This window comes from Pseudarthrobacter sp. DSP2-3-2b1 (assembly GCF_049895945.1).
In the GTDB taxonomy this organism is placed as follows: Bacteria; Actinomycetota; Actinomycetes; order Actinomycetales; family Micrococcaceae; genus Arthrobacter.
Window position 1 is genome coordinate 5042 of sequence record NZ_JAFCTI010000018.1, and the last position, 53780, is coordinate 58821.

General features: G+C 66.9%; 61 protein-coding genes and 1 riboswitch (1 of these 62 cut by a window edge). Of the genes, 32 read left to right on the forward strand and 29 right to left on the reverse strand.

Going from position 1 to position 53780, the window contains the following annotated elements; translation table 11 throughout:
- Positions 1-103: 103 nt before the first annotated feature.
- Positions 104-697 carry a DUF5655 domain-containing protein gene (locus tag ACP7AX_RS17705; RefSeq protein WP_426228318.1) on the reverse strand — a complete coding sequence of 198 codons (594 nt, stop codon included), beginning with the start codon at positions 695-697 and terminating at the stop codon, positions 104-106.
- A gap of 164 nt (positions 698-861) precedes the next feature.
- Between ACP7AX_RS17705 and ACP7AX_RS17710 the strand changes: the two genes are divergently transcribed.
- The 3 genes from ACP7AX_RS17710 (at position 862) to ACP7AX_RS17720 (ending at position 3148) form a co-directional block, all read left to right on the forward strand.
- Complete coding sequence (locus tag ACP7AX_RS17710) at positions 862-1551, forward strand: protein tyrosine phosphatase (protein WP_426228320.1); 690 nt, start codon at positions 862-864, stop codon at positions 1549-1551.
- 198 nt (positions 1552-1749) lie between these two features.
- Entirely contained in the window at positions 1750-2313 is a 564-nt protein-coding gene (locus ACP7AX_RS17715) for an RNA polymerase sigma factor (RefSeq protein ID WP_426228322.1), read from the forward strand.
- On the forward strand, positions 2306-3148 hold the full coding sequence (locus ACP7AX_RS17720) for a hypothetical protein (protein WP_426228324.1): 843 nt from the start codon (positions 2306-2308) through the stop codon (positions 3146-3148). Before ACP7AX_RS17715 ends, ACP7AX_RS17720 begins: the two co-directional genes overlap by 8 nt.
- A gap of 102 nt (positions 3149-3250) precedes the next feature.
- Here the strand turns inward: ACP7AX_RS17720 and ACP7AX_RS17725 are convergent, their stop codons facing one another.
- Positions 3251-3805 carry a COG4315 family predicted lipoprotein gene (locus ACP7AX_RS17725; RefSeq protein ID WP_426228326.1) on the reverse strand — a complete coding sequence of 185 codons (555 nt, stop codon included), beginning with the start codon at positions 3803-3805 and terminating at the stop codon, positions 3251-3253.
- A 171-nt stretch (positions 3806-3976) separates the two neighbouring features.
- On the opposite strand from ACP7AX_RS17725, the gene ACP7AX_RS17730 reads away from it, so the two are divergent.
- A complete protein-coding gene (locus ACP7AX_RS17730) occupies positions 3977-4477 on the forward strand; it encodes a sigma-70 family RNA polymerase sigma factor (protein WP_426228328.1) in 501 nt (166 codons plus the stop codon).
- Positions 4474-5139, forward strand: coding sequence for an anti-sigma factor family protein (locus tag ACP7AX_RS17735; protein ID WP_426228330.1), 666 nt, complete (start codon positions 4474-4476; stop codon positions 5137-5139). Before ACP7AX_RS17730 ends, ACP7AX_RS17735 begins: the two co-directional genes overlap by 4 nt.
- 88 nt (positions 5140-5227) lie before the next feature.
- Here the strand turns inward: ACP7AX_RS17735 and ACP7AX_RS17740 are convergent, their stop codons facing one another.
- Positions 5228-6118, reverse strand: coding sequence for a DUF1206 domain-containing protein (locus ACP7AX_RS17740; protein ID WP_426228332.1), 891 nt, complete (start codon positions 6116-6118; stop codon positions 5228-5230).
- Positions 6119-6202: 84 nt separating this feature from the next.
- The gene (gene trmB, locus ACP7AX_RS17745) at positions 6203-7126 is read right to left on the reverse strand and encodes a tRNA (guanosine(46)-N7)-methyltransferase TrmB (RefSeq protein WP_426228334.1); all 924 of its coding nucleotides are present in this window, start codon (positions 7124-7126) and stop codon (positions 6203-6205) included.
- A 173-nt stretch (positions 7127-7299) separates the two neighbouring features.
- Here trmB and ACP7AX_RS17750 point away from each other — a divergent pair, with 173 nt between their 5' ends.
- The 10 genes from ACP7AX_RS17750 to ACP7AX_RS17795 all read left to right on the forward strand — a co-directional run bounded on the left by ACP7AX_RS17750 (position 7300) and on the right by ACP7AX_RS17795 (position 18190).
- The gene (locus tag ACP7AX_RS17750; RefSeq protein ID WP_426228424.1) at positions 7300-8493 is read left to right on the forward strand and encodes an MFS transporter; all 1194 of its coding nucleotides are present in this window, start codon (positions 7300-7302) and stop codon (positions 8491-8493) included.
- Positions 8494-8687: 194 nt separating this feature from the next.
- Complete coding sequence (locus ACP7AX_RS17755) at positions 8688-9893, forward strand: substrate-binding domain-containing protein (RefSeq protein ID WP_426228336.1); 1206 nt, start codon at positions 8688-8690, stop codon at positions 9891-9893.
- Between the two features lie 13 nt (positions 9894-9906).
- The gene (locus ACP7AX_RS17760) at positions 9907-10671 is read left to right on the forward strand and encodes an ATP-binding cassette domain-containing protein (protein WP_131683196.1); all 765 of its coding nucleotides are present in this window, start codon (positions 9907-9909) and stop codon (positions 10669-10671) included.
- Positions 10668-11444: an ABC transporter ATP-binding protein gene (locus ACP7AX_RS17765; RefSeq protein WP_426228338.1), complete on the forward strand. Its 777-nt coding sequence runs from the start codon at positions 10668-10670 to the stop codon at positions 11442-11444. The genes ACP7AX_RS17760 and ACP7AX_RS17765 overlap by 4 nt, the downstream gene beginning before the upstream one ends.
- Complete coding sequence (locus tag ACP7AX_RS17770) at positions 11441-12316, forward strand: branched-chain amino acid ABC transporter permease (RefSeq protein ID WP_426228340.1); 876 nt, start codon at positions 11441-11443, stop codon at positions 12314-12316. The genes ACP7AX_RS17765 and ACP7AX_RS17770 overlap by 4 nt, the downstream gene beginning before the upstream one ends.
- Complete coding sequence (locus ACP7AX_RS17775) at positions 12313-13539, forward strand: branched-chain amino acid ABC transporter permease (RefSeq protein ID WP_426228342.1); 1227 nt, start codon at positions 12313-12315, stop codon at positions 13537-13539. Before ACP7AX_RS17770 ends, ACP7AX_RS17775 begins: the two co-directional genes overlap by 4 nt.
- A complete protein-coding gene (locus ACP7AX_RS17780; protein ID WP_426228344.1) occupies positions 13536-15188 on the forward strand; it encodes a class I adenylate-forming enzyme family protein in 1653 nt (550 codons plus the stop codon). Before ACP7AX_RS17775 ends, ACP7AX_RS17780 begins: the two co-directional genes overlap by 4 nt.
- Complete coding sequence (locus ACP7AX_RS17785; protein WP_426228346.1) at positions 15185-15868, forward strand: TetR/AcrR family transcriptional regulator; 684 nt, start codon at positions 15185-15187, stop codon at positions 15866-15868. The genes ACP7AX_RS17780 and ACP7AX_RS17785 overlap by 4 nt, the downstream gene beginning before the upstream one ends.
- Entirely contained in the window at positions 15865-16770 is a 906-nt protein-coding gene (locus ACP7AX_RS17790; RefSeq protein WP_426228348.1) for an alpha/beta hydrolase, read from the forward strand. The genes ACP7AX_RS17785 and ACP7AX_RS17790 overlap by 4 nt, the downstream gene beginning before the upstream one ends.
- A 43-nt stretch (positions 16771-16813) precedes the next feature.
- On the forward strand, positions 16814-18190 hold the full coding sequence (locus tag ACP7AX_RS17795; protein WP_426228350.1) for an MFS transporter: 1377 nt from the start codon (positions 16814-16816) through the stop codon (positions 18188-18190).
- Here ACP7AX_RS17795 and ACP7AX_RS17800 read toward each other — a convergent pair.
- Both ACP7AX_RS17800 and ACP7AX_RS17805 read right to left on the reverse strand, forming a co-directional pair.
- Positions 18184-18783, reverse strand: a complete 600-nt coding sequence (locus tag ACP7AX_RS17800; protein ID WP_426228352.1) for a dihydrofolate reductase family protein — start codon at positions 18781-18783, stop codon at positions 18184-18186. The genes ACP7AX_RS17795 and ACP7AX_RS17800 overlap by 7 nt on opposite strands.
- Before the next feature lie 42 nt (positions 18784-18825).
- Positions 18826-19560, reverse strand: coding sequence for a class I SAM-dependent methyltransferase (locus ACP7AX_RS17805; protein WP_426228354.1), 735 nt, complete (start codon positions 19558-19560; stop codon positions 18826-18828).
- Between the two features lie 389 nt (positions 19561-19949).
- On the opposite strand from ACP7AX_RS17805, the gene ACP7AX_RS17810 reads away from it, so the two are divergent.
- Positions 19950-21917 (forward strand): DEAD/DEAH box helicase, encoded by a 1968-nt coding sequence (locus ACP7AX_RS17810; protein WP_131683187.1) that lies wholly within the window; start codon positions 19950-19952, stop codon positions 21915-21917.
- Between the two features lie 97 nt (positions 21918-22014).
- Here the strand turns inward: ACP7AX_RS17810 and ACP7AX_RS17815 are convergent, their stop codons facing one another.
- The 7 genes from ACP7AX_RS17815 to ACP7AX_RS17845 form a co-directional block, all read right to left on the reverse strand.
- Positions 22015-22665: an MBL fold metallo-hydrolase gene (locus tag ACP7AX_RS17815; protein ID WP_426228357.1), complete on the reverse strand. Its 651-nt coding sequence runs from the start codon at positions 22663-22665 to the stop codon at positions 22015-22017.
- A 26-nt stretch (positions 22666-22691) separates the two neighbouring features.
- Positions 22692-23687 carry an aldo/keto reductase gene (locus ACP7AX_RS17820; RefSeq protein ID WP_426228359.1) on the reverse strand — a complete coding sequence of 332 codons (996 nt, stop codon included), beginning with the start codon at positions 23685-23687 and terminating at the stop codon, positions 22692-22694.
- 179 nt (positions 23688-23866) lie between these two features.
- The gene (locus tag ACP7AX_RS17825; RefSeq protein WP_426228361.1) at positions 23867-24493 is read right to left on the reverse strand and encodes a nucleoside/nucleotide kinase family protein; all 627 of its coding nucleotides are present in this window, start codon (positions 24491-24493) and stop codon (positions 23867-23869) included.
- Between the two features lie 95 nt (positions 24494-24588).
- Positions 24589-24975 (reverse strand): DMT family transporter, encoded by a 387-nt coding sequence (locus ACP7AX_RS17830; protein ID WP_426228363.1) that lies wholly within the window; start codon positions 24973-24975, stop codon positions 24589-24591.
- Positions 24975-25298, reverse strand: coding sequence for a DMT family transporter (locus ACP7AX_RS17835; protein ID WP_426228365.1), 324 nt, complete (start codon positions 25296-25298; stop codon positions 24975-24977). Before ACP7AX_RS17835 ends, ACP7AX_RS17830 begins: the two co-directional genes overlap by 1 nt.
- Before the next feature lie 9 nt (positions 25299-25307).
- A riboswitch (guanidine-III (ykkC-III) riboswitch) is annotated at positions 25308-25374 on the reverse strand.
- Positions 25375-25472: 98 nt separating this feature from the next.
- The gene (locus tag ACP7AX_RS17840; protein ID WP_426228367.1) at positions 25473-26000 is read right to left on the reverse strand and encodes a ferritin; all 528 of its coding nucleotides are present in this window, start codon (positions 25998-26000) and stop codon (positions 25473-25475) included.
- 66 nt (positions 26001-26066) lie between these two features.
- Complete coding sequence (locus ACP7AX_RS17845) at positions 26067-26690, reverse strand: HutD/Ves family protein (RefSeq protein WP_426228369.1); 624 nt, start codon at positions 26688-26690, stop codon at positions 26067-26069.
- Positions 26691-26754: 64 nt separating this feature from the next.
- On the opposite strand from ACP7AX_RS17845, the gene ACP7AX_RS17850 reads away from it, so the two are divergent.
- The 3 genes from ACP7AX_RS17850 to ACP7AX_RS17860 all read left to right on the forward strand — a co-directional run bounded on the left by ACP7AX_RS17850 (position 26755) and on the right by ACP7AX_RS17860 (position 28746).
- Entirely contained in the window at positions 26755-27591 is an 837-nt protein-coding gene (locus tag ACP7AX_RS17850) for a phosphotransferase family protein (protein ID WP_426228371.1), read from the forward strand.
- Positions 27592-27677: 86 nt separating this feature from the next.
- Positions 27678-28277 (forward strand): phosphoribosylanthranilate isomerase, encoded by a 600-nt coding sequence (locus ACP7AX_RS17855; protein ID WP_426228373.1) that lies wholly within the window; start codon positions 27678-27680, stop codon positions 28275-28277.
- Between the two features lie 67 nt (positions 28278-28344).
- Positions 28345-28746 (forward strand): YccF domain-containing protein, encoded by a 402-nt coding sequence (locus tag ACP7AX_RS17860; RefSeq protein WP_131683179.1) that lies wholly within the window; start codon positions 28345-28347, stop codon positions 28744-28746.
- A gap of 11 nt (positions 28747-28757) precedes the next feature.
- On the opposite strand, the gene ACP7AX_RS17865 is transcribed toward ACP7AX_RS17860, so the two are convergent.
- Positions 28758-29627, reverse strand: a complete 870-nt coding sequence (locus ACP7AX_RS17865; RefSeq protein WP_131683178.1) for a DUF4031 domain-containing protein — start codon at positions 29625-29627, stop codon at positions 28758-28760.
- Positions 29628-29687: 60 nt separating this feature from the next.
- Entirely contained in the window at positions 29688-31022 is a 1335-nt protein-coding gene (locus tag ACP7AX_RS17870; RefSeq protein ID WP_426228376.1) for an FAD-binding oxidoreductase, read from the reverse strand.
- Between the two features lie 178 nt (positions 31023-31200).
- Here ACP7AX_RS17870 and ACP7AX_RS17875 point away from each other — a divergent pair, with 178 nt between their 5' ends.
- From ACP7AX_RS17875 to ACP7AX_RS17895, 5 genes are all read left to right on the forward strand, one after another.
- Positions 31201-31611, forward strand: a complete 411-nt coding sequence (locus ACP7AX_RS17875) for a TOBE domain-containing protein (protein WP_426228378.1) — start codon at positions 31201-31203, stop codon at positions 31609-31611.
- Positions 31608-32393: a molybdate ABC transporter substrate-binding protein gene (modA, locus tag ACP7AX_RS17880; protein WP_426228380.1), complete on the forward strand. Its 786-nt coding sequence runs from the start codon at positions 31608-31610 to the stop codon at positions 32391-32393. The genes ACP7AX_RS17875 and modA overlap by 4 nt, the downstream gene beginning before the upstream one ends.
- 11 nt (positions 32394-32404) lie before the next feature.
- Positions 32405-33280, forward strand: coding sequence for an ABC transporter permease (locus tag ACP7AX_RS17885; RefSeq protein ID WP_426228382.1), 876 nt, complete (start codon positions 32405-32407; stop codon positions 33278-33280).
- Positions 33277-34341 carry a sulfate/molybdate ABC transporter ATP-binding protein gene (locus ACP7AX_RS17890; protein ID WP_426228384.1) on the forward strand — a complete coding sequence of 355 codons (1065 nt, stop codon included), beginning with the start codon at positions 33277-33279 and terminating at the stop codon, positions 34339-34341. The genes ACP7AX_RS17885 and ACP7AX_RS17890 overlap by 4 nt, the downstream gene beginning before the upstream one ends.
- A gap of 118 nt (positions 34342-34459) precedes the next feature.
- Positions 34460-35110: a hypothetical protein gene (locus ACP7AX_RS17895; RefSeq protein ID WP_426228386.1), complete on the forward strand. Its 651-nt coding sequence runs from the start codon at positions 34460-34462 to the stop codon at positions 35108-35110.
- Here the strand turns inward: ACP7AX_RS17895 and ACP7AX_RS17900 are convergent.
- On the reverse strand, positions 35107-35571 hold the full coding sequence (locus tag ACP7AX_RS17900) for a MarR family winged helix-turn-helix transcriptional regulator (RefSeq protein ID WP_426228388.1): 465 nt from the start codon (positions 35569-35571) through the stop codon (positions 35107-35109). The genes ACP7AX_RS17895 and ACP7AX_RS17900 overlap by 4 nt on opposite strands.
- A 114-nt stretch (positions 35572-35685) precedes the next feature.
- On the opposite strand from ACP7AX_RS17900, the gene ACP7AX_RS17905 reads away from it, so the two are divergent.
- Positions 35686-36519 (forward strand): alpha/beta fold hydrolase, encoded by an 834-nt coding sequence (locus ACP7AX_RS17905; protein ID WP_426228390.1) that lies wholly within the window; start codon positions 35686-35688, stop codon positions 36517-36519.
- Between the two features lie 11 nt (positions 36520-36530).
- Here ACP7AX_RS17905 and ACP7AX_RS17910 read toward each other — a convergent pair whose 3' ends face one another.
- Positions 36531-36872 carry a YciI family protein gene (locus ACP7AX_RS17910; RefSeq protein WP_131683160.1) on the reverse strand — a complete coding sequence of 114 codons (342 nt, stop codon included), beginning with the start codon at positions 36870-36872 and terminating at the stop codon, positions 36531-36533.
- Between the two features lie 225 nt (positions 36873-37097).
- Here ACP7AX_RS17910 and clpB point away from each other — a divergent pair, with 225 nt between their 5' ends.
- Positions 37098-39755: an ATP-dependent chaperone ClpB gene (gene clpB / locus ACP7AX_RS17915; protein ID WP_426228392.1), complete on the forward strand. Its 2658-nt coding sequence runs from the start codon at positions 37098-37100 to the stop codon at positions 39753-39755.
- Positions 39756-39764: 9 nt separating this feature from the next.
- Here clpB and ACP7AX_RS17920 read toward each other — a convergent pair whose 3' ends face one another.
- On the reverse strand, positions 39765-40061 hold the full coding sequence (locus tag ACP7AX_RS17920; RefSeq protein ID WP_426228394.1) for a DUF4287 domain-containing protein: 297 nt from the start codon (positions 40059-40061) through the stop codon (positions 39765-39767).
- 249 nt (positions 40062-40310) lie between these two features.
- Between ACP7AX_RS17920 and ACP7AX_RS17925 the strand changes: the two genes are divergently transcribed.
- Positions 40311-41018, forward strand: a complete 708-nt coding sequence (locus tag ACP7AX_RS17925) for a CPBP family intramembrane glutamic endopeptidase (protein WP_426228396.1) — start codon at positions 40311-40313, stop codon at positions 41016-41018.
- A 9-nt stretch (positions 41019-41027) separates the two neighbouring features.
- Positions 41028-41885, forward strand: a complete 858-nt coding sequence (locus ACP7AX_RS17930; protein WP_426228398.1) for a hypothetical protein — start codon at positions 41028-41030, stop codon at positions 41883-41885.
- Between the two features lie 24 nt (positions 41886-41909).
- On the opposite strand, the gene ACP7AX_RS17935 is transcribed toward ACP7AX_RS17930, so the two are convergent.
- From ACP7AX_RS17935 to ACP7AX_RS17960, 6 genes are all read right to left on the reverse strand, one after another.
- Positions 41910-42554, reverse strand: a complete 645-nt coding sequence (locus ACP7AX_RS17935; RefSeq protein ID WP_426228400.1) for a hypothetical protein — start codon at positions 42552-42554, stop codon at positions 41910-41912.
- A 31-nt stretch (positions 42555-42585) separates the two neighbouring features.
- On the reverse strand, positions 42586-43407 hold the full coding sequence (locus ACP7AX_RS17940; RefSeq protein WP_426228402.1) for a CPBP family intramembrane glutamic endopeptidase: 822 nt from the start codon (positions 43405-43407) through the stop codon (positions 42586-42588).
- 189 nt (positions 43408-43596) lie between these two features.
- On the reverse strand, positions 43597-43992 hold the full coding sequence (locus ACP7AX_RS17945; RefSeq protein ID WP_426228404.1) for a VOC family protein: 396 nt from the start codon (positions 43990-43992) through the stop codon (positions 43597-43599).
- Positions 43989-44138 carry a ribbon-helix-helix protein, CopG family gene (locus tag ACP7AX_RS17950; RefSeq protein WP_426228406.1) on the reverse strand — a complete coding sequence of 50 codons (150 nt, stop codon included), beginning with the start codon at positions 44136-44138 and terminating at the stop codon, positions 43989-43991. Before ACP7AX_RS17950 ends, ACP7AX_RS17945 begins: the two co-directional genes overlap by 4 nt.
- A gap of 25 nt (positions 44139-44163) precedes the next feature.
- A complete protein-coding gene (locus tag ACP7AX_RS17955) occupies positions 44164-44544 on the reverse strand; it encodes a hypothetical protein (protein ID WP_426228408.1) in 381 nt (126 codons plus the stop codon).
- A gap of 129 nt (positions 44545-44673) precedes the next feature.
- A complete protein-coding gene (locus tag ACP7AX_RS17960) occupies positions 44674-45591 on the reverse strand; it encodes a LysR family transcriptional regulator (RefSeq protein ID WP_426228410.1) in 918 nt (305 codons plus the stop codon).
- Between the two features lie 224 nt (positions 45592-45815).
- Here ACP7AX_RS17960 and ACP7AX_RS17965 point away from each other — a divergent pair, with 224 nt between their 5' ends.
- On the forward strand, positions 45816-47201 hold the full coding sequence (locus tag ACP7AX_RS17965) for a short-chain fatty acid transporter (protein ID WP_426228412.1): 1386 nt from the start codon (positions 45816-45818) through the stop codon (positions 47199-47201).
- A 43-nt stretch (positions 47202-47244) separates the two neighbouring features.
- Positions 47245-47523, forward strand: coding sequence for a muconolactone Delta-isomerase (catC, locus tag ACP7AX_RS17970; RefSeq protein WP_131683149.1), 279 nt, complete (start codon positions 47245-47247; stop codon positions 47521-47523).
- Between the two features lie 6 nt (positions 47524-47529).
- Here the strand turns inward: catC and ACP7AX_RS17975 are convergent, their stop codons facing one another.
- On the reverse strand, positions 47530-48252 hold the full coding sequence (locus ACP7AX_RS17975; RefSeq protein ID WP_426228414.1) for a septum formation family protein: 723 nt from the start codon (positions 48250-48252) through the stop codon (positions 47530-47532).
- Between the two features lie 273 nt (positions 48253-48525).
- On the opposite strand from ACP7AX_RS17975, the gene ACP7AX_RS17980 reads away from it, so the two are divergent.
- Together ACP7AX_RS17980 and ACP7AX_RS17985 are read left to right on the forward strand one after the other, a co-directional pair.
- On the forward strand, positions 48526-48759 hold the full coding sequence (locus ACP7AX_RS17980) for a DUF3073 domain-containing protein (protein WP_108598626.1): 234 nt from the start codon (positions 48526-48528) through the stop codon (positions 48757-48759).
- A 237-nt stretch (positions 48760-48996) separates the two neighbouring features.
- The gene (locus ACP7AX_RS17985; RefSeq protein ID WP_426228416.1) at positions 48997-49776 is read left to right on the forward strand and encodes a VOC family protein; all 780 of its coding nucleotides are present in this window, start codon (positions 48997-48999) and stop codon (positions 49774-49776) included.
- A 12-nt stretch (positions 49777-49788) separates the two neighbouring features.
- Here ACP7AX_RS17985 and purM read toward each other — a convergent pair whose 3' ends face one another.
- The 4 genes from purM to ACP7AX_RS18005 all read right to left on the reverse strand — a co-directional run.
- A complete protein-coding gene (gene purM / locus ACP7AX_RS17990; RefSeq protein ID WP_426228418.1) occupies positions 49789-50949 on the reverse strand; it encodes a phosphoribosylformylglycinamidine cyclo-ligase in 1161 nt (386 codons plus the stop codon).
- Positions 50946-52634 (reverse strand): amidophosphoribosyltransferase, encoded by a 1689-nt coding sequence (gene purF, locus ACP7AX_RS17995; RefSeq protein ID WP_426228420.1) that lies wholly within the window; start codon positions 52632-52634, stop codon positions 50946-50948. Before purF ends, purM begins: the two co-directional genes overlap by 4 nt.
- A 60-nt stretch (positions 52635-52694) precedes the next feature.
- Positions 52695-53009 carry a hypothetical protein gene (locus tag ACP7AX_RS18000; RefSeq protein ID WP_131683142.1) on the reverse strand — a complete coding sequence of 105 codons (315 nt, stop codon included), beginning with the start codon at positions 53007-53009 and terminating at the stop codon, positions 52695-52697.
- A 39-nt stretch (positions 53010-53048) separates the two neighbouring features.
- The coding region annotated (locus ACP7AX_RS18005; RefSeq protein WP_426228422.1) for a glycoside hydrolase family 13 protein crosses the window boundary (this coding region is incomplete at its 5' end): on the reverse strand, positions 53049-53780 show 732 of its 1451 nt. The annotated region continues 719 nt past the right edge of the window.

The following is a 53780-nucleotide window of genomic DNA, read 5'->3' on the forward strand; positions in this document are numbered from 1 at the left end:
CGCGGACCCCGCCTACCCCTCTTTGGCCGACGCTTCGTCCCACCCCCGCCGGCGGGCGGTCACCTTTTCACGCGAAAGGTGACCGCCCGCCGTCGTCCGCGTTCTAGGTGTTCTGGTCCAGGGCTTGCGCGAGGATGTCCAGCAGTTCCCCGTCCACCTGGTCCAAAGACGTGAGACGCACCCGCCGGCCGAAGGCGTCATCGGCGCGGGTCTTCAGGGCTTCGAGGCGTCCCTGGGCGGCGGCATCGAGGCGCAGCGTGACGTCTACCGCGGTGTTGGTGGTCCGGGTGACCTGGGCGAACTTGCGGCGGGCGCTGTGGAGCGAGACGTAGCCCTTCCGCATCTGGATCTCCACACCCTCGGTGGCGGCCGCCCACGCCAGGAGGGCATCGGCGATCGGCCGCAGTTCAGGGTGGTTTACGTACTGGGCGTCAATGAGTTCGTCCGCGTCGCGGAGCATAAAATCCGGGTACCCGAACAGCTCCCACGACACCGCATACTGCGCATAGCCGGTGACGCCGTGTTCGGCGCGCATCCACTCACGGAGCTCTGCATCGTTCTTGAGCCCGGCGGCGCGGGCGCGCTCAGCCCAGTACCCGACGCCGTATCCCGTCTTCCGCTCGAGCAGGGCCTGGTTGCTGTCCACCATGCCCTGCCAGGTCCGGGCGCTTTTCTGCTGTTCGGGGGTTGTAGCCATGCCTCGATGGTAGTGGGCAGCCCCGACAGGGCCGGCCGGCCCGATGGCGGCGGGAAAAAGAATTTCCGCAGCACCCGTAACCTTCCCGGGGCGGCCAGCGATGTAGGAGGTGATTGGTTCCACGGAGCCGGATCTGACTTGTCTTCTAAATTTTGGAGTTTCCCATGCCCCTGTTCACTGTTCTCGCCACCAGCAAAGTCGCCGCCGGAGTATTCGCCGCAGGCGCCCTGGCCGTCGGTGGCACCGGCGTTGCAGCTGTTTCCGGCGCTCTCCCGGACGCCGCCCAGCAGTCGGCCCACGAACTTCTCGGCGCTCCCGCACCGAAGCTGTCCGGCGAAGCCGCCGCCGCGGATGCTGCAGCGGAGGCAGCCGGCGATGCAACCGCCGATGTGAGCACTGAAGCCACCCCTGACGCCTCGGTCAGCGCTGACGCGTCAGTCACCGCTGAGGCTTCGGACGGAAAGGTTGCCGCCGGTGCCGGGACCGCAGCCGCCGCGAAGACCGCAGTTGATGCTGCCGGTGCCGCGTCCCTGGGCCTCTGCACCGCTCTCAGCAATGGCGGCCTGAACGCTTCCTCCGAAGGGTTCTCCTCGCTGGTTGTCAAGGCCGACGGCGAAGCCAACGTTGAGAGCTTCTGCGCCGATGTTGTGGCACAGGCCGGCGCGGCCGCGGCTGCCGAGGGTGCCGCCAACGGTGAAGCCACCGTCGAAGCCGACGCTCCCGCAGTGCCCGCAGTCCCGGCTGTTCCTGCCGTTCCCAGTGTTGATGGCGTGCCGGCAGTCCCCGCTGTTCCTGCCGCACCGGCTGTCCCCGCCGTTCCCGGCGTCGACGTGCCTGACGTTTCGGCCCGCTGACACCTGCTCAGCTAGTGTGGACTGCGGTCATCCGGCTACATGGCCGGATCCCGCAGTCCACATGGCAGCCAGCCAGCAGACCCACAGCAGCAGAGCACACCGTGCCGGAGCTCCCAGCAGCGGAGCACACCGTGCCGGAGCACACCGCGACCAAGACCGGGATGAGCGCGTCCGCTGCCCGGGATGGAGGAGCCGCCGGTGACTGACACCTTGGCCGAAGAAGACATCCAGATATGGGAAGGCACAGCCGAAGCTGATCCGGCTTTGCTGTTCAGCGCTGCCTACCGCGCCTACTCCGGCGCGGTCCTTGGCTACCTCCGGGCGCGCGGCGTGGACGATCCCGAGGCTGTCACCCAGGACGTGTTCCTGGCGTTCTTCCCCAAGATCGGTGACCTGACAGGCGGCTTGCCCGGCGCCAAGTCGCTGCTCTTCTCCATCGCCCACGCCCGGATGGTGGACCACTACCGGCGGGCGGAACGACGCCCGGACTTTTCGCCCTACGACCCCGTGCACGACGCCCGCAGCACCGCCTCCGCCGAGGACCACGTGGTTGGGCAGGATGGGGGAGCAGCGGCCCTGCTCGAAGGCCTGGCCGAGGACCACCGTGAAGTCCTGGCGCTCCGGGTGGTGGCTGACCTGTCCATCGAACAGGTGGCCGGCATCATGGGCAAGTCCCAAGGCGCCATCAAGCAGTTGCAGCGCCGGGCGCTGCAAAACCTCAAGGACCAGACCCTAAGAAGAAACCAGGCACATCATGAGTGACACCGCAGGCTCCCTGGGCAACACCGCAGCTCTGAGTAACGCTGCCGGTTCCAGCAACGCCGCCGGTTCCAGCAACGCCGCCGCCGTTGACGTTCTGCTGTTTGAAGCCGGGATGGACGACGACGGCGGCCTCCGCGCTGCCCTGCTTGAGCTCCGCTCGCTGTCGGCAGGACAGCCCGTGCCCTCCGCTGCGGTTGCCGAACTGATGGTCCCGGCAGAGGTTACCGCTGCGCCCGCCGCGGTTCCGGTTGATGAGCTTGCCGCCCGGCGCCGTGCCAAGCGAAGGATCACCATGACCACCCTCTCGGTGGCAGCATCGCTGGCAGCCGGCGGAGCCGTAGCCGTGGCGTCCGATCAGGGCATCCGCGACACCCTCGGCGCACTGAACCATGCCGTCACGTCCTTCGTGTCCGGGACGGGCGGGGCATCATCGGACCAGGCCGGCAACACGCCGTCGACCGGTCCCTCCCAGCCCGGCGGTGCGCCATCGGTGCAGGTTCCCGGCGCGCCCGCGCTCTCCGGGGAGGACACGACGCCGGCGACTCCACCGGCGTCGGGCGGTGTTAACAGCGGCGCAGGAGTTCCCGCGCCTGCAACGCCGGGCAAGATGCCGCCGTCGGGGTTCACCCTGCCGGACAACCTGGCACCGGGCACCCTGACGCCCGGCCTGCCAGGCGCCGATACCCCAGTGGCCGGCACCCCAGGAGACGGCGGACCCCTCGGTAGCCCCCTCAACGGCCTGCCATTGGACGAGGTGGCGCCGAGCGTTCCAGGGCAGCAGCCATTGCTGCCGCTCCCGGCCACCCCGCCCGCTTCGCCGGCGCCGGGTCAGTAATCAGCGGCGCCCGGCCAGTAATCAGCGCCAGTAATCAGCGGGGCACGCCGTCTGCCGCAGCAGCCCAGACCGGGATACGCCCAGCCAGGGCGTGAACGCGCGTCAGTACCCTGAAGCGGCCGTCCGGATCATGTCTCCGGCTGGGCTCGCCAGGTACCAGACGCTGTTCACGCCCTGCCCGAGGATGTCGCCCGGGTTCGTGTCCTGGGCGAAGTAGTAGAGCGGCAGTCCGTTCAGGGTCACCTGCTTTGCCCCCTCCGGGGTGGCGATGGTCCCCAGCGTTCCGGTGACACCTTCGGCCGAGGGTGTGGCCGCGGTGGTCAGGACCGGTGGCCAGGCGGTCAGGCACGCCGCTGTGCAGGCGCTGGTACCGGAATCCTTCACGTCCTTGGTGAAGTAATAGACGCTCATCCCGGCGGCATCAACCACGATGGTGCCGGCGCTTGAGGGTGCTGTTTTGAGGTCGACGGCGGCTGCCGCTGTGGGCGATGCGGTGCCCGGCGCGGCGGACGTCGCCGCACCCGTCGTGGGTGCCGCAGAGGTCGCCGCCGGGGCCGCGGGAGTCGTGGCTGTGGTGGTTCCGGGGCTGCCGTCGCAGCCGGAAAGTGCGGTTGCGAGGGCCAGCGCGGCAAGTCCGATGCCCAGATGCTTTTTCACGTCAATGCTCCTTGGCTGGGGGCCCGGCGTCGGATCACCGGACGCTAACCGATACGACGCGCACAGGGGAACAATGGTTCACAGTGAACCGATCTCCCTGCGTGGACGTTTGTATCGGCAGGGATGAGGTGGGATTGCGCAGGGATGCATCGGGGACAGGAGGGGGCGGGCATGCCGCTGGATGAGGACGTGGTGGCCGCGATCTACCGCGAACACGGCCCCGCCCTGCGCCGCTTTGTGCTCAGTGCCTCCCGTGACCCGCAACTGGCTGAGGACGTGGTCCAGGAGACCGTGCTCCGCGTCTGGCAGCAGGCCCCGGACATCACCGGCAGCCTGCGCAGCTACCTGTTCAGGACCGCGCGGAACATCATGATCGACAACTACCGTAAGGCCCAGCGACGCCCGGTGGAAGCTTTGGGGCGGGAACCCGTGGACCCGGCCGGCGCCGTCGAACGCGTGGATGAACTGCTCAACCGCGTACTGATGGAGGAAGCGCTGCTGCGGCTCAGCACCGAACACCGCGATGTCCTCGTAGCCCTTCACTACCGCCGGTTCACCGTCAACGAGGCCGCGGTGCAGCTGAACATCCCCACCGGAACCGTGAAGTCGCGGGCGTACTACGCCGTCCGGGCGCTGCGGACAATCCTGGACGAAATGGGGGTGGAGCGGTGAACGCCCCGGATCTGCATCAGCTGCTGGGCGCCTATGTGCTCGGCGGGCTAGACGCCGCTGACCTGCGCCGCTTTGAGGAACATCTCCAGGAATGTGCCGACTGCCAGGACGAACTGGCCGGGCTGGAGCGGCTGCCTGCGCTGCTGGACGCGCTTCCCGTACCCGATGCGGTGGCCCTTACCGGAGGCAGCCGCCCGGCCGCCGCCGTCGAGCCTGGTGGAGCAGTGCCGCGCACGCTTTACGACAAACTCGCCGCCCGTCGTCGTAAAGTACGACGCCGGTGGACGGCTCTGGTGGGCGCCGTCGCCGCCGCGTGCCTCGCCTTGGGAATTGCGGTAGCTCCGATCCTGAACCGGCCGCCCCAGCCGGACGCCAGTTATTCGGTACAGGCTGAGAGTGGCCTGCGGTTCAGTGTTGACCTGGCCCGAAAAACGTGGGGAACGGAGTTGGCCGTCAACGGCAGCAGCATGCCCCTGGACGGTACTTACTCGCTGTGGGTCCGGGACCGCGACGGCGGGGAGGACCGCGCCTGCGCCTGGACCGCTACGCCGAGCGGCCGGATCAGGGTCACCGGGGCCACTCCCGTCCAGCTGGCAAGCATCGCCAGTGTGGAACTCCGTGACGAGGGGCAGAGGGCGGTCGCTGTGATCACGGTTCCCTGATCCGTCGTGCGCTGACGCCACGGCCACGGCCACGGCCACGGCCGCCGGGAACCGCGAAACCCCGGCGTCTGGTGGTGTGCTCCCCTGGTTACTTGTTCATGTTGGCCAGGCGTGCCCGGACCATCATGAACAGGCCGTAGCAGATCAGACCGGCACCAACGGCGGCGAGGAGGTAAGGCCCGAACGGCTGGTCACGCAGCGCATGAAGGCCCCCGTCCAGGCCGGTGGACTCCTCCGGGTGGGCGCGAAGCGTGGCGATGGCGATCAGCATGCCGGTCAGCAGCAGGACGATGCCCTTGGCGACATAGCCCACCACTCCCAGGACGGTGACGGCGGTCCGCGCTTTCGGGGAGGCGGGCATGGCCAGGTTCTTTTCGAAGGACTTCCTGAAGCCCCTCACGGCGTAGATGACCCCCGTGACCGCGATGCCCACGCCCACCAGAACCAGCAGTGCCACACCGCCGGGGGCTTTGATAACGTTCGCCGTCAGATCGCTCGCGGATTGCCGGTTATCGCCGCCGGAGCCGGTGCCCGTGGCGAAGCTGACCAGGGTCAGGGCCAGGGCGGCGAACACCAGGGCCTGGGCCGCGGCTTTGGCCTTCTTGCCGGCTTTTTCCTTGGTGGGCAGCCGGTTGTAATCGAAAATGGCGTCGCTGGCCTGCCAGAGGGCAAGGGCCACGCAGGCCGCGAAGCTGCCCCACAGGAGGAACGGCCCGGCAGGCTGGCTGGAAAGTTCGGAGACAGCTCCACTGAAGTCTGCGTTTCCCGTTCCGCCCATGGCGAGACGGATGGCGATGGCCCCGACCAAAAAATGCAGGATGCCGCTCGCCGCGAATCCCGCCCGTGCCAACAACTCCAGGGTGCGGGAGTTGGTGAAGTCCTCCGCCGCATCCGCGGCCTGCTTTAGTTCTCTTTTGATGGCGGGTTTCCTTTGGGCCAGTTCCTGAACACACGGATTGTTGCCCGTGCGAGCCACCATCGTCCCACGTGGAGCCTGCATCGAACAGGCCGGAGGCAGCCTCGGACCGCACCGGGTCCCGGTCCGCTCTGAGCCAGGTTCCCGTCAGCGCCGGCGGTAGCAGAGGTCGAAAATCAGCCGGCCCGCCTCGTGGGCCTTCGCTTCGAAACTCGTGCGGATCCGGCCCTCGAAGCGTGGAGCCCAGCCGCCGGTTTCATCCACACCTTCATTGGGGCCGGTGTGTTCGGTGCTGACCGGCGCCCGGCCCTCGCGGACAGGAGCACCGCCCACCAGGGATTCGACGCCGGATTGCCATACCTGGGTGAGGGGACTTTCCGGGCCGTGGCGTTCGCCGGTGTGGAGGTTTTCGAAGTCCGCCGAGTCCGCCAGGACGTTCCGGACGTGGACGGCATAGTTGGACCAGTCCGTGGCAATCCGCCAAAGCCCGCCGGGTTTGAGTGCCCGGGCGGCGAGCTGGGCGAACTCCGGCTGGATGAGCCGGCGTTTGTGGTGCCGCGACTTGTGCCAGGGGTCAGGAAAAAACACCCACAGTTCGCTGACCGATCCGGCCGGGAGCATGGTGGCGAGGACTTCAGGAGCGTTGGCCTCCACAACGCGGACGTTGCCCAGTCCGCGGCTGTTGATCTTGATGATGGTGTTCGCCAGTCCCGGGGTGTAAACCTCCACGGCCAGGAAGTCCGTGTCCGGATTCTCCTCGGCGGCGTGGCAGATCGCGTCGCCCAACCCTGACCCGATTTCCACGATCAGTGGCGCCTTGCGGCCGAACTCTGCCTCGGCGTCGAACGTGTAGTCCGGGTGGACCGAGGTGTTGGCGATGTGCCGGGGCACATCCAAGGCCCACCGCTCCGAGTGTTCCTCCCACGCTGTCTGCCGCCGTCCCTGCAGGCGGGTACCGCGGCGCACAAAGCTGACGGGCCTGCCGCCATAGGTACCGAACGACGCCTGGGTTCCGGGGGTCACCGGGCGCGGGACATGCGGAGGCTGGGGGGATTCTGGGGATTCGCTCATCCCTTCCAGAATAGAGGACAGGGACTGACACAATGGGTCGGGTGAGAACAGCTAAGCCCAGCGACGGGCAGGATTTCCAGGTCGACGGCGGGACGGATGACGTCCGTGCGGCCGCCCAGGCTTCCGCCAGCTCGTCCGCCAACCCGTCCGTCAACGCGGCGCAGGCACCGCCGGTGAACAGCAGACGCGCGCTGGCTTACCTGGGACTCTGCCTGGTGCTCATTGGCCTGAACCTCCGGACAGTTTTCTCCAGCTTCGCCGCCGTCCTTCCCGAGGTCACCGCCGGCGCCGGCCTGCCCGGCTGGGCCGTGCTGGCCCTCACCGCCGTCCCCGTGACGCTGCTGGGGGTATTCGCGCCGCTGGCACCGGGGCTGGCCAACCGTTTCGGCGCGGAGCGCGTCCTGTTGGCGGCCATGGCGCTGCTTACTGCCGGTCTGCTGCTCCGGCCCTCGGACCTCAGCGGGCTGGTGCCGGGGGCGGGAAACCTGCCGGCGTTGCTGGTGGGCACAGCTGCCTGCGGTGCTGCGGTGGCACTGTGCAACGTCCTGCTTCCGGGGCTGGTGAAGCGGGATTTCCCGCACCGGCTGGGGCTGATGGGCGGGCTGTACACCACCGCGATCTGCGCCTCCGCCGCACTAGGGGCCGGGTTCACGTACCCCGTCTTCACGGCGACGGGGGAGTGGACTGCGGCGCTGTGGTTCTGGGCGCTGCCCGCCGTCGTCGTCCTATTACTGTTCCTCCCCGTGGCCCTCGCCCAGCACCCCGTGCGGCGCCGCACCGCCAAAGACGGCGTCAGCGTGTGGCGGTCCGCGGTGGCCTGGCAGGTGACCATCTTCATGATGCTGCAGGCCATGATGTCGTTCAGCGTGTTTGCGTGGCTCGCCCCGATCCTGCGCGAACGCGGCGTGGACGGGGCGACGGCGGGCGTGATGGTGTCCGTTTCCATCGCCCTGCAGATGCTGGGCTCGCTGTTCGCGCCCGCGCTCGCGGCGAGGTTCCGGGACCAGCGCGCCATCAACACGGTGGTGGCGCTGATGACCGGCGGCGGATTCGCGCTCAGCATCTTCGGCCCGCTGGAGCTGATCTGGGTGTGGACCGGCCTGCTGGGGCTGGGGCAGGGAAGCCTCACGGCCGTGGCGCTGACCATGATCATGCTGCGGACCCGCGACGGCAACACGGCCTCGCACCTTTCCGGCATGATGCAGGGCGTGGGATACGGTGTGGGCTCCACCGGGACGCTGCTGGTGGGGCTGCTGCACCAGGCCACGGGATCCTTCGCCGCCGCCGGTGTGCTGTTCCTCTGCATTGGTGCGCTGGCCGCGGTCTTTGGTTACCGCGCCGGCCGTAGGCGATACATCGGGGGCTGAACCCAGTCGCTTCTGCTGGGCCTGCTGGACCGCAATCCGTTGCCGAAACGTTGCAATCGCGCGCCCGGAATCCGTTGACAGAGTGTGAGCTGCGCCATAGATTTGCCGTAACCTGAATCGCCTTTCAGGTTCACTCCAGATTCTTATCCCAGATCCACTGCTCAGTTTCCGCGGATTTCAACGAAAGGCATCCCGTGAAGGATACAAAGAGGTTCCTGCTGGCCGCCGTTATGGCCACGGGGCTGGCCCTCAGCGCCTGTGCGCCCACCACCGGCTCAGCCACCCCGGCCGCCTCCGGCAGTGCCGGCGCCACCACCGCCGCGGAACCGGTGGACGTGGGCATCATCTACTCCAAGACCGGCCCGCTCGCCGCCTACGGCGCCACCTACTACGAGGGCCTGCAGGCAGGCATCGAGCACGCCACGGACGGGACCGGCGCAGTCAATGGCGCCAAGATCAATCTGACATACGTGGACGATGGCGGCGATCCGGACAAGGCCGTCACCGCAGCGAAGGACCTGATCGGCAAGGGCTACAAAATCATCGGCGGCACCGTGGTTTCCGGTATCGCCCTGAAGCTGGCCGAACAGGCAGCGCAGAACAAGGTCCTGTACATTTCCGGCCCCGCCGCCACTGATGCCATCCAGGGCATCAACAAGTACACATTCCGCTCCGGCCGCCAGAGCCTGCAGGATGTGGCCACGGCCGGCTCCTTCATCGACACCAAGGGCAAGAAGGTGGTGGTGTTCGCGCAGGACAACGCCTTCGGCCAGGGCAACGTGGCCGCCGTCAAGGCCGTCCTCGGTGCCAAGGGCGCCACGGTTGAGGCCGTGCTCGTCCCGGACGGACAGGAACTCACCCCCTTCGCCCGCCAGCTCATCGACGCCAAGCCGGACATGACGTTCGTGGCCTGGGCCGGGGCTACCTCGGGCACCATGTGGCAGACCCTCAGCCAGCAGGGAGCGTTCGATATCGCTCCGGTGGTCACCGGACTCGGCGACGCCGCCACGTTCGGTGCGTACGGTGAGGCCACGGGCAAGATCAGCTTCCTGAACCACTACTTCCCGGGCGCCTCAGGTACCGAAGTGGAGAAGAAGATGATTGCCGCCGTCGAAAAGGCAGGCGCAAAGGCTGACCTCTTCACCCCGGACGGCTTCGTTGCCGGCCAGATGATTGTCCAGGCCATCAAGGAAGGCGGCTCCGACGCCGACGCCATGGTCAAGGCACTCGAAGGCTTCAGCTTCGACGGCCCCAAGGGCAAGGTGACGGTCCGGGCCTCGGATCACGCCCTGATCCAGGACATGTACCAGGTCAAGCTCGTCCAGAACGGCGCAGCCTGGAGCCCGGAACTGGTCAAGGTGGTTGCCGGCGATCAGGTCGCACCGCCCGAAAAGAAGTAGAAGAGGCCAACGAATGGTTGCTCCAGCCCTGCCTGCCCTCGCGGTGGACGGCCTCGGTCTGCAGATCGGCGGAGCCCGCATCCTCCAGGATGTGAGCTTCGCCGTGGCCGCCGGCGAAATGGTGGGCGTCATCGGCCCCAACGGCGCCGGCAAGACCACCCTGTTCAACCTGATCTCGGGCGTGATGCGGCCCACCGAAGGCAGCATCACCCTGAACGGCAGCGAGATCACGGCCACGCCGGTCCACCGCAGGGCCAAAGCAGGGCTGGGGCGGACCTTCCAGACCTCCAACCTGTTTCCCCGGCTCAGCGTGCTGGAGAACGTCCGGCTCGCCGCGCAGGCGAAAATCGGCGGCAGCTTCAGCATCCTGCGCTTCCCCTCGGCCTCCGATGAGGCCACCCGGATTGCGCTGGGCACCATCAAGGAAGTGGGGCTTTCCGGCCAGCTGACGACGGCGGCGGGGGACCTTTCCCACGGCGAGAAGCGGAAGGTGGAAATCGCCGTCCTCCTGGCGACGGATCCCGCCGTCGTCCTCCTTGATGAGCCGATGGCCGGCGTCGCGTCCGGGGACGTTCCGTCCTTGAGCGCGATCATCCGCGGGATGCACCGCGACCGCGGCTGCACCGTGATGATGGTGGAGCACCACATGGACGTGGTCCTGGGGCTGGTGGACCGGGTGGCGGTCATGCACCACGGCAGCCTGCTCGCGCTGGACAGCCCGGAGGCCGTGATGGCCGATCCGACCGTACAAAGCGCCTACCTTGGAGAACCCGTATGAGCGCCATAGCCCAACCCCGTCCCATCCTTCGGGTTGAGGGTCTTAACGCCCACATCGCCGGCCAGCAGGTGGTGGAGGACGTTTCCTTCACGGTTCCGGCAACCGGAATCACCGCCCTGCTGGGGCGCAACGGCGTGGGCAAGACCAGCACCATCAAGGCCATCATCGGCCTGATCGACCGCACGGGAACCGTTGAACTGGACGGCGTCCGGGTCGAAAAGGAGCCCACCTACAAGATCATCCGCAGCGGCGTGGGCTACGTCCCGGAGGACCGCGAAGTGTTCTCCAAACTCACTGTCGCGGAGAACCTCCGCCTGGCGGAACGTGACGCCGCACCGCGCAGGCAGCTCGTCGAGGAGCTTTTCCCTGACCTGCTGGCCCGCGCCGGCCAGATGGCGGGCACCCTCTCCGGCGGCCAGCAGCAGATGGTGTCGCTGGCCCGGGCCCTGCTGAACACCAACAAGATCCTCCTCGTGGACGAACCCACCAAGGGCCTGGCCCCGAAGATCGTGGCCGAGGTGGCCGAAACACTCGCGGAGGCTGCCAAGACCGTTCCCATTCTCCTGGTGGAGCAGAACCTGCACGTGGTCCGCCAACTCGCGGAAGGCGCAGTTGTCCTGTCCGGCGGCAGGGTGGTCCACACCGGCAGCGCCCTCGGTTTCCTTGACGACGCCGAGCTGACGCAACGTTTGCTGGGCGTCTCGGCCGAGGTCACCTCCCACGAGGCTGCACCTCACGAGGCTGCACCTCACCAGAAAGGCGCGGCCCTGTGAGCACCGTCGTCCTCCTGCTCTTCACCGGCCTGGGCCTCGGCGCCCTGTACTTCCTGGTGGCCGCCGGACTGTCCCTGATCTACGGGCTGATGGGCGTCCTCAACTTCGCTCACGGCGCGTTCCTCACCCTCGGCGCCTTCACCGGCTGGGAAATCGCCCGCCGCACCGGCTCGGACAGCTGGGGGACCTTCCTGCTCTCGCTGCTGGTGGGAGCCGCGGCCGGGGCCCTGTTCGCCGTGTTCACCGAATTTGTCCTGATCCGCCGGCTCTATCAGCGGCACATCGAGCAGGTCCTCATAACGGTGGGCCTCTCGCTTGCCGCTGTTGCACTCTTCGACGGCATCTGGGGCACCGATCCGGTCTTCATCCAGGGTCCGGCATGGTTCAAGGACACCACTGAAATCCTCGGCGCCCGTGTCCCGAACGACCGGTTTGTCTGCATCATCGCCGCGGTCCTGGTGCTGCTTGCCATGGTGTTTTTCCTCAAGAACACGCGGTACGGCATGATCATCCGGGCCGGCGTCGAAAACCGCTCCATGGTCACCGCCCTGGGCATCGACGTCCGCAAAGCCTTTACCCTCGTCTTCACCATCGGCGGCGCCGCGGCCGGGCTGGGCGGAGTCCTTGCCTCGCATTACTTCGGCTACGTCTCGCCGATGCTGGGCGGATCGCTGCTGATCTTCGCCTTCATCGTCACCGTGATCGGCGGGCTCGGTTCCCTGACCGGCGCGGCGATTGCCGCCGTCGGGGTGGCTGTCCTGCAGCAGTTCGCCAACTTCTACCTCGGCGGCACCGGTGACTTTGTTGTGGTGCTGGCCCTTGCGCTGGTGCTGCTGTTCCGTCCGTCCGGCCTGCTCGGGAGAACCTCATGACCACCGATACCGACGCCACTGACGCAACCGGCGCAGCGCATGCAGCCGGCCCCACGGCGCTCGGCGCCCCTGAAGACAAGAGGACGACGGCGGCCGCGCACGGAAGCCGCCACGGTTCCAGTCCCGCCGGTGCCCCCGCCCGTCCCCGCCTGACCCGCCGCCGGTTGGTTGGCGCCGCAGCCGGCCTCGCCGGGGTGGTGCTGCTGGTCCTGCTCCCGCTGCTGAACCTGTCCCTGCCAGGGGTGCTGCCCGGCCCCACCTACACGCCCGGGTCCCTGCAGCTGCTGGCGATGTGCATGCTGATGGCCGCCGCGGCTTTGACCTACCACCTGCTGCTCGGGGTGGCCGGCCTGCTCTCCTTCGGCCATGCCCTCTACTTCGGCGCGGGCGTCTACGGCCTGGCCATCATCCTGCAGAACCTCGACATTCCGCTGCTTCCGGCGATGGGGCTGACCCTCCTGGTGGTTATTGTGCTGGCGCATGTGGTGGGCAGCATCAGCCTGCGGGTCAGCGGCATACCGTTCGCCATGGTCACACTGGCTTTCGCCCAGGCAGGTTCCGTGGTGGTGGGCCGCAACCCGGAGGGCATCACCGGCGGCGACGAAGGCCTGACGCTGCGAACCGATAACCTGCCGGACTTCCTGGTGGGGGTGGTCAACACCCGGAACCTCTACTGGCTGGCGCTGGCCGTGCTGGTGGCCGTGTTCATCGTGGTCACCTGGGTGCAGTCCTCCCGCGCCGGCCATGTGGCTGCGGCCGTCCGTGAAAACGAACTGCGCGTCCGCGTGCTTGGCCTGCAGCCCTACCTCATCAAGCTGCTGATCTTCGTGGTCTCGGCTGTCCTGGTCAGCATCATCGGCATGGTGTTCCTGCTGCTGCAGAGCGGGGCCGTGCCGCGGGCCGTCTCCGCCGATCTCACCATCACCCTGCTGGTCATGGTGGTCCTGGGCGGTGTCGGCTCCCGCTGGGGCGCCGTCATCGGCGGCGTTTTCTACACCATCCTCGATCAGCGCCTGACCACCCTCGCCAATTCCGATGCCATTGATGCGCTGCCCGACATCCTGCGCGTACCGTTGTCAGAGCCGCTTTTCATCCTGGGCACGCTGTTTATCCTGGTGGTGCTCTTCCTGCCCGGTGGCCTGACGGGCACCGCCCAGCGGCTCGCCCGGCGCCGCAGCCGGCGTACCGAGAAGTCCCGCGAGATCCTGGAGGAGGCGGCATGACCACCGCTGACGGACTGCACACCCTGGGCCGCTGGACCACTGACCGCAGCCTCGCCACCCCCCACAGGATCGCCATCGACGACCGTGGCTGCACCCTCACGTACGGCGAGCTGGAACGGCGGGCTGCCGGCCTGGCCGCGGGCCTGCGGGCCGCCGGATACGTCACCGGTGACCGGATAGCCACCCTCACCGGCAACAGCTCCGACCATGTGGTGGTCTTTTTCGCCTGCGCCAAGGCCGGGCTCGTCCTGGTGCCGCTGTCCTGGCGCCTGTCGCCCCATGAGCTGTCCGCGCAGCTCGGATTGGCGGACGCCCAGCTCCTGCTGGTGGAAGGCGATCTGGACGCCTTGGCCGCCGCCACCTGCTCGCTCCTGCCCCAGCCGCCGCGGACCGCGGCGCTCGGGCCCGGCGGCGTCGAAAAATCCGTGCCGGCGCCTTCCCGGGTAGCCCGGGCCGCGGCGGCGGCGCGCCCGGCAGAAGTCGTGTCCCCGGTGGCAGGGCGGGAAGTGCACGACGACGACGCCCTCCTGATGATCTTCACCTCCGGCACGGAGGGGGCCAGCAAGGCCGCCGTACTGACGCACGCCAACTGTTTCTGGACGAACCTCTCGCTCTCGCGGACCCTGGACATCGTCAGTACCGACGTCGTTCTGGCCGTGCTGCCCCAATTCCATGTGGGCGGTTGGAACATCCAGCCGCTCCTGGCGTGGTGGACGGGCGCCACCGTGGTTTTGGAGCGCGGCTTCGAACCGGGCCGGGTGCTGCAGCTGATCCCGGAACGGCGCGTGACCATGCTGATGGGCGTCCCCACGCATTACCTGATGCTGGCCGAACACCCGGACTTCGGCCAGGCCGAACTGGGGAGCTTGCGGCATGCCGTGGTGGGCGGGGCGCCCATGCCGGCGCCGCTGCTGCGGATCTGGCACCGCCGGGGAGTTGCCTTGAGCCAGGGTTACGGGCTCACGGAGGCCTCGCCCAACGTCCTGTGCCTGGCGAATGAGGACGCCGAACGCATGGTGGGCTTCTCCGGGAAGCCCTACCCGCACGTCGCGGTTGCGGTGGCGGACCCAGTCACCGGGGAAGTGTACGACGGCGAGGCCACGGGCGAGCTTTTAGTGGGCGGCCCGGGTGTTTTCGCGGGGTACTTCCGCGACCCCGCCGCCACGGCCGCCGTCCTCGCTGACGGCTGGCTGCGCACCGGGGATCTGGTGGAACGTGACGCCGACGGGTACATCCGGGTGGTGGACCGGCTCAAGGACATCTACATTTCCGGCGGCGAAAACGTGTCACCGGCCGAAGTGGAAGCAGTCCTGCTGTCCCACCCTGCCGTGGCGCAGGCCGCAGTGGTGGGAGTGGAGGACGAACGCTGGGGCGAAAGCGGGCACGCCTTTGTGGTGGTCCGGCCCGGCATGGCAACGGATGAGCAGGAGCTGCTGCTGCACTGTGCCTCCCAGCTCTCCTCGTTCAAGGTCCCCGCCGCGGTGGCGATGGTGAGTTCGCTGCCCCGGACGGCACTGAACAAAGTGCTCCGCGCCAGGCTGCGGCAGGAGCTGCTGCGAGCGGAACCGACCCCGGGCAACCCGGCCACCCGGCAGCAGGCGCCGCCACAGCACGCGCCGCGGCAGCACACGGAAGGCGGCCGCAGATGAGTGCCGTTCCCCGCACCGCCAGGGGCACGCGCACCCGGGCCAAACTGCTCGAGGCGGCAGAGACAGTCTTCGCCTCCGTGGGCTACCACGAGGCCTCTATCGTGAAGATCACGGAGGAGGCCGGCGTCGGGCTTGGCACCTTCTACCTTTACTTCGACGGCAAACAGACCATTTTTGACGAGGTGGTGGAGGACCTCAACCGGAGGGTCCGGCACGCCATGACCGATGCCGCCCGCAGCGCCGGGACCAGGCTCGAGGCCGAACGGGCGGGTTTCCGGGCGTTTTTCCGGTTCACGGCCCAGCACCCGGCGCTCTACCGGATTATCCGGCAGGCCGAGTTCGTCTCGCCCGGGGCACTGCGGCTGCACTACACGCGGATCGTGAACGGCTACATCGAAGGGCTCAAAGCCGCGCAGCTCAGCGGGGAGGTCCGGGACATGGACCCCACCGTGGCGGCGTGGGCGCTGATGGGCATTGGGGAGCTGATCGGCATGCGCTGGGTGCTCTGGGACGAGGAAGGCGCGGACCCCGTCCCGGGGGCACGCCCGGATGTTCCGGAGGACGTCTTCGAGGAAATGATGCAGTTCATCGAGCGTGCGCTCGCGCCCGCTCCAAGCGCGGCGCCCGCACCAAGCCCCACCCCCAGTTCTTCCCGGCCCGATGAAGGGGAAAGCGCATGACGCGAGAAGCCAGCAACGCCACGTACCGCACGGCCGGGGTCGAAGTCCGCGGCGGCACCCTGCACACAGCAGTCTGGGGTCCCGAGGATCCGGACGCGCCCACCATCCTGGCCGTCCACGGCGTGACGGCCTCGCATAAGGCGTGGCACTACCTGGCCGAGGCGCTGCCTGACGTGCGGATCATCGCCCCGGACCTGCGGGGACGGGGCCGGAGCAACGGGCTTCCCGCGCCCTACGGCATGCCCACCCACGCCCAGGACCTGGCCGCAGTGCTGGCGAGGTTCACTCCGGAGCCGGTGGTCGTCGTCGGCCATTCCATGGGCGCCTTCGCGGCCCTGGTCCTGGCGAATCTTTTTCCGGAGCGCGTGCGATCGCTGGTCCTGGTGGACGGCGGCCTGCCGCTCCAGGTTCCGGCCGGAATCTCGGACGAGGAGGTGGTGGCTGCGGTGCTGGGCCCTGCCGCCGAACGGCTCAACTCAACATTCCCCAGCCGCGAGGTGTACCGGCAGTTCTGGCGCCAGCACCCGGCGTTCAGCAGCGACTGGACCCCGTTCGTGGAGGACTACGTGGATTACGATCTGACGGGCGAGGAGCCCGAGCTGCGGCCAGCCACGAGGTACCAGGCGATGGCCGAGGATACCGCCGAGCTGCACCGGGGCGCGTCGCTGCTCAAGGCCCTGGACGAACTCGCCGTTGATGCCCAGGTGCTCCGGGCTCCACGGGGACTGCTGAATGAACCTGCCGCCCTGTACGCGCCCGGGTACCTTGAGGCGTGGGCGCTGAAGCTGCCCTCACTCAGGGTCCGTGAGGTGCCGGACGTCAACCATTACACGATCGTCATGGGCGAGGCCGGCGCCGGCGCTGTTGCCGAAAGCGTGCAGGAAGCGCTGGCAATCCGGTAGCGCGCATGATTCGATTCACCTTGTGAGAAAGCCGGCTCATCTGGTGGCAGAACCAGCCGCCAACATCCTGAAGCGGCCGTACCGCTGGGTCACCATCGGCGCCTGCGCCCTGGTGTTCCTGGCCGCATTCGAGTCACTCGCCGTGACCACCATCATGCCCGTTGTCAGCCGCGAACTCGACGGCGCCAGCCTGTACGCGCTGGCCTTCGCCGGACCGCTGGCCACCGGGGTGATCGGCATGGTGGCGGCAGGAAACTGGTCCGACCGGCGCGGACCCGCGGCACCATTGTTCGCCTCGGTGGCCTTGTTCGTGGTGGGTCTCCTGATTGCGGGCACGGCCGTGTCCATGCCGCTTCTCGTGTCCGGCCGGCTGGTGCAGGGCCTTGGCGGCGGTGCTCTGACGGTGGCGCTTTATGTGGTGGTGGCCCGTGTCTACCCGGCCGTACTCCACCCCGGGATCTTTGCCGCCTTCTCCGCTGCCTGGGTGATCCCGTCCCTCGTGGGCCCGTTCGCGGCGGGCATCGTTGCCCAGCTCCTGAGCTGGCACTGGGTGTTCCTTGGGGTGGTGGGACTAGTGGTTCCCGCCCTCGTCATGATTGTCCCCGTGCTCCGCGGCCTGGACCGGCAGTCCCCGGACGCCGACGTCCCACCTTGGGCGGTGGGCAGGCTGGGATGGGCCGGCCTCGCAGCGCTCGCGGTGCTGGGGCTGAACCTCTCAGCGGGTGCCACCTTCTTTCCGGCGGCACCGGCAGTCCTCGCCGCGGCCGCCGTCGTTGTGGCCCTTCTGGCGGTGCGCCCGCTGGTGCCCGGCGGAACCCTGCTCGCCCGCCGTGGCCTCCCGAGCGTCATCCTGACCCGCGGTCTGGCCGGAGCGGCGTTCTTTGGCGCCGAGGTGTATCTGCCCTACCTGCTGATCGAGGAGTACGCGTTTCCGCCGACGTTCGCGGGGCTGACCCTCACCGGCGGCGCGCTGGCCTGGGCCGGCGCCGCCGCCATCCAGGGCCGCCTGGGCGCCAGGCTGACTCACCGTGTGGCTGTGTGGAGCGGCGCGGTGCTGGTGCTGGGCGCCATCCTCCTCGCCCTGGTGACAACGGCACTGCACTGGCCCGCCGCCGTCGCCATTGCCGGCTGGATCTTCGCCGGCGGCGGCATGGGGCTGCTCTACCCGCGGCTCAGCGTTATGACCCTCGCCCTGTCCACCAAGGAGAACGAGGGCTTCAACAGCTCGGCCATGTCCATTTCGGATTCACTGGGCGGCGCGCTGGCGCTCGCCGCGACCGGGATCGTGTTCGCGGCATCTACGACGACGGCGGCCTCGTTCTCCGGCGTCTTCGCCCTGATGGCGGTGGTCGGCGTCGCCGCGGTGGCCGTTGCGCCGCGGGTCAGCAGGCCCGTAGGTCAGCCGCCGGCGGGTCAGTAGTCCGGGCGGGGGAGGACGTTGAAGTAGAGGTGCGTGACGCCGTCGCCCTCAATCACCCGGGTCCGTTCGAGTTTCACCGGGGCGCTGGCCAGGTGATCGAAGAACCGGATGCCGGAACCCAAAAGCCACGGCGCCAGGTTCACGCGGATCTCGGCGAGCAGTCCGGCGTCGAGCGCCTGCCGGATGATGTCCGGGCCGGCGAGGCCAATGTCCTTGTCCCCGGCGAGCTTTTCGGCCTCGGCCACGGCGTCCTGGAAACCGCTGGTGACGAAAGAATAGGGGACGCCGTCCCGCGGCCAGCCGTCCGGGATGGTGTGGCTGAGCACCACGATGGGACAGTCGATGGGATGGTTCCCGTCCCAGCCGTGGGTGATTTCGAAGATCCGGCGTCCCACCAGGAGTGCGCCCGCGGACATGGTCCGGCGGAGGTGCTCCGCGCTGGCTTCGGTGACGTGCCAGGTCATGTCCTGCCTGGCGGTGGGGACCTCCACGGGGCCGTTCTCGTACCAGTCGAACAGCCCGCCGATGCTGTCATCCGGCAGGGCGATGAACCCGTCCAGCGACATCGTCATTTCCGCCACAAGCTTTGCCATGGTGTTTCCTCCCGGGGTTGAGGGTTCCTGCCGAAGCTTTGGTCAGGAAAGCCGGGTGGCGCGGAGCACGGTATCGCCGATGACCGCTTCCCGTCCGTCCGGATCCGCCACCACCCGGTCGCGGGTTGTATTGACCTCCAGTTGCCACTCCGGCGAGTCCAGTCCGAGTTCCTGGACAAGCTGGGCGGGGGTGTAGAACATGTCCGGCTCGGTGTGGGTCTGGGTTCCCCACGGTGGCAGCATGTCCGGATGGTGGCCCACGATCAACAGGGTGCCGCCGGGTTTGACCGCCGATACAGCCGTCCGCAAAGGGTCCTGCCACCCCATGGTCCGGGAGTGCAGGAACTGCGAGGACACCAGATCGTACTTCTCGTCCGGCTGCCATTCCTCCAGGTCGCACTGCTGCCAGCGGATGCGGCTGGGAATGGCGCCGGGACCCTCCGCGTGCACGCTTTCGCGGTCCAGCGCCGTCTTCTCGTGCGCGGCCGCACGTTCCAGGGCGACGGCGGAAACGTCGACGGCGGTGACGGTCCAGCCCTGCTGGGCGAGCCAGATGGAGTCCGCACCCTCGCCGCACCCCACATCGAGGGCCTTGCCGGGGTGAAGCCCGGCGGCCTCGCGGACAAGCTGCGGGTTTGGCTTTCCGCTCCAGAGCTTCGGTGCGCTGCGGTACCGTTCGTCCCAGGCCTCTGCGGAGCTTTGCGCCGCTTCCTCCCCAAGCCCGATGGCGCCGTCGTCCGTTCTGTGATGGTGGTGGTCAGCACCCTGTTGCGTCATGCCTCAAGGGTGCCCCTGCCTTGCCCGCGAAAGCAACGGCTGCTGCTGGCTTCAGTGCGTTTGCGTGCGCGGCGGCCTCTGTGGACGGCCGGGCAGTCCGCTGCTGATAGACTGGTGGAACTTGATGTGCAGTGATGCCCACTTTTGTTCCGGTTCATCAACCGGTTCCCCTGCTGGAATCCTCGGATTCCGAGGCCAGGGAGTGGGATTTTTTCATGTGAGAGGCACATCCTGCGTCGATGAACGCGTTCTATTTGGTCCCGGCCGCCGTTTTGTAAAAATGGCAGCTGGCCGGTTGATCACCTGAGTTTTCTTCGGCGAAACCCCTGAGCCAACCGGCGTCGGGGGCCGATATCCGTATGGATACCGCCTGAAAGACCTTTATTTACATGACTACTTTCGCTGCCCTTGGCACGCCCAAAGAACTCGCCGATTCCCTCACCGCCCAGGGAATCACCGAGCCGTTCCCCATCCAGGTCAAGACCCTCCCGGACACCCTGGCAGGACGCGACGTCCTGGGCCGCGGCCGCACCGGCTCCGGCAAGACCATCGCTTTCGCCATCCCGCTTGTAGCACGACTCGCTGAGCGGGAAGCCAAGCACTTCCGCAAGCCCGGCCGCCCCATGGGCCTGGTCCTCGCACCGACCCGCGAGCTGGCCACCCAGATCAACGCCACCATCGAGCCGATGGCCAAGGCCATGGGCCTGAACACCACGGTGATCTACGGCGGCATCTCCCAGGCACGCCAGGAAAAGGCCCTGCGCGCCGGCGTCGACATCGTCATCGCCTGCCCGGGCCGACTGGAGGACCTGATCCGCCAGCGCATCCTGACCCTCGAGGCCGTGGAAATCACCGTCCTGGACGAGGCCGACCACATGGCCGACCTCGGCTTCCTCCCGGTGGTCAAGAAGCTCATGGACATGACCCCCAGCCAGGGCCAGCGCCTGCTCTTCTCCGCAACCCTGGACAACGGCGTGGACAAGATCGTCCAGCGCTACCTGTCCAACCCGCTGACCCACTCCGTGGATGACCCGCAGGCCGCGGTGACCACCATGGAGCACCACGTGCTGGTGGTCAACGATCAGACCGTCAAGAAGCAGCTGATCGTTGAGCTCGCCTCGGGTGCCGGCCGCCGCGTCCTCTTCATGCGGACCAAGCACCACGCCCGCAAGCTGGCCAAGACCCTGACCGACGCCGGGATCCCCGCCGTCGATCTGCACGGCAACCTTTCGCAGAACGCCCGTGACCGCAACCTGGCCGAGTTCTCCTCCGGTGACGTCCGCGTCCTGGTGGCCACCGACGTCGCAGCCCGCGGCGTCCACGTGGACGACGTCGAACTGGTCATCCACGTTGATCCCCCCACAGAGCACAAGGCTTACCTGCACCGCTCAGGCCGTACGGCCCGCGCCGGTTCAGACGGAACCGTTGTCACGCTGACCCTCCCGGAGCAGCAGAGCGACGTCAAGAAGCTCATGAAGGCAGCCGGCGTTGAAGTCAACTTCGAGCGCGTCACCGCCAACTCCCCGCTGGTTGCAGAACTCGTGGGCGAAATGGCCGACAAGATCGATCCCCGCACCCGTGCAGCACTGCTGGCCAAAAAGTCCGCACAGCAGGGCGGCGGCACCTCCACCGGTGCCAACGCCGAGCGCAAGCGTGCCCGCCGCACCACCCAGGCCGCACCCACCGCGGGTGGCCGTGGCGGACGTGGCGGACGCGGACGGGTTTCAGCCGAAGCCCCCCGCACCGATGTTCCCCGCGCCGAGCGCCGCGCTGTAGCTTTTGAAGGCCGCACCGAGGCCCGGGCAGCATTCGACCGCGTTGCCGAGCAGAACGAGGACCGCGCCATTGCAGCAGCCGCTGCACGCCGGAACTCCCGCGGCCGTGGCACTGCAGCCGCAACCCACCGCAACGACGTCCCCGCGGCAGGTGGCCGTGCATCGGCTGGCCGCGGTTCGGACGGACGCGCAGTGGATGGACGCACTGATTCCCGCGTAACCCGCAGCGATGCTCCCCGCGGCGGAACCGGTCGCCCGGCTTCCTCCGGACGCCCCGCTGCCTCAGGCGGACAGCGTGGCGGCCGTCCCGCAACCGGCCAGCGTGCAGCTGCAGGCGCCGGTGCAGGTGCCCGGACCGGTGGTGCCCGTACGGGTGGCTCCGGTACAGGTGGCCAGCGCTCCGCAGGCGCAGGTGCAGCCGGCGGCAACAAGGCAGTCTGGTCCTCCAACACCGGTGGTACTTCGGGTGGATCCTATGCAGGCAACGGTGGCGGTGGCCGCTCCGGTGAAGGCCGCCCGGCCCGCAGCGCAGGCCCCCGCCGCGCGTCAGCTCCGGCGTCGAACGAACGCCGCAGCCGCTAGGGAAAATCCTCAACCACAATCGAGTGCTCCGTAGACGCCCTTTAGAAGGTTCAAAAGGGCCGGTGCGGAGCACTCGATGAGTGTCTTAACGGGGGCTTTACCAGCCGCGGGTGCGCCACTCCGCAAGGTGCGGGCGTTCCGCGCCGAGCGTTGTGGGCTGGCCGTGGCCGGGGTGCACCACGGAGTCATCCGGGTACACCTCAAACAGCCGCTCGCTCACATCGGTGATCAGCTGCTTGAACCGCTCGGGATCCTTCTGGGTGTTGCCCACGCCGCCGGGAAAGAGTGAGTCCCCGGAGAAGATGTGGGCCGGCCCGTCCGGGTCCTGGTAAACCAGGGCCACCGAGCCGGGGGTGTGTCCCCTCAGGTGCACGGCGGTCACGTCGAAGCCGTCAAAGTTGCCCACATTCCCGTGGTCCAGCAAAACATCTACCTTCACCGGCAGTTCCGGGGCGTCATCCGTCCCGGCCGCGGTCCGCGCTCCTGTCGCTTCCACCAGGCCAGGCAATGCGCGGACGTGGTCCCAGTGCTGGTGGGTGCTGGCGATCAACTCAAGTTTGGGCGTTGCTGCGGTATCCGCGGCCGCGTCCTGCAGCAGCCCCTGGATGGCCGGAAGGTCATCCGCGGCATCAATCAGCAGTTGCGCGCCGGACTCCTTGGCGGTCAGCAGGTAGACGTTGTTGTCCATCTCGCTGACCGAGATCCGGCGGATGGTGATGTCCCGTAAGTCGTGAATGAGCGTGTCCATGGGGACCAGTTTATTCACGGCGGGTTTTATTCACGTCCTTCGGAGACCCAGTTCGGGTCCGCAGAGCGGGAGCCGACGACGGCGTCCGCGGCCTGATCCAGTACGTCGAGTTGCGCCGGGGTCAGGTCCAGGGACAGGGCGCCCAGGTTTTCATCGATCCGGTGCGTTTTGCGCGTGCCGGGGATGGGGACAACGGGCAGTCCCAGCCGCCGGCCCTGGGCAAGCAGCCAGGCGAGTGCCACCTGCGCGGGGGTCGCAGCCAGTTCGGCGGCGACCTGCGCGATGGCGGCCACCACTCCCTGGTTGGCATCGGCGGCGCCCTCGGCGAAACGGGGGATCCGGCGTCGGAAGTCATTGGCTCCCAAGCTGGACGCGTCCACGGTGCCGGTGAGGAATCCCCGGCCCAGCGGCGAATAGGGGACAAATCCCACGCCCAGTCCGGCCGCGGCAGGAACAACGTTGCGTTCCACGTCGCGGCTCCAGATGGACCATTCGCTCTGGACTGCGGCGATGGGATGCACTGCCTGGGCTTCGGCAAGCTCCTGCGCCGTCACCTCAGACAGGCCAAGGTGCTTGATCTTGCCCTGCTGCACCAGCCCCGCCATGGCATCCACGGTTTCCACAATCGGAACGCGGAGGTCACGGCGGTGCATGTAGTAGAGGTCGATCACGTCAGTGCCCAGCCGCTTCAGGCTGGCTTCCACCGCCTGCCGGACGTAGGCTGCGTCCCCGCGGATGTCCGTGTAGCCCGCCGTCGGTGTGCCCACCAGGGAGAACTTGGTGGCGAGCTGGACTTCGCCCCGCCGGTCCTTGAGCAGCCGCCCCACGAGTTCCTCGTTGCTGCCCCCGCCGTAGATGTCCGCGGTGTCAATAAAGCTGACGCCGGCGTCCACGGCATGGTGCAGGGTCTTGAGGGCCTCGTCCGGCCCAACCTCGCCGTAGACCGGGGTGAGGGCCATCCCGCCGAAGCCCAGGGGACTGACCTTGAGGCCGTCGCCGAGGTGTACCAGTGGTGCAGTCATGAGTGCGCTCCGTTCCTTGAGGACTTATCCCAGCCAAGAACCCCGCCGCGTGCAGAGGTATTCCGCGCGCGGGCCTTAGCCGGGGTCGCCGGGGGCATCGAGCGGCGAGATCTCGGCGTTATGGCCTGGGCTTAGCGCCGATACGTCGCCACTCGATTGCGGCGGTGATGCGGGGCGGCCTAATGCCAGGGGATGATCCGGTCCGCACCTTGGCGGGTGGCCTCGATCAGCACGGCGTTAGCCTCGTCCGGGCCCTTCGCCCAGGCCTCGGCCGCGGCCCGCTCCATGCCAAACTCCACATGGCGGTCCACCAGCCGGGCGAGCCGCAGTTCAAGAGGCGTGTCCATGAACCAGACCTCGTCCAGCTGTGCCCGGACGTCCTTCCACTGCGGCGGCGCGGCCAGCAGGTAGTTGCCTTCGGTGATCACCAGCGGCACGGAGACCGGGACGGCGATGGACGCGGCGACGGGCTCGTCCAGGGTGCGCCGGAATTCCGGGGCGTACACCACTGCCTCGTCCCGCCGCGCCAGCCGCTGCAGCAGCGAGAGGTACCCGCCGGCGTCGAACGTGTCCATTGCCCCTTTGCGCTGCCGGAGCGGTGTGCCGTCGATGATCGCGTTGCCCAAGTGGAAGCCGTCCATCGGAACCACAACCGCCAGTTCCGGCCCGAACTGTTGCTGGAGCCAGGCGGCGAAAGTCGATTTCCCGGAGCCCGGCGAACCCGTGATGCCCAGCAATGTCCGCCGCCCGCCGGCCAATCGAAGGCGCAGGGCAGCCACAGCATCGGTGATCTCGGGGGAGTCCATGGGAAAAGCCTAGACCGGGCGCTGAGTCTCCCCACCTTTCCCGCCCACGACAGGCATGACGACAGCGGTTCGCCGGGACACGCCGCGGGCGAGCCTCAAAGGTGGGGAGACCCGGCAGGGGCTTTGGAAGAGTCAGCGACGCCCTTCGCACCGGCAGGGAGCGCCTTCAGCCCGGCTGCGCAGCCCACGATCCCGGCAATGAACAGCACCTTCAGGACGCTGAAGGGTTCGACGCCGGTGGCCATCGCCCAGCCCACCGTCAGGGCAGCGCCGATCCCCACCCAGACGGCGTAGGCGGTGCCGAGCGGGATGCTGCGGATGGCCAGTCCCAGGCCGATCATGCTGAGCGTGGCTGTCACAGCGAAAATAAGGGTCGGCAGCGGCCTTGTGAAGCCGTCGGACAGGCCCAGGGCCGTGGCCCACACGGCTTCGAGCACGGCGGAGGCAAGCAACAGGAGCCACGCAACGGAACGCGGGTTCATCACGCCACCACCTTCAGGCCCACCACGCACGCGGCGATGCCGGCGAGCAGGAGCAGGCGCGCCGCCGTCGGGCGTTCAACTTTGGTGATGATGGCGTAGGCGGAGGTCAGCACCACGCCCACCCCCACCCACACGGCGTAGGCGGTGCCGGTGGGGATGGCCTGCATGGCGAAGGCGAGGCCGGCCATGCTGGCGAGGACGGAGACCAGAAAAAGGAGCGCTGGCGCGATCCGGCGCCGGCCCTGAGCTTGGAAGGTCCGGTGCAGGGCGGCGGCCCAGACGGCCTCGAGCGCCCCGGAAAGAATGAGGATTAACCACGACATGACAGATCCTTTGGCCAGTCTTGTCGCGTGCCGGGTACTGAACCGTCGTCCGGAGACTCCGATGGGGGAGTCTTGGATCCAAGCCTAGCAACGCCCGACGGCGGGTGGCCACGTTGGTGGCCAACCTCACCGCCGGGCGGCGGACCTTCCTGCGGCCTTCGGCCCGCGGCCGGCTTAGAGGGCGCCGCCTGCTGCCGCGGGGGCCGAGCTGTCGCGGCCGCCGTCGCCGATGGTTTCGCGGGCGATGAAGTTCTCGATGTCGAACAGGTTGTCCGCGCGTTCGGCGATGTTCAGCAGGGTGGTCATCGAGGCGACCTCCTCCACCTGCTCCTTGAGGAACCAGAGGATGAACTGCTCGCCGAGGGCGTCGTCCTCGCCGCGGGCGGCCCGGAAGAGGGACTCGATGTCGCGGGTGACTTCCTTCTCCTGCTGCAGGGCAAGAGCCAGCGGCTCGGTCACGGAGGAGAAGTCGTTGCGGACGGTGGGGACACCGGGAATGGTGAAGGGGATGTCGCGGTCCAGCATGTACTGCACCATCATCATGGCGTGGTTCCGTTCCTCCACCGACTGCCGGTAGAAGTAGCGGGCCAGTTGCGGGAGGTCCTGGTTGGCGAACCAGGTGGCCACGGCAATGTACTGCTGCGAGGCCGCGAACTCGTTGCCGATCTGGGTGGACAGAAGCGCGTTAAAGGAGGTGGTCATAGCCCGAGTTTAGGGTCGGGACGCGGCAGTGGCCAGTGTGGGAAGGCTCGGATAACGGAGGCGAGGCTACCCTGCCACGCGGTCGATCGACACCACTGCAAGGAAACCGCGGCCCAGGATTTCGGGGGAGCGGACATCGGAACCGACGACGGCGTCGTAGCGGCCCAGTGCCTCGGGCTCCGGTGCCGGGGCTGCTTCGGTTTCGGCATCCGTCGCGCCGTCGTCCTCCGCGGCGCCCGGACTGACTGTTGCCTGGCCCTGCAGCAGCACGGCCAACTGCCCCTCGAAGACGGGGTGCGCGCGCTTTTTGGAGAGCTCAATGATGGACGTAAAGCCCTTGTAGGTGTCACTTCGGGTGACCACGTTCAGGTTGCGGACGTCCCCGGTGGGGAGGGCGCCGTGGGATGCGGCTTCCCCGGAGAATCTGAAGGGACGGTACTTTTCGAGTGGATGTTCGGCGCCGTCCACGGTCAGCAGGAGGAGTTCGCCGTCGATCACCGTCAGGACGCGCTCCATTCCCGGGAACGTGGAGAAGTCCCCGGCCTTGGTGACATCGGCGATGCTGACACGCCAGTCCCAGGCGCCGTCCTGTGCCGAGGCGGCCTTGGGGTGGCTGGCCAGCTCCCGGGTCACACCGCCCTTGTTGCGCCACGGTTCGTTCTTGAGCTCTGCAAAGCGGATGATCTCCATCTGACCAGCCTAGTTGTTGCCGGACCCCAGCGGCCCTACGGCAAGGGCGTGGCATGCTGGGTGGATGCGCCTGGGAATCACCACTGAACAGAACCGGCTGCTGGCAGCGTGGCTCGGTGATTTCAGGCTGGTGCGGGATTACTCCTGGCCCCTTCAGGACACCACGGTGCTCCACGTTGTCACACCGGCCGGAGCGTTCATCGTCAAGGCGAGCACCACGAGCCACCACATCCGCCGAGAAATCTCCGCCCACGCTGTGGGATTTGACGGGCTTGAAGGCCGCGTTCCTGCGCTGCGGCACGCGTCCGCGGAGGCGGGAATGCTGGTGACGGAATTCCTGCCCGGGACGCTGGTCGAGGGGACACCGGCCGAGAACGATCCGGAAACTTACCGCCAGGCGGGGGAACTGCTGAGGAAAATCCACCAGCCGGCGGGGGACTCGCTTCACTACGCCAAGGCCCTGGCCACAAAGACCCGCGCGTGGATGGACCGCGCCCACGGGCTACTGGCGGAGACGGACCTCAAGCGCCTCGAGGACCAACTGGCTGGCCTGAATCCGGGCGCCGTCCCGATGGTAACCACGCATGGCGACTACCAGCCAAGGAACTGGCTGCAGGACAACGGGCAGATTAAGGTGATCGACTTCGGCCGCGCCGAACAACGTCCGTGGGTCCACGACCTCGTCCGCCTCACGCACCAGCAGTTCGTCCACCGGCAGGGCCTGGCTGAGGCATTCCATGAAGGGCTGGGCAGGACTGTAGGGCCGGCGGAAGCTGACCTGTGGCGCCTGGAAAATCTGAACCAGGCCGTTGGGACCGTGGTGTGGGCCCACCAGGTGGGCGACGCAGCTTTCGAAGAGTCCGGCCGGGGCATGGTGCATCGTGTGCTGTCCGGAACCTGACGGGACGGGCAGCAGAGGCGCCGGAGCCGTGTGCCTGCTAATCTCCTCCGGGGGGACAACACGAAGTCAGCCTGAAGGAGCCGGGAATGTTCGTTAAAGTCTGTGGTCTTAGTACGCCCGAATCTGTCCGGGAGGCCGTCGAGGCCGGAGCGGACGCCGTCGGCTTTGTCCTGACAGCCAGCCCCCGGGCGGTCTCGCCGTCCCAGGTCGCCCGGCTGAAGGCTGACATCCCCGACGGCGTGGTGGCAGTGGGAGTCTTCCGGCACGAACCCGTTGCGGACGCCGTGACGATCGCCCGCGCCGCCGGCCTGGAGTGGATCCAGCTGCACGGGGACCTCACCCCGGAAGACGTCACCACTGTCCACGACGCCGGCATGAAGCTGATCAGGGCAGTGACCATGGCAGCGACGGCGGACGCGTTCGCCGACTGGGGCGAGGAACTCCTGCTGATCGATGCCGCCGTACCGGGATCCGGCGAAACATGGGACTACGGCTCCATGGTGGACGTGACAGAGCTTCAGGACCGCAAATGGCTGCTAGCCGGGGGATTGGATCCGGACAACGTCAGCCAGGCTGCTGCCGCATCCGGGGCCTGGGGTGTGGACGTCTCCTCCGGCGTCGAGGTTTCCCGAGGTGTGAAGGACCTGGCCAAGATCCGTGCCTTCGTCCAGGCTGCCAAGGGCTGAGGGTTTCAGGGACCAATCAGGGCAGACCCCTACGTTTTTGTCTGACCCCGCAGGGCACAATGGACAGATGAAGACACTGCTCAACATCATCTGGCTGGTATTCGGCGGGTTCTGGCTCGCCCTGGGCTATTTCATGGCCGGCGTCATCTGCTGCCTGCTGATCGTCACCATTCCCTGGGGCATCGCATCGTTCCGGATCGCCGCCTACACCCTGTGGCCGTTCGGGCGCATGGTGGTGGACAAGCCGGGCGGGACAGGCGTGTTCTCGCTGCTGGGGAATGTGATCTGGCTTGTGGTGGCGGGCATCTGGATTGCAATCGGCCACGTGCTGACCGCATTCGCCATGGCCGTCACCATCATCGGGATCCCGCTGGCCATCGCCAACCTCAAACTCATCCCGGTAAGCCTCATGCCGCTGGGCAAGCAGATCGTTCCCACCGACAGGCCGTTCATCACGGCGTACCGGTAAGCGCTGACTCGTCAGGCCAGCTCGCCCATCAGGTTCCGCCGCGCGGCGTCCGCCCAGAGCTCCTGCGCGCGCCCGCTGTGGAACAAAGGTTCCAGGCCCAGCAATTGACGGACGACGGCGGCGCGCCCGGCGGCGAAATCGGCGTCGCCGATGTGCGCGTAATCTTCCCGGACGGCGGCCACATAGCGGGCGTAGGGCTCAGGCTCGCCGCCGAGAACTGACAGGTCGGCGTCGCTGAGGAGGGCGCCGTCGTCGTCCCCGTGGTCCGGGCGGTGGTCCGATGTCAGGCGCACCAGCCTGGCCACCTCCTCGACTTCCGCGTCCGGGAGCCCGGCATGGGCCAGCCGCTCCTCGGCGAGTCGGGCGGATTCCTCCTCGTCCTGGCCGGCCACTCCGCGGTACACGGCATCGTGGAACCAGGCCGCGAGCAGCACAGTCCGGGGCGGCTCGGCGGGATCGGACAGCAGGTCCAGGGCCTCGAGCACAGCCAGCAGGTGGGTGCAACCGTGATACCGGCGGTGTTCCTCGCTCCAGCGGTCCAGGAGGTCCAGGAAGAGGGCATCGTGGCCGGGCATGATGGCCTCCCAGCGGTTCAGCAGCGGAACTTTCAGCGATTTGTTCCGCTGCCGGGCCGGGATGCGGAGCCCGCTGGCAATGAGTATGCGCACCAGGATCCTCGCCTCCACGGGGATGGCGCCGGCGGCCACCAGGTCCTCGAACCGGCGCTCCGGGACGTCGTAGTGGTCGCCGTCGAACGCCCGCTCCGGGATGCCTGCGGCAGCGCAGAAGGCATGCAGCTCGTCCAGCGATGTGTCCGAAATAAGGTGCGAGAAGTGCGTTCCGTGGGCCGGCCACAGGGGCGGATCCAGGTAAATCGACATGTAGGAAGTCTAGTGCGGCCGGGCCTGTGGGTCTGCGCGGCTGTTGGCTGCGTCCGCCGGTCAGGAACCCGCGGGCAGGATGTTCTGGTTGCCGCGGAAGATGTTCTGCGGGTCGAATTCACGTTTGACCCGGGCCAGCCGCGCGTAGTTGCCGTTCCCGAACGCGGCGCGGATGCGGTCCTGCCCCTCGTTGCCGATGAAATTGAGCCACACGCCGCCCGTGGCGTAGGGGGAGATCTTGCCGCGGAAGTCCTTCACCCACGCCTTGGCGCGCTCGCCTCCCTCCGGCGTGGGGGAGATTCCGTAGGGGTGGCTGACCCAGGCAGCGTTCCTGTTGATCAGTGGCGTGGCGGCCGCCGCGTTTCCTCCCACGGCTCCGCCCCACCGTGCGAGGAGTTGCTGGGACGTCGCATCGGGGAGGTTCCTGGCAGATTCCACAAACAGGTCCAGTGCCGCGTCGGGAAGTTCGTCATGGTAGTCCGCGCTCCAGTAGTTGTAGTGGTCCGGTGGATCGTCCAGGGAGCCGTTGAACTCCGCGTAAGGCGTGTCGCCGACCAAGTCCACTGCCGGACCGAGTTCGCGGAACGGCCTGGCATGCTCCGAGCCTTCGTCTGTCTCGCCGGCGTACACGTAGGCCACCAGGACGGCCATCTTTCCGACCATTTTCTCGGGCACAAACGGCTCGGCCGGTGCTGTCACGTACAGGAGCGCCAGGCCAACCCCATCCGGTGCCGCCAGGGCGAGATCCCTGAACGCCCGCGAAACGTCGGTGGCCTCCTCGCCGGGCCACAGCCACATCCCCGCATGCACCACCGGACCAAGCCGGTGCCCCTGGAAGGTAAACGACGTGGCCACCCCGAAGTTGCCGCCCCCGCCATGGAGCCCCCAGAAGAGTTCCGGATTCTCCCGTGCACTCGCGGTGACGCGCTCGCCGTCGGCCGTTACCAGGTTGACGGAGACGAGGCTGTCGCACGCGAACCCGAACGAGCGCTCCAGCCAGCCGGACCCGCCGCCCAGGGTGAAGCCGGCGATGCCGGTGGTGGAGGCCCGTCCGCCGGTCACGGCGAAGGCATGCTGCTGGGTGGCGCGGTCGAATTCGCCCCACGTGACGCCGGCTCCGGCGGTGATGATGCCCGATTCCGGGTCCACATCGATTGATTTCATCGGCCGGACGTCAACCACCAGGCCGCCATCGTTCGTGGACATTCCCGCCACCGAGTGGCCGCCGGCGCGGACGGCAATAGCCAGTGAATTTCCGCGTCCGTACCGGAGAGCTTCAGCCACCTCGGTGTCGGTTGAGCACTGGGCGATGACCGCCGGGCGCCGGTCAATCATGGCGTTGAAAACTTTGCGGGCGGGCTCGTACTCGGGGCTGTCAGGCTTGATCCACTTCATCACAAACGCTCCTCAGCGAGTGCGGCTCTTCCCCTGAACTAAGGGTAGGACCTTGGTCCATGACGTTCCAGAGGCACACCTTCGACGATGCCCGCATCGAGATGCCAACCCCAGCTCGTAGGAGGATCAGCGGCGAATTTTCGCCGAATAAACCGCACATGCGGAATAGTATGGTGCAATGCCCACGATTCGCGTCTCCGAAGCAGCACGTTTCCTTGGCGTCAGCGATGACACCGTCAGGCGCTGGACGGAAAACGGCAGCCTTACCCCGGTGAAGGACGACGCCGGCCGGCTGGCGGTGGACGGACTCGAACTTGCCCTGCACGCCCAGAAGCTCGCCCAGTTGCCGGAGGATCCCCACCGCGCCGGGAGTTCCGCGCGCAACCGGTTCGTCGGCCTGGTCACGGGCATCACCGCGGACAAGGTCATGGCCCAGGTTGAACTCCAATGCGGGCCGTTCCGCGTGGTCTCGCTGATGAGCAGCGAAGCCGTCCGCGAGCTGGGACTTGAGCTCGGTTCCGTGGCTACTGCCGTGGTCAAGGCCACCACAGTCATCATCGAAACCCCGCACGGCAAGGGATCCGCATGAAGAGCACCCTTACGGCGTGGGCCGGATCGGTGCTCCTCGTGCTGGCCCTCGCCGCCTGCGCTCCGGCGGCACCGGGAGGAACGAACGACGACGGCGCGGCAAGTCAGCGGAGAACGCTCACCGTGTTTGCGGCCGCCTCCCTCAAGGGAGCCTTCACGGACCTGGCCGGGAAATTCGAAGCAGCCAATCCGGGAACACAAGTCACCCTCAGCTTCGCAGGTTCGGCCGATCTCGTCACCCAGATCAGCCAAGGCGCTCCGGCAGACGTCTTCGCCTCGGCCGACACCCGGAACATGGCCAAATTAAGGAACGAAGGCCTCGTAGGCGGCGAACCCCGGGATTTCGCTGCCAACACCCTCGCCATCGTTGTACCGGCGGGGAACCCCGCAGGCATCACCGGCTTCGGCGACCTCGGCAGGCAGGGCATCAAGGTAGTGGCGTGCGCCAATCAAGTGCCCTGCGGTGCCGCCGCCAAGATGATCGAGCAGGAGACCGGCACCACCCTCAAGCCCGTGAGCGAGGAATCCTCCGTCACCGACGTCCTGGGCAAGGTCACCTCAGGGGAGGCCGACGCCGGGCTGGTCTACATGACGGATGCCAAAACCGCGGGCACCAAGGTGGAACAGATCCCCTTCCCGGAGGCCGCCAAAGCCGTCAACACCTACCCCATCGCCGCCGTAAAGGGCGCCGGCAACAGACCGGCGGCCGACGCCTTTGTGGAGTTTGTCCTCGGCGCGGAAGGCCAGGCTGTCCTGGCCGCCGCGGGCTTCGGCGCACCATGAACCGGCGCACCGTGACAGAGCATATCGTGAACCGCCGCACCGTAAAGCCCCGCAGGCCAGCCACGTACACCGGCATCCCCGGCTGGATCTATGCCGTGGCCGCGGCAGGGGCGCTGTTGGTGGTGCTGCCGCTCATTGCCATGGTGGCAAGGGTCAACTGGGCGCAGTTCATCCCGCTTGTCACCTCGGAGTCTTCATTGGCTGCCCTCGGCCTGAGCCTCCGCACCTCGGCCGCCAGCACCGTCCTGTGCATAGTCCTCGGGGTCCCGCTTGCGCTGGTCCTAGCCCGCGGCAGCTTCCGCGGCCAGCGGGTCCTGCGCTCGCTGGTCCTCCTGCCGCTGGTGCTTCCGCCGGTGGTGGGCGGCATTGCCCTGCTGTACACCTTCGGCAGGCAGGGACTCCTGGGCAGGACCCTGGAAGTGGCCGGTATCCAGATCGCGTTCTCCACCACCGCCGTGGTCCTGGCCCAGACGTTTGTTGCGCTGCCGTTCCTGGTGGTCAGCCTCGAGGGGGCTCTCCGCACCGCGGGGCCAAAGTACGGGGCCGTAGCCGCCACTCTCGGCGCCAGCCCCAGCACGGTTCTGCGCCGGGTCACCCTGCCGCTGGTTCTGCCCGGTCTGGCCTCAGGGGCGGTACTGTCCTTCGCCCGCAGCCTGGGTGAGTTCGGCGCCACCCTCACATTCGCTGGCAGCCTTCAGGGGGTGACCCGGACGCTGCCGCTGGAAATCTACCTGCAGCGCGAAACAGATGCCGATGCCGCCGTCGCACTATCGCTGGTCCTTGTAGCCGTCGCAGTGGCCGTGGTGGCCCTCGCCTACCGCGGTTCCGGCGTGCCTGGCCGGGAAAGTACGACGACGGCGCCCGCCCGGGGCGGGGATGCCCGGTGACGTTCACGGTTGAGGCAGCCGTGGCCGCCCGCGATTTCGACGTCTCCCTGACGGTGGGCCCCGGCGAAACCGTGGCGGTCATGGGACCGAACGGTGCAGGGAAGTCCACGCTGCTGAATGTCATCGCGGGACTGCTGCAGCCGGATTCGGGCAGGTCCGCACTGGACGGTAAAGCGCTTTTCGATCTCACAGACGGCCGGAACCAGTGGACAGCCCCGCACCGGCGCGGCACCGCACTCTTGGCCCAGGAGCCGCTGCTTTTTCCGCACCTGACTGTGCTGGAGAACGTGGCCTTCGGCCCCCGGAGCGGCGGTGTTGCCAAACGCGCCGCCACCGACTCGGCCCTGCATTGGCTCGCCGAAGTGGAGGCCACGGAACTGCAGTCCCGCCGCCCCACGGAGCTGTCCGGCGGCCAGGCGCAGCGCGTAGCCGTGGCGCGCGCGCTCGCCGCCGAGCCCGGCCTCCTCCTGCTCGATGAGCCGTTGGCTGCACTGGATATCCACGCAGCGCCGTTGCTCCGAAGGCTCCTCAAACGTGTGCTCGCGGGCCGCCGCGCCATCATCATCACGCACGACGCCCTTGACGCCCTGATGCTGGCGGACCGCGTGATCATCCTCGAGGACGGCCAAGTCAGCGAGGAAGGCCCCACCCGTGACGTCCTGCAGCGCCCGCGGAGCCGGTTTGCGGCGGGGCTGGCGGGACTCAACTTCGTGACGGGACAGATCACCGAACACGGCCTCCTCGCAGGAGCCCTGAATCTCTACGGACAGCACGATGACCTCCCCGGCCCGCTCCCCACCGGGCAGCCGGGCGTGGCTGTCTTCCCGCCGTCGGCCGTTTCCATCTTCCTCACCGAGGCGCACGGGAGCCCGCGGAACTCCTTCGCCGTCACCATCACGGACCTCGAGCCGCACGGCGACGGCATCAGGGTCCGGGCCGGGGAGGGCGGGCTGCTCAGCGCCGATATCACGACGGCGGCCGCCGCCGATCTGCGGCTGGCACCTGGCATGCAGGTCTACTTCGTGGTCAAAGCCGGAGCAGTGGCGATCTACCCCGCCTGAACCAACGCTCTCTCACATCCTGCGCCTTTTGGGCGGACGCTCTCTCACATCCTGCACGCCGGATGCAGGTAGGCTGGTCAGCGTCGTCCGGTAGCGGCGGCCGTATTGGGGGAACCATATGAAGAAGATGACGACGGCGGCTGCCGTCCTGGCGCTGCTGGCCGGCCTGACCGGATGCAGCCTGTTTCCGTCGCCGCCGGACATCGCGCCGGCAACGCCCGTCTCGGTCCTGCCGCCCGAGTGTCCATTCGTAGGCAGCGATGACGTGATGCCGGTCCGGATCCCCAAGGGGACGCCGCGCGAATCCATCGGAAGTGTCCTGAACTCTTACAGCGGCTGGCTTAATGCCGGCTCCGAGCTGGTCACGGCGTGGAGCCCGGGAACGGCAGTCCCCGAAAACTGCGTGGCTGAACTCGCAGCCAGGAACGCCGAGGTTTACGCCAACAACCTGTTCACCACCCACACCGACGTCGCCTGGCAGCAGTACTTTGCCGCGGTGAAGGTGCTCAACCAGCAGAACCTCGCGGCGGTCCGCAAGGCGCAACCGGAGCTGGGCGGGCGCGGCACGTTCGAACTGCTGCAGGAGATCGACTCGAGCGCTACGGACAACGGTACTTTCCTGAAGTTCGACGCCGTCTACCGCCCCGCAGTGGCCGGACAGGAGAACTGGGAGGGCTGGGATACCAAAACGCGGTGGTACGTGGAGCTGGTTCCGGCAGGAGAGTTCCTCGTCATCAACTACATCGAGCAGACCCCGGCCCCCGGCTAGGCCTTGAGCCGGCGGGTTGCATCAAGGACGGTCTGGAGGGTCTGCAAGGCCTCTTCAAAACGCTGCTCACCTGCGTAGGCACCCCAAAGCTGTTCCATTTCGCGTACTTTGGCGGACGCCTCCCGGAGGAGTTGCAGGCCACGCGACGTCGGGAAAATGAGCTTGGCCCGGGCATCGGCAGGATCGGGCCGGCGTTCCAGGTAGCCCAGTTTCTGCAGCTCGTTGACCAGTTCAGACGTAGCCGCGAGGCTGAGCTGTGCCCGTGCCGCCAAGGCGGTCAGGCGGATTCCCTTGGTTCCGATGTTGCCGGTGATCTGCAGATGGGCCGGGCGAAGGTCCCCATAGCCATGCGATTCTGCCTCAGCCAGGAGCTCACGCCGGAACTCGCTGAGCAGGCGCACCAGAAGCTGCCCAACAGGAAGTCGCGGGGGCTGCGAATCCCTTGACGCCGGGGTGGTCATGGAGGAAACTTTATCTCATAAAGCTTCGGATTCCGAAGTAAAATCCTGCGGTAGCCACACTTGGGATGACAGATCCTCCGGAGGCCGGACATGTTTCCTCAAACTTCCTCGGTCATGATTGACACAACCCTCGGTCCTCTGGCGGTCCGCCGCACGGGCAGCGGGCCGCCGGCTGTGTTGTGGCACAGCCTGTTCGTCGATTCCCGGACCTTCGATGACGTCCTGGCGGACCTCGGCGGGCAGCGCGAGCTTTTCCTGGTGGACGGCCCCGGACATGGGGACAGCCCGGGGCCTCGCCGGCTTTATTCGCTAGAGGACTGCGCCGCCGCAGCCGGACAGATTCTTGACGCCCTGGACATCACGGTTCCGGTGGACTGGGTGGGTAACGCCTGGGGTGGGCATGTGGGCATCGTTTTTGCGGACAGGTACCCTGCGCGCTGCCGGACGCTGACCACCATAGGCACGCCGGCATATCCGCTGTCGAGGGCGGAGCGCAGGCAGGCGGCCCTACTCGTTTACCTCTACCGCGTGGTTGGCCCGGGTCCTTTCAGCAGGACAATAGCGGCGGCGCTCGCGGGACGGGACGCGGCGAAGACGGCACCGCCGGCTGCCGCCGCCGTCAGTGCGGCGTTCCGCAGAGGCGACAAGACCGGCAAATACTGGGCCATGCAGTCGGTGATGCTGCACCGTTACGACCTGCGGCCCGTCCTGCCGCGGCTGCAGGTCCCCACCTTGATGCTGGTGGGCCGCGACGATCCGATGAATGATCCGCAGGAGGCTGAGCGTGCAGCGCGGACCGTCCCCGGTGGCCAATTCGAGCGCGTTCCGGGAGCCGGTCACGTGGCTCCGCTGCTGGTTGCACCCCGGGAAGTAGCCGAACGCGTCCTGGCCTTTTGGGCGGGCAACAGGTCCCGGGGTCAGGCCCAACCTTCGCGGAGCATGCCATGAAGACGGGCCCGCTACATTCCGGGCATGTCCAGGAACTCGTAGACCTGGATGCTGGCACCGGGCATCATCAGGTGCGGGTGCCCGTCGAGCAGCGCCTGGGCCCCGGCCAGGTCTTCGGCCTGGATGATGCCGTAGCCGCCGATGTGGTTTGAGCTGCTGACTTCCGAGACTCCCGTGGCGGTGATTTCCTTGCCCTCCCCGAGCGGATTTCCCATGTCCACGAGGCCGGTTCCGGCGCGGTCAGCCCACTGCATCCAGGCCTTCATCCCTTCCTGGGCGGCTTCCGGCGTGCTCTGGGCCATCTGTTCCTGGGCTGACTGCGGTGCGATGTAAAGAACAGCAAATTTCTTCATGGCAATCCTCCGCTTGACTGGCCGGGGCACCGTTGCCGCCGGACACAACGATCCTAGGATGATTCCCCGGGCGGCGATACAGTGCAAGGAAGATCACCGGCCCAGCCAGCGTTGCCCGGACTTACGGGTTCGCTGTCGGCAAAATAGGTGCCAAAGAAACCGCACGTCAGGGTTGAGCGTACTAGACTCAACTTAGCGATTACGTAAACCCGGAAGGAGCTCTCTTTGGACGTCAAATTCACCACCAAGAGCCAGGAGGCTCTGTCCACTGCGGCCATGAACGCCTCCACGGCCGGCAATCCGCAGGTGGAGCCCGCACACATTCTTAAGGCACTGATGGATCAGCGGGAGGGTGTCGCCGTCGCACTTCTCCGCGCCACCGGGGCTGACCCGGACGCCGTGAGTGTCCAGGCAAGCACGGCCATCAAGGCGCTACCGGCAACGTCCGGCGGTTCCACTCAGCAGGCCCAGCTGTCCCGGCCTGCCCTGCAGGCCATCCAGAATGCCAAGAACGAGGCGGACCGCCTGGGCGACACGTTTGTCTCCACCGAGGTCCTGTTGCTGGGGCTCTCGGCCGGGAGTGACGCCGTCGGCCGTTTAATGCGCGACGCCGGTGCCTCCCATGAGGCGCTGCTCGCTGCCCTGCCGGGTGTCCGCGGTGACCGCAAAGTCACCAGTCCGGACCCGGAGAACACTTTCCAGTCGCTCGAAAAGTTCGGCACCGACCTGACGGCGATGGCGCGTTCCGGGAAGCTGGATCCGGTGATCGGGCGGGACAACGAAATCCGGCGCATCATTCAGGTGCTCAGCCGCCGCACCAAGAACAATCCGGTCATCATCGGCGAACCCGGGGTGGGCAAGACCGCGGTGGTGGAGGGACTTGCGCAGCGGATTGTCCAAGGCGACGTTCCCGAAAGCCTGCGCGGTAAAACCCTGATCGCCCTGGACCTCGCCTCCATGGTGGCCGGGGCCAAGTACCGCGGCGAGTTCGAGGAGCGGCTCAAGGCGGTGCTCGAGGAGATCAAGAGCTCCGAAGGCCAGATTGTCACCTTCATTGACGAGATCCACCAGGTGGTGGGCGCCGGTGCCAGCGGTGAATCCTCGATGGATGCCGGCAACATGCTCAAGCCCATGCTGGCCCGCGGGGAGCTGCGCCTGATCGGTGCCACCACCCTGGATGAGTACCGCGAAAACATCGAGAAGGATGCGGCGCTGGAACGGCGCTTCCAGCAGGTCTACGTGGGTGAGCCCAGCGTGGAGGACACCATCGGAATCCTCCGCGGGCTGAAGGAACGCTACGAGGCGCACCACAAGGTGACCATCGCTGACTCAGCGCTCGTTGCCGCCGCCACGCTGTCCAACCGCTACATCTCAGGCCGCCAGTTGCCGGACAAGGCCATCGACCTGGTGGATGAAGCCGCGTCCCGGCTCCGCATGGAGATCGATTCCGCACCGGAGGAGATCGACCAGCTCCGGCGCCAGGTGGACCGGCTGACCATGGAGGAGCTTGCCCTCGAAGGCGAAAGCGACCCTGCCTCCGTGGAGCGGCTGGCAGCGCTCCGGGCAGACAAGGCGGACAAGACAGAAGAACTGGATGCACTCAACGCCCGCTGGGAGGCCGAGAAGGCCGGGCTGAACCGGGTGGGTGACCTGAAGGCGAAGCTGGACGAACTCCGGTCCACCTATGACAAGGCCGCACGTGAAGGCGATCTTGAAACGGCATCCCGCGTGCTCTACGGCGAGATCCCGGCCCTGGAACGTGAACTGAGTGCAGCCGCAGCCGCGGAGGAAGCCAACACGGACAAATCCAGCCAGATGGTCGCTGAACAGGTCACTGCAGACGATATTGCAGAGGTCATTTCCGCCTGGACGGGTATCCCCGCCGGCCGCATGCTGCAGGGCGAAAGCCAGAAGCTGCTGCACATGGAGGAGGAGCTCGGCAAACGGCTGATCGGCCAATCCAAGGCTGTTACGGCCGTGTCCGATGCCGTCCGCCGTGCACGGGCAGGCATCAGCGATCCCAACCGCCCCACGGGTTCGTTCCTGTTCCTGGGCCCCACCGGCGTGGGCAAAACCGAGCTCGCCAAGTCCCTCGCGGACTTCCTGTTCGACGACGAACGCGCCATGGTGCGCATCGACATGTCCGAGTACGGCGAGAAGCACTCCGTGGCCCGGCTCGTCGGCGCCCCTCCCGGCTACGTGGGGTACGAGGAGGGCGGCCAGCTGACTGAGGCCGTCCGCCGCCGGCCGTACTCCGTCATCCTGCTGGACGAAGTTGAAAAGGCCCACCCCGAGGTATTCGACATCCTTCTGCAGGTGCTCGACGACGGCCGCCTTACCGACGGCCAGGGCCGCACCGTGGACTTCCGCAACGCCATCCTGGTGCTGACGTCCAACCTGGGCAGCCAGTTCCTGGTGGACCCGACGCTGGATCCCGCGGCCAAGCGGAACGCCGTGATGGCCACGGTCAACGCGTCCTTCAAGCCCGAATTCCTGAACCGGCTGGACGAGGTGGTGCTGTTCGACGCCCTGACAGTGGACGAGCTGGCGCACATCGTCGAACTCCAGGTGGCCGAGCTCGGCAAGAGGCTTCATGACCGCCGGCTCAGCCTGGACGTGACTGAAGGCGCCCGCGCCTGGCTGGCCATGTCCGGCTTCGATCCTGCTTACGGTGCCCGGCCGCTGCGGCGGCTGGTGCAGCGGGAGATCGGCGACCGCCTGGCCAAGGCCATCCTGGCCGGGGACATCGCGGACGGTGACACCGTGCTCGTTGACGCCGCGGCCGACGTCGACGAACTCACCGTTGATGGGCTGGAGGCCAAGACAGGGCCCGACGGCGGTGCTCCCGCCGGCACCGGACTGGTGGTGCGGCGGAAGGAATAGGACTTTCGCTCAGGCTTTGTTGGGGTTTGTGGCCTGGCCGTCCAGCCATAGCTCATCGGAGGCGTCACTGTGGGTGCCGCCTGACCCGACATGTTTGTCGTCAATCTTCGGGCCGTTTTTGATGACATGCACGAGCGCCATCCCATGGCCCCGGCCGAGTCCGTAGTCTCCCTTCAGCCAGTCCGTGATGGTTCCCGCTTTTGTGGCGGGATCGCCGTACCCCCGTGCTTGGGCCAAAGTGACCAGTTCGCGCGGAGTGAGGCCGGTCTTGTCTTCAATCGTGTCGAGGTAGGCCTGGAATGACATGGACGTTCCTTCGGTTGCAGGTAACCCGTGATGTCCTGAATCCTAGCCAACGCCACTACTGCCCCGGTGCCCTTTCAACCTTGACAACTTGATGGCGGCCGAGGATCGTCGTGAACAAAGGCCTAGGAGAAGAGGTCTGCGATGACGGTTCAGGGACGCCGGTCGCGTGGGTGGGCGGCCCGGCATGAAATTCTGCTTTACCTGGTCTTGGCTTACGCGATTTCCTGGAGCATCTGGCCTCTTGTGCTGATGAACCCGGCGAGCAGCCCACTGGTGCCCTTCGGGCCCGGACTGGCCGCGGTCCTGGTTGCCTTCCTGGCGGGTGGCCGCGCGGGCCTGTCCGGTCTCCTTCGCCAGCTCGGGCGGTGGCGCGTCAACCCTGCATGGTACGGCGTGGCTTTGGGCGTGCCGTTTGCCGTTACAGCCCTGGCCTTGGGTGCTGCCGTGGCGGCTGGAGCTCCGGTTCCAGCCTGGGAGCCGTCTGACGTGCTGCAAATCGCCGGATCCCTCGCCGTCACGATCGTCATCGTGGGCATTTTCGAGGAGCTGGGCTGGCGGGGTTTCCTGCTTCCACGGCTGCAACGCGGCCGGAGCGCCTTAGCGGCCGCATTGATCGTGGGGCTGGTGTGGTTGCCATGGCATCTTCCGGAATTCGTATCCGATCCGGGTCAGCGTCCCCTGGCACCGTTCGCGATCTATGTCTTCGCGCAGTCGGTGCTGCTCGCGTGGCTCTACAACAGCACGCAGGGAAGCCTGCCGATAGTCATCCTGTTCCACGCCGCCTTCAACAGCTTCGCCCAGGTCTTCCTCTCCGGAGTAGAGGCGAGCCAGTACCTCGTGGCATGGTGGGCAATGGCCGGCCTGATCACGGTCCTGACGCTGGCCGTCGTGGGATATGCAGGCAGCCACAACCTGGTCAGGGGACGTCAATCCCGGCCCGCCGCCGCATCGCGCTAGACTTCGATCATGACCGGTGCCCCGCCCCGTCTTCCAGCCTGGCTCGCCGCCCTGGCGATCCTCCTTGCGGGCTGCGCGCCTGCGGTGGGCCTCGACGACACCACCCCCGTTCAGCCGTCTCCGACCTCCTCGGCCCAGCCAGCCGCCGTCGGCCTCGCCCCTCAGCAGACCCCCATCCCGACACAGGTTCCCACGCCCACCGCGGTCCCCACGCCCACCGCGGTCCCCACGCCCACCGCGGTCCCCGCGCCGCCGCCGGTACCGCAGGCGTTCGCCTTCAACCTGTATCAGGAGGGGGACTTTGTGCCGCAGTACACCTTCGACTGGTGTGTTGCCGCGAGCATTCAGATGGCGCACAACCTCATCGACGACACCGGTGGCGGCACCTGGACTGATCGCACCCAGCAAAGTGAACTGTGGGAGATGGCCCGGGCGCGGTCTTCGAACTCGTTCAACGGCGCCAACCCGCTCGGTTGGGCGCAGGTGCTGACCGAGGTGGGGATGGGGCCGTATTCAGTGGTCAGCGTCGCCGACTACGATGTGGCGCTTCAGACCGCCGCCCGCGCCATCACGGACACGGGCAGGCCGGTGGGACTGGTCATGTGGAGTGGCCGCCACGCGTGGGTGATGAGCGGGTTCGAGTCGGTCGGCGATCCCGGGCAGTTCGCGGAGTTTGCGGTCACTGGCGTCCGCGTCCAGGATCCGCTCTACCCGCACGGCAGCGGGCAGTGGGGTCCGTCGCCCGCGCCCAACAGCCTGTTCACCCCGGAGCAGCTGGCGACGCAGTTCGTGGTCCGCGAGCCGCGACGCTGGAGCAGCGAACTGCCGGCCGGCTACATGCTGGTGCTGCCGGTCGCCCAGCCCTGAGCTGACCGAGGTAGGAAGCGGTAGCTAGGCGGCCCGGGGACCTGCCGCATGTCCGGATACGCGCTGGCCGCCGGACGCCGTAAGGCGGGCGCCTGTGCGGATGATCCACCATCCCAGTGTGGCCATGACCAGTCCGATGGGAATCCCGTAGGGCGGCAACCCGGCGTTGTAGCCGAGGATACCCGCGGCAACGAACAGCAAACCGATCCACGCGGGGAACATGTGGGACCGCCAGCCGGCAATGCCAAAGACCATCCAGCCGACGGCGAAAAGAACGTAACTCGACAGCCCGCCGATCACCAGCATCCCGGACCCGCCGGCAAGGATCGCCCCGGGTGCGACGTCGGCAATCCAGGGACCGGCGAAGCCGTCAAACCACATGTTGCCGGCCATGTCCAGGGTGCCCACAAGGGCGAAACAGAATGCGACGGCGCCCAGTCCCCGCGCGCGGTCGCCCAGCCTGTAGTAGACGGACACCAGGGCCAGGACAAGCCCGATGAACACCACCCAATACAGGGCGTTGGTTACTTGGAAGGGCGTCTGCCTCATCATGTCGATCCGGTCGAGGCTTTTGTCGGCAGCGAGCAGGCGGGACACGTCCACGGCGGCGAAGACGAGGCCCGATACAAGCGCGATGGGGCCGGCAGCTGGAGCTAGCGGTGAGGCCATTTTTCCTCCTGACTCGGGGTGGGTGGCCGGTTCACAAGGGACGCCTGCTGAGGGGGTAGCCCCCGACGGCGATGGCCTGGCGGGGTGCCCCACGCCAGGCTCTGCGGTCCAGCACCATTGTGGCCAGAACCGCGACGACGACCGCCACGAGGTAGATCAGCTCGGCGCGGCTGGCGTCGGCACCGGTGAAGCCGAAGGAACCCATGGTGAAGGTGCCTTGGCTGTTGTGGAACAGGAACGTCAGCAGCACGCTCCCGCCTGTGCGGTTGAAGAGCCAAACATAGAGGAAGGTGATGGCGAACGTCGTCGGCAGGCCGATCAGGCTGAGCCCGGCAAAGAGGACGAGCGGCAGGTGCCACAGGGCCACGAGGACGCCGAGAATAACTGCGGACAGCAGCGGGGTACGGGACGCCTGAAGCAGCGGGAGGGCGTAGCCGCGGAACCCGGGCTCTTCGCCCAGCGGTCCGTCCAGCGGATTGACCAGCCTGACGGCGAAGACTGTCAGCAATCCGCTCCACGTCAACTGTGCCAGGCCCGGAGCGGAGGCCCCGAGGGCAACGTTGATCAGTCCTGTGGCAGTGACGAGAATGGCAGGCAGGAGAAGGGCGACGGCATACCAGACCCAACCGACGCGCCACCGGATGAGTCGCCGGCCCCAAGCACGGAAGCCTGGGCGGCCATCGGCCAGGGCAATAACGATGAGTGCCGCAGCGAGCGGGCCGATCGGCAGAAATTCCATGCGGGGAATCAGCCCTGACGCATACGCGGGCCACGATGCCCAGGAGATTGCGTACGTCAGGACAAAGAATGCCAGAAGCCTGTGGTGTTTTAGCCAGCCAGATGAACTGCCCATGATGGCTCCAAACAGTCACTGCAAGGTCTTCCAATTGTCCGCCCCTGCCCGCAGGCACGCCAGTGCTCGGTGTCCGGCAGCTACCAAATCCTGGCCTCCCTAACTGCCCTCGACCTGCGGACGGCCACCCGCGGCAGCCTCACCGTCCTCTGACCGGCGGTTGCTGACCGCGGCCGCCACGGGCAGTGCCTATTTCAGGGCAGCAGTTTCGCGGATTTCGTAACTGAGATTTTGCAGGTCCTCGTCCATTTCGTTGACCTGGATGAGGTATCCGTCGGGATCGTTAACGGTGATAAAACGGCCAAAGGTTTCGTCAACAATGTCCGAAGGCGCGTATCCGGCGGCTCTGAGTCGCTCCGCGGTGAGTTCCAGTTTTTCGTCGGTTGAGAAGTGCAGGGCAACCGCTCCGGCGTCCAATTGCGTGGTCCCCGATGGGGCGATGTGGAGCCCAAGCTGACCGCCGTTGCCGTGCAGGTCAGCCCACGTTCCGCTTGTTGCTGAGGCGTTTTCGTTGAGACCGAGGGTGGAATAGAACTTGTTAGCGAGCCCAATATCGCGCACGAAGCGGATTGGCGTAACTCTCATGGGGTTGGGTCTTCCTTGTTGAGGGCCTGGGTGAGTGCTTCTTCGACGAACGATGACAGTGAAAGTCCGTGTTCGATTGCTGCGTGTTTAACTCTTTTGACCAGATCCGGCGGCAAATAAATGTTGAACTGTGTTTTTTCAGCCATGGCTAGAATGCTACCAACCTAGCATTTAGGTAAGCAAGGGTTTCCTCGAGGCAACGATGGCCGCTACGGCGGCGGCCAGGGCAGGAACATAGAACCAGCCGATGCTTCCGGAGCCGATCACAACGAAAATGGCAAGAGCAGCGGTGGTCGTAACGGAAACGATCGTCCGGGCGCTTCCGCGGACCAGGAGGGGTAAGGAGGTCAGAACAAGGGGGACCAGCAGCGGGAGGAAAACGGCTGGGCCGACCGTTTCAAGCAGGGTCAAATGCCTTACCTGCCCGGGCCCACCGGCCGATAGTTCCACTTCGGTGTACAGGGGAACCACGAGTACCGCCGCGGAGGCAACTGCCGCAAGCAAGGCAGCAAGGGCCTGGCGGGTATTTTTCGATTCCTGACGGCGCTTCATCTGACTCCCCTGATGGGGCTCCTACATCAACGAAAGCACGGTTCGATGGAATCCTCCAGAGGGCCAACTCAGCGGTGTGCCGGCAGCCCGACGCCCCCGAACGTCCTAAATTCCAACGGGCTTTCCGCGTCAGTCGAGCACGCGGCCGGGCGGGTCAGCCGGCGTCGGCCTGATCTGCTCGAAGATGTCCAGCACCGCCTGGGTGGCGCGGCTGACTCCCCGGCCACGCCACACCACCACCACCGCCAGGTACGTGGGCGTGCCGGCAAGCTCGCGGTAGACCAGGCCCGGCGGATTCACATGCGTCACCGATGACAGCGTCAAGGTGACACCCACCCCGGCTGCGACGAGGCTGAGGATCGCGTAGGAATCCGGCGCCTCCTGCATCACGCGCGGTGAGAATCCGGCTTCCAGGGCAAGGCGGGTGGTGGCGTTCCGGAGGTTCGAGCCGATGGTTGCCGGGAACGCGACGAACGGTTCCGTGGCAAGATCGGCGAGCCGCACAACGTCCGCCGATGCCAGCGGATGGTCTTCGGGCAGGGCCACCAGGATGCGCTCATAGGCGAAAATGCGCGTCCTGACATCCTTGTCCCGGACCGGGAGCCGTGAAAACCCGATGTCGATGGCGCCGGCGGCCACCTCGCCCGGGGCCAGGCCGCCGTAGACCAGGGACCGCAGCTTCAGCTCGATGCCGGGCTCGGCCGCCCGGACGGCCTTGGCCAGCGGCGGCACCACGTCCCTGCTGCTGGCACCGGCATAGCCCACCACCACCTGCCCCACCACCGCAGAGGAGCCAAGCATGGCCGCCCGTTCAATGAGGCCGGCACTCTCCAGCGTCTTCAGGATGGGCCCGTAGACAGCCTGCCCCGCATCGGTCAGCCGAACGGTCCTGGAGCTCCGGTCAAAAAGTACGACGCCGAGGTCCTGTTCCAGCCGCCGGATCCACACGCTGAGCTGCGGTTGCGCCACGGCCAGCCGCTCGGCGGCGCGGCCGAAGTGCAGTTCCTCTGCGAGAACAGCGAACGCGCGAAGGTATTTCAGATGCATGGGGCCAGCCATTCATAAGGGTTCCGTGATCGGTTCCTTAAGGAAAGTTTATTGGACACTTATCGATCATTTCTGCGATCTTGAGTGTGCGCCAGGTTACCCCCGGCTGTGATGCGGAGCATGAGTTCCGCTCCGCCGCGCGCTGCCTTCGCCTCCCCAGCGGCCCGCTTGCAGGCATCCCGTGAACCTGCCGCGCGCCAACTTTTCGATTCAAAGAGGAAATCATGAGTAAAACTTTGGACAGGGCGGAAGCGCCTGCGCCCAAGCGCCCCGCCGGCATGCAGAAAGTAACTGGCTTCTTCACCGAGCTGATGCGGCGCTACCTGCCGGATCCCTTTGTCTTCGCCATCATCCTGACCATCCTGACGGTGATCCTTGCCGTGGTGATCGAAGGCCAGAGCATTGCAGACGTGACGGAGTCGTGGGGCAAGGGCTTCTGGTCCCTGCTCGCCTTCACCACCCAGATGGCCGTCATCCTGGCCATGGGCTACGTCCTGGCGAACGCCCCGGTGGTGGAGCGCCTGCTCAACGCAATCGTCAGCCGGGTGGAAACACCGCGGACGGCCGTCATCGTGGCAACGCTGGTGGGCGCCGTGGGCTCCTACCTCAACTGGGGATTCGGACTGGTGATCGGCGGCATCATCGCCAAGAAGCTGGCCATGCACGTCAAGGAAGTCCACTACCCGCTGATCATCGCCGCGGCCTACAGCGGCTTCACCATGTACGGGCTGGGCCTGTCCGCCACCATTCCCATGGTGATCTCGACGCCGGGCCACCCGATGGAGAAGCAGATGGGCCTCATCCCGCTGGCCGAGACCATTTTCTCGCTGCCCATGATGATCACCGCGGCCGTGGTCCTGGTGACCCTGCCCCTGCTTAACGCCATGCTCCACCCCAAGCCCAGTCAGCCGGTCACGGAGATCGACAGGGCCCTGCATTCTACCGAGCCCCTCAAGGTCACGCTGGAAACTGACGCTGATACTTTCGCTTCGAAGCTGAACAACAGCCGGATCCTGGCCTGGGCAATCGGCATCCTGGGAATGGGCTACGTGGTGGTTCACTTTGTCCGGGGCGGTGGAGTTGACCTGAACCTGATCAACTTCTTCATCCTGTTCCTGGGCATCCTGCTGCTGGGCACCCCCAACGCCTACCTGCGCCAGCTCAACGAAGGAATCAAGACGATTTCCGGCATCATCCTGCAGTTCCCGTTCTACGCGGGAATCATGGCGATCATGGCTGCGTCCGGACTGGTGGTCACGATCTCGGGTGTCTTCACCAGCATTTCGACCCCGGAGACCCTGCCGTTCTGGGGGCTGATCAGCTCCTTCTTGATCAACTTCTTCGCTCCGTCCGGCGGCGGCCACTGGATGATCCAGGGCCCGTTCATGATCGATGCGGCCAACGCCATTGGTGCGTCCACCGCCCAGACGTCCATGTCCGTGATGCTGGGCAACGCCTGGAACGACCTGGTCCAGCCCTTCTGGATCCTGCCCGCCCTGGCTCTGTCCAAGCTCAAGCTGAAGGACATTATGGGTTACACCGTGATCATGATGTTCTGGGTTGGCATCATCTACATTGCCGCCATCCTGCTCTGGGGCTTCCTGGGCTAAGACCCGGTCAACTTCAGCCCAACCGACAAGAAGAGAGAAAAAGATGCTGTTCCTGGTACGTATGGACGTCAACCTTCCCGTTGACATGCCCTCTGAGGAGGCGGCCGCCATCAAGGCAGTGGAAAAGGCCTACTCCCAGGATCTTCAGAAGCAGGGAAAGTGGCGCCACATCTGGCGCGTCGTGGGCGAGTACTCCAACTACTCAGTCTTTGACGCCGAAAGCAACGACGAACTCCACACCATGCTCTCCGGCCTGCCCCTGTTCCCGTACATGGACATCTCGGTCACACCCCTGGCAAAGCACCCGTCGGACGTCAACTGACCGTCCTCACGGCAGCGCGCTGGCGTTGATGACGTTCCCGCCGTCGGCCGTGACGTAGCAGTCCACGCGGCGGTCGCCCGACGCCCAGCTGGTGCTGCTGGGGTAGGCGCGCTGGAAGTTCAGGACGTAGTCGTTGGCTGCGGGCGCCAGCCTCGCAGCCTGGCAAGCCTCCAAAGCCTTGGCGGCAAGTGCTTCCCGGCCCGGGTACTGGCCGACGGTTGGATAACGGAACACGGCGACGAGCTGGGCTGAATGGGGGGTATCGCAGGCCACCACGGTGGTCCGCAATGACTCCGGATCAAAATCCTTGAAGCAGTCGCCAAGACGGAACTCAGCCGGCGCAACACCTTCACGCGGGAGGGCAAGCGGGGTGGCCAGGGGAGTGGGTGAGATTTCCACCACCCCCGAGCCCCCGTCGTCGGCCGTAAGCCCTGTGTCCCCGCCCAGCCACAGCGCGAGCCACACCAGGCCGCCAATGACGCCCAGCAGGACCACTGCGAAGAAGACTTTCAGGAGCGTAGACCCTGTCCGCGGCGGCTTCCGGGCCGGGGCCTCCGGAGCTGCCTCCGGAGCGGACTCGGGACCAACCACCGGAAATTCAGGGCCGGACACTCTGGGCAGCCCCGCAGTGGGCGGGACGGAGGGCTTCGGCGGGGCCGGCCGCATTCCGCCGGAGGCGCCCTGGGGGCCCTCAGTCGCCGACCTGGCGCCCGCGTCCTGCTGGTTCATCCGGATACCCTCCTGGGGTTTTCGCTCATCATGCTGCCGCTCCGCGCACCCGCATCGGCAGCCGTTGAAGAGACTCTATCCAACAAAAAAGCCGGGAACCCCGCGGTCCGCCGCGGATAGGTTACCCGGTGGGCCGTTTGAAGGCCCGCGTCGGGGAGCAGTGGGCGCCGAAAGCATGTAATCTAGGTGTACGACAAATTGACCAAACATTCCGGGGCCTCACCGATAGCCAAGGTGACCACCTCCGGTCCGAGTACAAAAGGGGGTCACGCCATGGGGCGCGGCCGTCAAAAGGCAAAAGCTACCAAGCAGGCTCGGGATATTAAGTACTATTCCCCGAACACTGACTATTCGGCCCTTCAGCGTGAGCTCAAAGGCCCAGAAGGTCGTGCCACGAGCCATTTCGCGAATGAGCCGGTTGAACCGGACTATTCAGCTTATGTGGATAAGTACGCGGACGATTTGGAAGAAGACGACGACGAGGTAGATACCCGTCGGATCGGCTAGTTGTCGCAGGCCCCTGTTGCCGTAAGGCAACCGGCCACGTGACGCCGCAGTACCTCCGGACCACACAGCTTGTCCGTCAGTACGGCGCTTCTTTTCCAGCACACCGGATCCGGGCGGATCCGCAGTGCTGGCCTCAGTTATCAGGCCCGTCGCCTGTACCGGAACCCGGTGCAGGCGGCGGGCTTTTTGGTGTTGACTGAAGGTGTTCATGCATGAGCCGCCGCGAAAGGACCTCCCATGCCAGGAAACACCACTTCACGCAGCTACTCCCACGGCGAACCGTGCTGGGCTGACGTCCAGACCCGGGACGTTGACGCCGCCAAGGCTTTCTACACGGCTGTCTTCGGCTGGACGTTCAAGGACCTGCCCACCCCGGATGGCCGCAGCTACGCCCAGGCCTTTATCGGCGAGGACCTGGTGGCCGTGGTGGCGCCACAGAACCCGCACCAGGAATCGCTGGGCACCGACGCCCAATGGAACATCTACTTCGCCGCTGAAGACGCCGGCGCCGTGGCCGAGGAAACACCGCATGCCGGCGGGCTGGTCCAGTTTGGTCCGGAGGTGGTGGCGGACACCGGCGTGATGGTGTTCGTGGATCCCCCGGGCGGCGGCACCACCGGCGTGTGGCAGCCGGGCACGCACACCGGCACGGGCCGGTACAACGAGCCCAGTGCCCTCTCCTGGACCGAACTGCTTACGCCCGAGCCACAGGCCGCCGTCGGGTTCTTCCAGCAGCTGTTCGGTCACGAGGTGACCGAGTATCCCCAGGACGACGGCGGCACCTACACAACGCTGATGGTGAACGGCGCGGAGGTGGCCGGCGTCGTCGCTGCGGACGCTCCTGCCCGCTGGCAGATCTACTTCGGCGTCTCCGATGTTGCCGGCACGGTGCGCAAGGCAGTGACGGCCGGCGCCGAAGTGCTGATCGAACCGGGGGATGACGATCCGGAAACTCCCGGTGCCACTGCCACGCTGAAGGACCCGCAGGGCGGCGTTTTCAGCCTGCTGGAGGTCTGACCCCCCTCGGTTTTAGGCGTAGGCGTTGACCAGGCGGACGGCGCCGCCGTCCACGCCCTTGGCGCCCTGCACGTAATCCGGACCGGTCTTGAGGATCGAATCCGAGTCCGTGGTGACGGTGCCCATGATCCAGGACGGCAGGCCGCGGTCGTTCAGTCGGGCCACGGCGGCGTCGGCGGCTTCTGCGGACACGATGGCCACCATGCCCACGCCCAGGTTCAGGGTGCGCTCCAGATCGGCCAGCGGCACGTTGCCCAGTTCGGAAACGAGCTTGAAGATGGCCGGCAGTTCCCAGGTGGCGCGGTCCACGGTGGCAACGAGGCCCTGCGGCAGCACGCGTGCCAGGTTGGCGGCGAGCCCGCCGCCGGTGACGTGGCTGAAGCCGTGGACGGCGTTGGCGCTGTTCACCGGGAAAGCGCGGGCCAGGTCCAGGCAGTCGGCGGCGTAGACCCGGGTGGGCTCCAGCAGTTCCTCGCCGAGGGTGCGGCCGAGTTCGGAGACCTGGCGGTCCAGTGCCCAGCCGGCGTGGTTGATGACGCGCCGGACCAGGGAGTAGCCGTTGGAATGCAGGCCGGAGGAGGCCATGCCGATCACGACGTCGCCGGCGCGGACGCGGTCCGGGCCCAGCAGGTCGGAGGCCTCCACAACGCCGGTGGCGGCGCCCGCGACGTCGTATTCGTGCTCGCCCAGCAGGCCGGGGTGCTCGGCTGTTTCGCCGCCCACCAGGGCGGTGCCGGCCACCGAGCAGGCTGCTGCGATGCCGCGCACGATGTCAGCGATGCGCTCCGGGACAACCTTGCCGCAGGCGATGTAGTCGGTCATGTAGAGCGGCTCGGCACCCACCACCACGATGTCGTCCACCACCATGCCCACCAGGTCAAAGCCGATGGTGTCGTGGATGTCCATGGCCTGGGCGATGGCCACCTTGGTGCCCACCCCGTCCGTGGACGTGGCCAGCAGCGGGCGCTTGTAGGTCAGGAGCCGGGAGACGTCATACAGGCCGGCGAAGCCGCCCACCCCGCCGATCACGGAGGAGTTGTGGGTGGCCTTCACGGCACCCTTCATCAGCTCGACGGCGCGATCGCCCGCTTCAACGTCAACGCCGGCGGAGGCATACGTGATGCCCGCGGCGTTCTGTGAGCTGTGGCCGGCTGCAGGAGTAGCGGAAGTCATACGGACTCTTTCTTGTCGGCGCCGGTGGAGGTGGCTGCGTGGTGAATCTCGGGCACACGGTCTTCGTCGGTCAGCAGGTCCTCAAACTCAGCGTCCGGTCCCGGATCGCAGCCGTCGGAGCCTTCGTCGTCCGCCGGGTCCTCATCGAGGCCGATGGTGGCCACGGCCAGTGCGGCGGTGGTGCCCGGGAGGGCAGAGGGCGACGGCGCCAGGCCGCCGAGGTCGGTGCGCTCCAGCAGGTTCTTGCCCAGTTTGTCCGAGCCCGGGAGTGCGATGGGGTACTGGCCGGTGAAACAGGCGGTGCAGAGACGTTCACGCGGCTGCAGGGTGGCGCCGATCATGCCGTCTTCGGAGATGTACGCGAGCGAATCGGCGCCGATGGCCTGGGAGATTTCCTCGATGGTGGCTCCGTTGGCGATGAGCTCCGCGCGGGAGGCGAAATCGATGCCGTAGAAGCAGGGCCACTTGACGGGAGGGGACGAGATCTTGATGTGGACGGCCGCGGCGCCTGCCTCACGGAGCATCCGGACAATTGCGCGCTGGGTGTTGCCGCGGACGATCGAGTCATCCACCACCACCACGCGCTTGCCGCGGATCACGGACTCGAGCGCGTTCAGCTTGAGCCGGATGCCCAGCTGGCGGAGCGTCTGCGAAGGCTGGATGAAGGTGCGGCCCACGTAGGAGTTCTTGACGAAACCGTGCGCGAACGGGATGCCCGATTCCTCGGCGTAGCCCACGGCTGCAGGGGTGCCGGACTCCGGGACCGGAATCACGATGTCCGCTTCCTGGGTGTTTTCGCGGGCCAGCTGGCGGCCCATCTCCACACGGGACTCGTACACGGAGCGGCCGGCGATGGCGGCGTCCGGGCGGGCGAGGTAAACGTATTCGAAAACGCAACCAGCCGGCGTCGGCTCCGCGAAGCGCTTGGAACGCACGCCGTCCTCGTCGATGGCGATGAATTCGCCGGGTTCGATTTCGCGGATGAAGCTGGCGCCCACGGTGGCCAGGGCGGACTGCTCGGACGCGACAACCCAGCCGCGTTCCAGCCGGCCCAGCACCAGCGGGCGGATGCCGTACGTATCGCGGGCGGCGTAGAGGGTGCCTTCATCCATAAAGACGAAGCAGAAGCCGCCCTTGATCTTGGGCAGGAGTTCGGTGGCGGTCTCCTCGAGGGTCTTGCCCTCTTCGCCTTCCAGCAGCGCCGTGACCAGGGCGGTGTCCGAGGTGTTGCCCTGCTTCATTTCGCCGCTGAGCTGGCCGCCGTTGCGTTCCTGGATCATGGCGTTGAGCTCGGCGGTGTTGGTCAGGTTGCCGTTGTGCGCCAGGGCCACAGTGCCGGTGCTGGTGGCGCCGAGGGTGGGCTGGGCGTTGGCCCAGTGGCTGGCTCCGGTGGTGGAGTAGCGGCAGTGACCCACCGCCAGGTGCCCGGTCAGGGTGTTCAGCGTGGTCTCGTCGAAGACCTGGGAAACGAGGCCCATGTCCTTGTAGACGTTGATCCGCTTGCCGTCGCTGGTGGCAATACCAGCCGACTCCTGACCGCGGTGCTGTAGTGCATACAGCCCGTAATAGGTGAGTTTTGCTACTTCTTCACCTGGTGCCCAGACCCCGAAAACGCCACAAGCGTCCTGAGGGCCTTTTTCGCCAGGGAGAAGATCATGAGAAAGTTTTCCATCGCCGCGTGCCACTGGTCGATTATCTCACGAGATGAGGTACGACTTTTCCGCCGCAGTGTTTGTGACCGGCAGCTAGGGCTGCCCGCCGTCGTCGGGCTCGGAGTCCGGGACGGCCTCCACCACGGCGCGCCGCTGGCGTTTGACGCTCAGCCAGTCCAGCAGCAGGGCAACAACGGCGCCCAGGATCGCCCCCACGGCGCCAAACGCCACCAGGAAGAATCCGAACACCGCCCCGCGGTCAAATTCCTCGTCCCCGGGCAGCCCATAAGCGACGCCGGCCGCCACCAGAACTCCCACCAGGGCGCCGAGGATGAGGAACGGCACATACTTGGGGGCCCGGCGCACGGTGACCTCGCGGCGCTCAGCGGGGGTTTCTTCAAAAGCCATGCCATCTAGCCTACTCACCTGTTTCAGTGCACGGTGCAGCTATGCCTGGAGCCACGCAGTGGCCGCTCCGGGCAGGGACTCTTCCTCGAGTGGCGAACTGGAGACCAGGACCTCGCCAGCGGGCAATTTGAAGGCTTTCTTACCGAAGTTCGTAACTGAGGTCCAGCCGTTGGGGCGCCGGAAGGCCACGACGTCGGCCCGGCCGGTCTCCAGCCATTCCAGCGTTTCAGCGGTCTGCAGCCTCGACCGCAGGGAAAGCGCCCGGCGGTAGAGGGCCAGAGTTGAGTCCTCCTGCGTTTCCTGGGCTTCCACTGAGTGGGTGGCAAACCACTCAGGCTGGGGCAAGTGGGCGCCGCCCGTCCCGAAACCGAACGAGTTGCCTGAGGCTGCCCAGGGCAATGGAACGCGGCAGCCGTCACGGCCGATTTCGACGCCTTTGTTGCGGAAGAAGGCGGGGTCCTGGCGCTCTGCATCGGGAATTTCGCTGCCGACTTCCTGCAGGCCCAGTTCCTCACCCTGATACAGGTACGCGGAGCCTGGGAGGGCGAACATGAGCAAGGATGCGGCGCGTGCGCGGCGCAGGCCGAGTTCGACGTCGACGTCCTCCTGCTTGCCGCCGTCGAGCAGCCACTGCTTGCCCGCCTCGCCGGCCATGATGTCGCCCCCGGCCGAAGGAGCGGATACGGGGAGCCCGTAGCGGGTGGCATGCCTGACGACGTCGTGGTTGGAGAACACCCACGTGGAGGAAGCGCCGGAAGCCTCAGCCTCGGC

Excerpts from the sequence above, each read along its gene's own strand:
- ACP7AX_RS17705 (WP_426228318.1), bottom strand. The coding sequence starts at position 697 with ATGGCTACAACCCCCGAACAGCAGAAAAGCGCCCGGACCTGGCAGGGC.
- ACP7AX_RS17710 (WP_426228320.1), top strand. The coding sequence starts at position 862 with ATGCCCCTGTTCACTGTTCTCGCCACCAGCAAAGTCGCCGCCGGAGTA.
- ACP7AX_RS17720 (WP_426228324.1), top strand. The coding sequence starts at position 2,306 with ATGAGTGACACCGCAGGCTCCCTGGGCAACACCGCAGCTCTGAGTAAC.
- ACP7AX_RS17730 (WP_426228328.1), top strand. The coding sequence starts at position 3,977 with ATGCCGCTGGATGAGGACGTGGTGGCCGCGATCTACCGCGAACACGGC.
- ACP7AX_RS17740 (WP_426228332.1), bottom strand. The coding sequence starts at position 6,118 with ATGGTGGCTCGCACGGGCAACAATCCGTGTGTTCAGGAACTGGCCCAA.
- trmB (WP_426228334.1), bottom strand. The coding sequence starts at position 7,126 with ATGAGCGAATCCCCAGAATCCCCCCAGCCTCCGCATGTCCCGCGCCCG.
- ACP7AX_RS17760 (WP_131683196.1), top strand. The coding sequence starts at position 9,907 with ATGGTTGCTCCAGCCCTGCCTGCCCTCGCGGTGGACGGCCTCGGTCTG.
- ACP7AX_RS17765 (WP_426228338.1), top strand. The coding sequence starts at position 10,668 with ATGAGCGCCATAGCCCAACCCCGTCCCATCCTTCGGGTTGAGGGTCTT.
- ACP7AX_RS17775 (WP_426228342.1), top strand. The coding sequence starts at position 12,313 with ATGACCACCGATACCGACGCCACTGACGCAACCGGCGCAGCGCATGCA.
- ACP7AX_RS17780 (WP_426228344.1), top strand. The coding sequence starts at position 13,536 with ATGACCACCGCTGACGGACTGCACACCCTGGGCCGCTGGACCACTGAC.
- ACP7AX_RS17785 (WP_426228346.1), top strand. The coding sequence starts at position 15,185 with ATGAGTGCCGTTCCCCGCACCGCCAGGGGCACGCGCACCCGGGCCAAA.
- ACP7AX_RS17790 (WP_426228348.1), top strand. The coding sequence starts at position 15,865 with ATGACGCGAGAAGCCAGCAACGCCACGTACCGCACGGCCGGGGTCGAA.
- ACP7AX_RS17800 (WP_426228352.1), bottom strand. The coding sequence starts at position 18,783 with ATGGCAAAGCTTGTGGCGGAAATGACGATGTCGCTGGACGGGTTCATC.
- ACP7AX_RS17805 (WP_426228354.1), bottom strand. The coding sequence starts at position 19,560 with ATGACGCAACAGGGTGCTGACCACCACCATCACAGAACGGACGACGGC.
- ACP7AX_RS17810 (WP_131683187.1), top strand. The coding sequence starts at position 19,950 with ATGACTACTTTCGCTGCCCTTGGCACGCCCAAAGAACTCGCCGATTCC.
- ACP7AX_RS17815 (WP_426228357.1), bottom strand. The coding sequence starts at position 22,665 with ATGGACACGCTCATTCACGACTTACGGGACATCACCATCCGCCGGATC.
- ACP7AX_RS17820 (WP_426228359.1), bottom strand. The coding sequence starts at position 23,687 with ATGACTGCACCACTGGTACACCTCGGCGACGGCCTCAAGGTCAGTCCC.
- ACP7AX_RS17825 (WP_426228361.1), bottom strand. The coding sequence starts at position 24,493 with ATGGACTCCCCCGAGATCACCGATGCTGTGGCTGCCCTGCGCCTTCGA.
- ACP7AX_RS17830 (WP_426228363.1), bottom strand. The coding sequence starts at position 24,975 with ATGAACCCGCGTTCCGTTGCGTGGCTCCTGTTGCTTGCCTCCGCCGTG.
- ACP7AX_RS17835 (WP_426228365.1), bottom strand. The coding sequence starts at position 25,298 with ATGTCGTGGTTAATCCTCATTCTTTCCGGGGCGCTCGAGGCCGTCTGG.
- ACP7AX_RS17840 (WP_426228367.1), bottom strand. The coding sequence starts at position 26,000 with ATGACCACCTCCTTTAACGCGCTTCTGTCCACCCAGATCGGCAACGAG.
- ACP7AX_RS17845 (WP_426228369.1), bottom strand. The coding sequence starts at position 26,690 with ATGGAGATCATCCGCTTTGCAGAGCTCAAGAACGAACCGTGGCGCAAC.
- ACP7AX_RS17850 (WP_426228371.1), top strand. The coding sequence starts at position 26,755 with ATGCGCCTGGGAATCACCACTGAACAGAACCGGCTGCTGGCAGCGTGG.
- ACP7AX_RS17855 (WP_426228373.1), top strand. The coding sequence starts at position 27,678 with ATGTTCGTTAAAGTCTGTGGTCTTAGTACGCCCGAATCTGTCCGGGAG.
- ACP7AX_RS17860 (WP_131683179.1), top strand. The coding sequence starts at position 28,345 with ATGAAGACACTGCTCAACATCATCTGGCTGGTATTCGGCGGGTTCTGG.
- ACP7AX_RS17865 (WP_131683178.1), bottom strand. The coding sequence starts at position 29,627 with ATGTCGATTTACCTGGATCCGCCCCTGTGGCCGGCCCACGGAACGCAC.
- ACP7AX_RS17870 (WP_426228376.1), bottom strand. The coding sequence starts at position 31,022 with ATGAAGTGGATCAAGCCTGACAGCCCCGAGTACGAGCCCGCCCGCAAA.
- ACP7AX_RS17875 (WP_426228378.1), top strand. The coding sequence starts at position 31,201 with ATGCCCACGATTCGCGTCTCCGAAGCAGCACGTTTCCTTGGCGTCAGC.
- modA (WP_426228380.1), top strand. The coding sequence starts at position 31,608 with ATGAAGAGCACCCTTACGGCGTGGGCCGGATCGGTGCTCCTCGTGCTG.
- ACP7AX_RS17895 (WP_426228386.1), top strand. The coding sequence starts at position 34,460 with ATGAAGAAGATGACGACGGCGGCTGCCGTCCTGGCGCTGCTGGCCGGC.
- ACP7AX_RS17900 (WP_426228388.1), bottom strand. The coding sequence starts at position 35,571 with ATGACCACCCCGGCGTCAAGGGATTCGCAGCCCCCGCGACTTCCTGTT.
- ACP7AX_RS17905 (WP_426228390.1), top strand. The coding sequence starts at position 35,686 with ATGATTGACACAACCCTCGGTCCTCTGGCGGTCCGCCGCACGGGCAGC.
- ACP7AX_RS17910 (WP_131683160.1), bottom strand. The coding sequence starts at position 36,872 with ATGAAGAAATTTGCTGTTCTTTACATCGCACCGCAGTCAGCCCAGGAA.
- ACP7AX_RS17920 (WP_426228394.1), bottom strand. The coding sequence starts at position 40,061 with ATGTCATTCCAGGCCTACCTCGACACGATTGAAGACAAGACCGGCCTC.
- ACP7AX_RS17925 (WP_426228396.1), top strand. The coding sequence starts at position 40,311 with ATGAACCCGGCGAGCAGCCCACTGGTGCCCTTCGGGCCCGGACTGGCC.
- ACP7AX_RS17930 (WP_426228398.1), top strand. The coding sequence starts at position 41,028 with ATGACCGGTGCCCCGCCCCGTCTTCCAGCCTGGCTCGCCGCCCTGGCG.
- ACP7AX_RS17935 (WP_426228400.1), bottom strand. The coding sequence starts at position 42,554 with ATGGCCTCACCGCTAGCTCCAGCTGCCGGCCCCATCGCGCTTGTATCG.
- ACP7AX_RS17940 (WP_426228402.1), bottom strand. The coding sequence starts at position 43,407 with ATGGGCAGTTCATCTGGCTGGCTAAAACACCACAGGCTTCTGGCATTC.
- ACP7AX_RS17945 (WP_426228404.1), bottom strand. The coding sequence starts at position 43,992 with ATGAGAGTTACGCCAATCCGCTTCGTGCGCGATATTGGGCTCGCTAAC.
- ACP7AX_RS17950 (WP_426228406.1), bottom strand. The coding sequence starts at position 44,138 with ATGGCTGAAAAAACACAGTTCAACATTTATTTGCCGCCGGATCTGGTC.
- ACP7AX_RS17955 (WP_426228408.1), bottom strand. The coding sequence starts at position 44,544 with ATGAAGCGCCGTCAGGAATCGAAAAATACCCGCCAGGCCCTTGCTGCC.
- ACP7AX_RS17960 (WP_426228410.1), bottom strand. The coding sequence starts at position 45,591 with ATGCATCTGAAATACCTTCGCGCGTTCGCTGTTCTCGCAGAGGAACTG.
- ACP7AX_RS17965 (WP_426228412.1), top strand. The coding sequence starts at position 45,816 with ATGAGTAAAACTTTGGACAGGGCGGAAGCGCCTGCGCCCAAGCGCCCC.
- catC (WP_131683149.1), top strand. The coding sequence starts at position 47,245 with ATGCTGTTCCTGGTACGTATGGACGTCAACCTTCCCGTTGACATGCCC.
- ACP7AX_RS17975 (WP_426228414.1), bottom strand. The coding sequence starts at position 48,252 with ATGAACCAGCAGGACGCGGGCGCCAGGTCGGCGACTGAGGGCCCCCAG.
- ACP7AX_RS17980 (WP_108598626.1), top strand. The coding sequence starts at position 48,526 with ATGGGGCGCGGCCGTCAAAAGGCAAAAGCTACCAAGCAGGCTCGGGAT.
- ACP7AX_RS17985 (WP_426228416.1), top strand. The coding sequence starts at position 48,997 with ATGCCAGGAAACACCACTTCACGCAGCTACTCCCACGGCGAACCGTGC.
- purM (WP_426228418.1), bottom strand. The coding sequence starts at position 50,949 with ATGACTTCCGCTACTCCTGCAGCCGGCCACAGCTCACAGAACGCCGCG.
- ACP7AX_RS18000 (WP_131683142.1), bottom strand. The coding sequence starts at position 53,009 with ATGGCTTTTGAAGAAACCCCCGCTGAGCGCCGCGAGGTCACCGTGCGC.